This window comes from Clostridium sp. BSD9I1 (assembly GCF_900185645.1).
Classification (GTDB): Bacteria; Bacillota; Clostridia; order Clostridiales; family Clostridiaceae; genus Clostridium_AK.
This window is the reverse complement of the sequence record NZ_FYAM01000004.1, coordinates 230686-288356: the sequence shown is the minus strand read 5'-3', so window position 1 is coordinate 288356 and position 57671 is coordinate 230686. Positions and strand designations below refer to the sequence as shown.

The window sequence follows — 57671 nt, the reverse complement described above, 5'->3', positions numbered from 1 at the left end:
TCAAGTATTATTTTTTTTGCCTTCTCCCAGTTGCTATCTATAGAAAGCTTTATTTCAATTTCATTCCAACTATACGGAAAACTTCCTGTTCCATTAATAACCTCGATACTTAAGAGCTTTATATTAGGTATATGAATAAGCCTTCCAGTACTTTGTCCATATGCATTACTTGTTTGAGTTACTTCTATTATGGTTGTATAAAACCAATTTATTTCAATTATATCTCCTATACTGTCTCCAATTTTAATTCTATCCCCTAAAGTAAATGGTTTATGAGAATTTATAATTATCCAACCTAAAAAGCTAGATACTAAATCCTTTAGCGCAAATGCAAGTCCTGCTGAAAAAAGTCCTAGAAATGTCATTATGTCTTTTGTTTCATATACCCATACAGGAATTAAAATCACTATAAAAACAATCCTTAAAATATTAGAAATGACTTTTTTTGTAGTCAGTATTTTTGTTGACTTCCAATTAGTCTCATCAACTTTCTTTACTATAACTTTATTAAAAGAATATAGCATTCCAGCTATACCTAATGTAAGCAAAAACTTGGGAATTACCCCAAGCATTCCAAATTTTAAACTTATATATTCAAACCACTGACTTACTTTAACCAAAAATATATGCACCCCTATCCCCTTATTTTAATTTCTATTTTATATAATTTTATTGTTTCTAAGCATTATTTGAAGAACTAGTCTACTTACATTTACTAAATCTTTCACCTTTATATATTCCTCTACAGTATGGTCCTTAGACATTCCAGTTCCCAAATTCACTGTCTTTATTCCTTTAGATGCAAATACATTTACATCACTACCTCCGCCTGTTGATTCTAATTTAAAGGTTACTCCTATTTTATCACAAGCTTCTCTTATTATCTCTAGTATTTCATCATCTTCACTTATTGCATAATTTCCATAGCTCAATTTATTTTCTACATAAACCTCAGCTCCGAATTTTTCTGAAGCCTTTTTAAAACAATCTGTCATATGTTCTATTTGAGTATTTAATTTATCCATGTTTAAACTTCTAGCTTCTGCTTTAATTTCCACATACGGACACACAACATTTGTTGCTTCTCCCCCAATTATAGTCCCAATGTTTGCTGTAGTTTCCTCATCCACTCTTAAAAGCTTCATATTTGAAATTGCATATGCAGCAACTTGAATAGCACTTATCCCATTTTCAGGTTCAACCCCTGCATGAGATGCCTTTCCCTTTATTTTAACTGTAATTTGACTTTCTGCTGGGGCCTTTACAATTACAGCTCCTACCTCCTTTGAACTATCTACTATAAATCCTTTCTTAGATGCCAATCTTTCATATTCTACGCCCTTAGCACCATAAAGTCCTTCTTCTTCTGCTATGGTAAATACTACTTCTATCGGCCCATGAGACAAATTTTTATCCTTTATAGTTCTTATAGCTTCTAAGATAGATGAAATGCCTGCTTTATCATCTCCTGCAAGTATTGTATCCCCACTGCTATATATAACTTCATCTTTAATTATAGGTTTTATGCCCTTACCTGGCTTTACAGTATCCATATGGGCACAAAATAGTATTGACTCTATAGCTAAATCTCCATCTAAATACCCATATACATTATTTGCATTTGATCCTGTATTTTCTCCTGCCGTATCCGTTTCAACCCTCATTCCTAACTCTTTCATCTCTTTTATAAGAGTTTGTGCCATTTCATTTTCATTAAAACTTTCACTATCAATTTTAACATATTCAAAAAATTTATTAATTAGTCTTTCTTTATTTATCACTTTATCATCCCCTATTTCTATAAGTAACATTTAATATAGAAAAGCCCTTTATAAGGACTTTTCCATAGGTTTGTTACTTACTATATCTACTCATAATTATTTAGCTTTATGCTACTTTTTTATTTTTAACTTTTCTTTCGTATCTTCCATAGATTATCAGAGCTGCTATAATAAATACTACTGGTCCTACAATCATCCATATGGTTGACATGTAATCTCCCTTCATTATTGTCGGCTCTATTATAGTAAATAAATTTGCAAATCCAACAGTTAATGTAACAAGAGCTGTTGCTAAAAATGCCATTGAGTAACTTTTAAAGAATTCAAAAGGCTTTCTTATATTAGTATTCTTTTTAAAAGCAGGAAATGCTATTGATAAAAACATGTATGGTAATGTCATCGCTACATTTGTCATCAGTATAAGCCTTGAAAAGAACTTAGAGGCTCCTTCTCCACCAAATGATACTAACGCAATCATAACTGCTACAATACCGCATTGAACCCACATAGCATTAACTGGTATATTATCTTTAGTTTCTTCAATTTTAGGAGTCCAAAGCCCGTGTGGAGTTCCATCAATAAGCTGCTTTAAGGGCGAATAAGAAAGTGCAAAGAATGCCCCTGTCAAAGCTAAGAACATTGATAATCCTACAAATCTTGCTACCCATATTCCAATTTGAACCGATACAACTTCTCCAAGTCCAAATGCTCTTCCAAATTCATATCCAAAATTTTTCATCAATATATACGCTACATTCCCCATATGAATTCTATTGGAGGATAAAACATCTTGCCAGTTAGTAAATACCCCACATAAAAATATTCCAAGTGAATATCCTATAGAAATTACTATCGCAGCTAACGTTATTCCCTTAGGAAAATTAACTCTTGCATTTTCCGTTTCATCAACTAAACCTCCTACAACTTCTATCCCACCGTAACTAAATATAGCAAATACTAAAAATCCCAAAGAAGATATAGTGGTTTGATATCCAGGGTTTGGCGAACTTATAAATGCCCTTCCTCCTTGAAGGGGCTGCGCAAGTGTTCCTCCATTTGCTATGAAAATTAAAACCGCACCTACAATCAAAACTATATTAAGTGCCGCTACTGCAGTACCTCCTATAGAAGTTATTTTAGTTATTTGATCCACACCTTTGGATGCAATGCGAGTTACTAATACTACCCATATTATGCCTAATATCCCGATAACTTGAGTTGAGTTTAGCCCAAATGCTGCCCACGTAGCTGTTCTATCATCTCCAAATATAGATGTTGAAAAAGGTATCCATATACTTGATGATATATTAACCATCCATACGATATAGGATGCATACCACATAAATGTTCCTACAAAAGCAAATTTTGGACCTACAGATTTACTCATCCACGAATAAATCCCTCCCTTTTCTTTTTCAAAAGCAGATCCAAATTCCGCCATCATAAATGCAAAGGGAATAAAAAATGCAAATGCGGCAAATATATACCAGATAATAGCTCCATATCCCATTAAATAATAAGATCTCGGCATGTTTGCAAATCCAAATACAGATGTAAAAATCATCAATACAAGTGCCTTAAGACTTAATTTTTTACTATTCTTTTTATCCATTTAACGAATCACTTCCTTGCATGATTTATAGAATTTATAATTAAATGTATTATTAGCTTGTTCCTCCACAAGGTTTTTATACTTTAAGATTAAGGAAGCGTACTTAAACAATTCTTGTTTTGGATTTAATTATTAAACAAGTATTTTTAATGCATTTTAAAGCTATTTTAAGTTATTTCAAATAATTTGTACTATACAATTAGTCGGAATATGCATCATTTTATACTATTTATGTTTTTATCAATTTGTTATAACTGATATTCCCCTATTTTATTATATTTTATTTATAATAAATTACTTTGTTTCCAATAATATTTTATTAATTGTTTAATTTTGTTATAATATTAATATATACCAAATTTCATAGCAAGTTCAAAAGGAGTGATATTCATGCAATGTCCAAATTGCGACACGGAGATTTTAAACTTAGATTCTAAATTCTGTAGTTGTTGCGGCTATAAGCTTTCTAATTCTGATAATTCAAATTCAACTAAAATAAAATTTCCTATAAATAAAAAAATAATTGCATTTTTAGGCCTGGTATTATTAGTTTTATCTTTTACCATTATTCAATCTTATAGCTCTGTAAATTCCAATCCTGAAAATGTCATCAATGGATTTTTTAATAACTTACAAAATAAAAACTATGAAAAAGCTTTTAAAAATTTAGATACTGCAAAACTTCAATCTTCCCCATTTTTAAGTAAAGAAAGCTTTGGAAAAGCTTTAAGCTTGGCTCCTATTAAAAACTTTACTATAGAAGAAGCAGATACCGCTCTTTATAAGACTATTGGAGAAAAAGTCCATACTATGTTTTATAATGTATCCATTTACTCTGATGAGGTTCCAACCAAAAACTTTATTATAAAACTTACCAAGAAAAATGATGATTGGCTAATAGAACCTTTCCCATTTATAGTTAAAAAATCCATATATATTCCTCAAGATAAAAATATTGAGGTAATAGTAAATGATATAAAATTAGATTTAAAAAATACTAATTCTGATAAAGAATACGACTTTTTCATATACTCTCCTGTGGTGGTTAAGTACCAAGGCTCCAATATCAAGCCTCTAGTTGTAGATATGAATAACTTAAGTGATACAAGCAGTATAGTATTTGAACCTGCAAAAATTACAACTTCAAATCCAGATACCGAAATTTCTAAGGAACATCCTAATATTAAAGACTTAAATAATAATTTAGATTTTATCTTCCCAAATAGTTCTACTCAAGAGCTATCTGTATATGATTTGAAAAACCTAACTAAATATGAATTAGGTATTGCAAGAAATGAGATTTATGCACGCCATGGATATGTATTTAGCCAAGAGCCTTTCAAAAGCTATTTTCAAGACAAAGACTGGTATGTTCCAAATCCTGAATTTAAGGGATTAAACACCGACTTGTATCCCGTAGAGTATAAAAATGTACAGCTTATATTGCAATATGAAAAAAGTAGAGATTAGAACTTTGGTTCTAATCTCTACTTTTTAATTTAGTATTCTTCTAGCAGTAAGATAATCAGATCTCGTAAGCGGAGATATCTTTATTACATCTCCTGTACGTGGAGCATGTATGTACTGATTTCCTCCTATATACATTCCTACATGATGAGGATCATTCCATGTACCAAACAATACTAGATCACCAGGCTGAAGCTCTGAACGTGATACTTCAACTCCATTATGTATTTGATTGTAGGTAGTTCTTCCTATACTAACCCCAAAATGGGCATATACATACTGCATATATCCTGAGCAATCAAATCCGTTTGGAGTTGTTCCCCCCCAAAGATATGGCACCCCTAAAAAGTTTTGTGCATAAGCTACTACACTACTTCCTGATACAGAGCCATTATTGTTTTCACCCCTTGAAGGTGTAGACCCATTATTACTATTATTACCATTGCCACCACTATTACCATTTGAACTATTATTTGCTGCTGCTTGTCGTCTTGCAGCTTCTTCTGCTGCTGCTTTTGCATTAGCTTCATTTATTGCTTGTAATGTTGAATTTACTGCTACCTGCGAAGTATTTATTTTTGATGCATAAATCTTCTTTTCACTATTTAAGTCTTGAATGAGCCTCTTTTGCTCAGCAGCAGATTCTTTTATCTCCGCTAACTTCTTTTCACTATTATTCTTAAATGCTACTAAGTTTTGTTTTTCTTTATCTAACTCACTTTTCTTAGCATTCAAAACTTCTCTTTGAGACTCCATTTCAGCAAATATTTCTTTATCATATTTCATTACTCTTCTTACATTTTCAACTCTACTCATAAGATCAGAGAATCCTTCTGCCTCAACAAGAACATCTAAGTAAGAAGCTTGTCCATTAACATATAAGGCTCTCACTCTTTTATTAAACAAGTCCTGCTGCTTTTCCAAATCTTCTTCTGCTTTAGTTATATCCTTATTTACTTGCTCGATATTTGCTTCGGTTTTTGATATTTTACTTTTGTATCCTTCAACCTCTGCAAGTGCCTTTTGTATTTTATTGTCCAAATGCTCTATAGCGATTTCTTTTTCTTCCAATTTTTTTGTTATATCTTCATATGTCTTTTTTTCTTGTTCTAATCTCTGCTTTTGAATTTGCAGCTGCTTTGATAAAGGCGCTGCAGATACCACACTACTATTAATGAAAATCACTGTTAGTATACTAGCATAAATTTTTAATTTCTTATTCAAGTTCCCACCCCTTGTCCATGTTTCCTTATAGATTATCACATCTTAATTTATGAAGATGTTTCATTACTTAAATTATACTTAGTAATTACCTCCACATTATATGGAATAATTATGAATATTTTATGTAGGAAATTTTACTTTGATACTATTATATCATTTAAATTGATACTTTTTACATATTTTTTTATTATTTTTAAGTTTTTTTCCATAATTTTCGCTAATATAAGAATATGTGCTTTATAAGGGGATTATATAAACAAAAATATGAGAGCATATATAGATTTGAATTCAAACAAATCTATATATGCTCTCATATAACTTTACTATTATCTTAGTACTCTTCTTCCTGTTATAAAGTCCCTTCTAGTCATTGCTGAAAATTTAATTACTTCTCCTGTACGTGGAGCATGTATATATGTATTATTTCCTGCATATATTCCCATATGTGTAGGACCAGACTTCCCAAAAAATACTAAATCCCCTGGTTGTAGTTCTCCTCTGGATACGGAAACTCCATTATTTATTTGGTCATATGTAGTTCTACCTAAACTAACTCCAAAATGTCTAAATACATATTGAGTAAACCCCGAACAATCAAATCCATTTGGAGTAGTTCCTCCCCATAGATAAGGGGTTCCTAAAAACTTCTGAGCATAAGCTAGTACTTGCCCTGCATCTCCACTAACTGTTCCTCCTCTAGAAGGAGTTGAGTTCATTGTATTTTTAACGTTAGAATTACTACTAGTTGTAGCAACCTGAATATTTGCGGCGTATACCCTTGATTCTTGATTTAGCTTAGCAATTAACTTCTTTTGTTCATTCATATCTTCTCTTGCTTTTATAAGCTTGCTTTCGCTATCCTTCTTTAAAACTAGAAGCTTTTCCTTTTCATTAGTTAACTGTTTTTTCTTATTATTTATTTGCTCCTTATTGGCCTTAATTGAAGTCAATACCTTCTTGTCATGGCCAAGTATACTTTTAACCATGTCAATTCTTGATATAAAATCTCCAAATCCTTCTGATTCAAACAGCACCTCTATGTATCCTGTTTGTCCACTTATGTACATAACTCTCATTCTGTCTTTAAATTTCTCTTGTTGCTCCTGTAACTTTTTCTCAGCTTCCTTTAGTTCTTCATCTGATTTCTTAATACTTTTTTCCGTTTCACCTATTCTTTTCTTGTAGCTTTCTACCTCCGATAAAGTAGATTCTATCTTGTTGTCAAATTGTTCTATTTTATTTTCCGCTTCTTCTATTCTGTCCTGTATGCTTCCTGTAACCTGTCTATTATTTATACGCTGTGTTGAATTTACCCTCGGCGCAGCTTGTACAGTACTACTACTCATAAGTACAACTGTAAGTATGCTTGCATAAATTTTTATTCTTTTATTCAAGACATCCCCCTCCTTTTCCTTTAAAGTTTATAGTACGCCATCTTTATTGTAAAAGATATTGAATAATTTATCAATAAAAGCTGAAATTTTTTTAATGGCATACCTTCCTAATATAGGTATATATGTCATTCTATATAGGTAAGAATACCTTAAACACGGTTCCTTCATTTATGTTACTTTCCACAATCACCTTCCCATTATGTGCCTCTATAACACTCCTTACTATGGCCAGCCCTATTCCAGCTCCCCCTGTTATCCGAGTTCTCGACTTGTCAGCTCTATAGAAACGCTCAAAAATATGAGGTAAATCTTCCTTGGAAATCCCAATACCTGTATCCCTTACAGTTAAGACAATATTCTTGTTTTCTTCCTCTAAAATAACATCTACATTTCCGCCTTCTTTTGTATACTTTAAGGCATTTGATAATAAGTTTACTACTATCTGACTTATCTTATCTTTATCCCCAGTTATACATTTACTTAAACTTTTATATTTCATATCTACATTTTTATTTATATATTCATTTTCAAAATTCATTATTATATTTCCTATAAGTTCTCCAATATTAAACTTTGATTTATTAAGTAAAAACTTATCACTTTCATATCTTGATAGTTTCTCTAAATCTCCAACTAACTTGTTTATTCTTATGGATTCTTCATGACAACTTTTAATTCTTTCAATAGTAGGTTCCCATACTCCATCAATCATTGCTTCCATATGACTTTGAAGTGTAGTCAAAGGTGTTCTAAGTTCATGAGCCACATCCTGAGTTAATCTTTTTCTTAAATACTCTTGATTTTCTAGAGTTTTTGCCAAGTCATTTATTGTATCAATAAGATTTTTAATTTCTACTACATTAGATACTTCATTTATTCTATTTTTATATTCCCCTCTACGAATACCCTTGGATGCCTTTATAACTTTATATAAAGGCCTTGCTAGTGCAGAAGCCATAATAAGTCCAACCATTATAGCCATTAATAAGGATACCGTTCCTACTCCTATAAACAAAGCATTTAGCTTTTTTAAGAAAGCTAAATCATTATCACTATAGTAGAATGGTCCATAATATCCAACTTTTACACTGCCAATAATGTTATTTGCATTAACCATAGGATATTTAATTTCCACGTATTTACCCTTCCAATTTGAATATCTATCCATCATATTCTTTGCCATATTTGTAAGTATTGCTTCACACCGTCCACTATCATAAACACTTGCATCCCATATAATTTCATCATTACTATTTGATATGCTTATAATAAGTCCATTTTCTAAAGCTTCGACTCCTACAGCTTCTATAAATGCTAAATTTACATCTCCATCTTTACTAAATTGATCAGTAATAGAGGCCACTACTCCCTTTACCTTATTTTCATGGGCGGATAGTACATAGCTTTTGAACTGCTTTTCTAAAAATATATTAGAAAATATACCTATTAAGAATACACATATCATTGCTACCATTATGTAAGACATCACAAGCCTTTTCCTTAAAGTTACCATATCTAAGCTTCACCACCAAACTTATATCCTACTCCGTGTACTGTTTTTATGTATTGAGGTTTTCTAGTGTCTCTTTCTATCTTCCTTCTTAAATTCTTAATATGCGAATCTATAACTCTATCAAAGCCCTCAAAATCCTCTCCCAAGGCTTTACAAACTAACTCTTCTCGAGTAAATACTTTATTAGGATATTTAATCATAGCTACAAGTATATTAAGTTCTGTGCTAGTTAAATTTATTATTTCTCCATCTCTTTTAACCTCATAAGTTGAAGCATCTACAGTCAACTCATCATTATTGTAAGAATAGTAATTTGAAAGAAGTCCCATATCTTCTTCAGATCTTCTAAGAAGTGCTATAACCCTTGCAACTAATTGCTTAGGACTAAATGGCTTTGTAACATAATCATCTGCCCCTATATCAAATCCGTTTAAAATGCTATCTTCCTCCACCTTTGCTGTAAGCATTATAATAGGAACTCTAGACACCGCTCTTATACTTTTGCACACTTCCTCTCCGGTTAAATCTGGAAGCATTAAATCCAATATAACTAAAGAAGGATTTAACTCATTAAACTTCTCTAAAGCCTCTATTCCAGTTACTGCTTCATGCACTTCAAATTCCTCTTTTTGCAAGTAAGACTTTACTACCTCCAAAATTTTCATTTCATCATCCACTAGTAAAATTTTCTTTTTATTCATGGTATGTCTCCTTAAACTTTCAAGTTATATATTATATTAAAACACTAATTGCTTTTTATACACAATAGTCAAATAATTATATATTAAAATAGAGGTAAGTCTTTAAGTGACTTACCTCTATTTTATGTTATGGGGAGTTTTAGGGTTAATGGGTTAACAGATAATAGAATTAATATATCAACAAAATGTGTAGAAAATATGAAAAATCACTTGGTAAAACTTACAACAAAATTGTTATAATTCGTGCAATGCCAGTAGTAATAAGGCAAACAGTAAAAGCAATCCCTGTTGGAATTAGCATCCCAAGCAAAGTCCACTTTTTACTTCCTGTTTCTTTTTTTATAGTTAAAATTGTGGTTGCACAAGGCCAATGAAGCAAGCTAAATAGCATCATGTTTAAAGCCGTTAGATAGGTCCACCCATGGCTTAATAAAATTTGCCTCAGAGAATCTATACTTTCAAATTCAACCATAGAACCAGTTGACAAATAAGACATTAAAAGTATAGGCAGTACAATTTCATTTGCAGGTAGTCCTAAAATAAATGCCATTAAAATGTATCCATCTAGCCCTATTAACTTAGCTAATGGCTGTAGTAAATTCGCAGCACGAGCTATTATACTTAAATCTCCAATATATACATTCCCAAGTATCCACGTAAGAGCCCCTGCTGGTGCTGCAACAGTTATGGCTCTTCCTAGCACAAATATGGTTCTATCAATAATAGATGTATATAAAATTCTTCCGAATTGAGGTTTTCTATAAGGAGGAAGCTCCAATGTAAAACTTGAAGGTACACCCTTAAGCAGGGTTTTAGAAAGTGTATATGAAACAATCAATGTAACTATTACTCCAATTACAACCATTATAGTAATGGCCAAGGTTGGATAGATATTTGAAATTTTATTATTACTTGTAAGCAAAAATACTGAGGAAATAGCAATCAGCGTTGGAAATCTTCCATTACAAGGCATAAAATTATTTGTTAGTATTGCAATAATTCTTTCTCTAGGCGACTCAATAATTCTGCATCCAACAATACCTGCTGCATTACATCCGATTCCCATACACATTGTTAAGCACTGTTTTCCATGAGCGCAAGCTTTTTTGAAGAGATGGTCTAAGTTAAATGCTACCCTTGGCAAATACCCTAAATCCTCAAGTAGTGTAAACAGCGGAAAAAATATTGCCATCGGAGGAAGCATTACAGAGACCACCCATGCTAAGGTTCGATAAAGACCAAGTACTAAAACTCCATAAAGCCAAGCTGGTGCATCAATCTGGTTAAACCATTTAGTTAGAACTTCTTCAAATCCAAATAGCAAATTTGAGAGAACTTTTGAAGGTATGTTAGCTCCCGTTATTGTAAGCCAAAATATCATTGCTAATATTAGAAGCATTATTGGGATGCCAAAAATCCTTGATGTTATATAATTATCAATAATTCTATCCCTACTATTTTTGCTTTTATCTTTAGTTACATATTTGTCCCTAATATATTCTGCTTTTTTGTAAATTTGATAGGTTATATCATCCCTTATTTCCCTTTTTTCATGAGTTAACCTTAAATTTTCTGCACTCCTTAATAACTCCTCAGATATATTTGCATCTATTCCTTTTAAAATCGTACTTGTAATGCCTTTATCTCCATCAATAAGACGTAGCGAAAGCCATCTTGAGTTAACAACTTGTACTCTTTCCTCTGCAAACGGCTGCATATGATTGATCATCTCTTCGATATAATCTTGATATATTATCTTTTTAGGGTTTGGTTTTATCTCCCCAGAAGAAACCTTATAAACTGCCTCCTTTAATTCCTCTATACCAATATTACTTCTTGCTGCTGAAAGTATCACAGGTATTCCAAGCTCTTCCTCTATCCCTTTACTGTTAATTATTATACCCTTCTTCTTTGCTTCATCTATTAAATTAATACATAGTATTACGTTGTCTGTAAGTTCCATCACTTGATAGGCTAAATTCATGTTTCTTTCAAGACAAGTTGCATCCGTTACAACAATAACTGCATCAGGATTTCCAAAGCAAATAAAATCCCTTGCAACTTCTTCTTCCACAGAGGATGCAAAAATCGAATAGGTTCCAGGCAAGTCTACTAGTATATATTCTGTATCTTTTACCTCGAATTCTCCCCTTGCATTTGCAACAGTCTTTCCAGGCCAATTTCCTGTATGCTGGTGAAGTCCAGTTAAAGCATTAAACACAGTACTTTTTCCGGTGTTCGGATTCCCAGCTAATGCTATAACGTATTGTCCTTCCTTTTTGTCCACCTTGTATAGTTCAGTTAGTGCTTCCATCCCTGTGGACTTATAGGTCAGCCCCATCTTAAATCCTCCTATTAATTGCTGCATAATTTATAGAAATCTTTGATTTCGTTATAAATTAGCACATCTCAATTTATTTGAGATGTTTCATTTAACTAATATTTAAGAAATCATTATTAACGATGCTTCTTCTTTTCTTAAGGCAATCATCGCTCCTCTAATATCATATACTGTTGGATCTCCTGAAGGCCCTCTTCTTATAACCTCTATATTTGTACCTTTGGTAACTCCTAAAGCAAGCATTCTTTCTCTTAACAATCCTTGCGCAAATATATCTTGAACTTCTACAAAGTTTCCTACCTTTGCATTATTTAAAGTCTCCATTTTTAATGAACCCCTCACTTTTTTTATAATTGTTAGCTTAGGCTAACTTTTAATATTAGCTAATGTTATCTTATGCATTTTGTTCTATAAGGGTGAGTGATTAAAAGAAAATTACCAAGGAATTTTATAACTCTTAGGATTTGGGTAAAAGAATAACTGAACAAAAAAATTAAGGTGATTTCCACCTTGTTTTTTCTTATTATATATAATTATCATAGTACAAGAAACTACTGTAACTAATACAATACATCTTAAAGGCCTAGTGATTCACAGCTAAGCCTTTAACTATGGTTTTAGCTACTAAATAATAGGAATTAGAGATTGTAAAACCTAATAGCATACAAAAGTATCTATTTTATTTGTATCAATTCCAAAGTATTTCCAACCAGTTCTGGTCCACATATAGCCTGCAACAGAAGTTCCTCCTACAAAGGTTAAATAGGCCCAAAACGACTGTCCATTTGTAAGCCAAATATATATATATCTATTATCGCATGGTTTTACAGCACCAGGTTGAGGACCTGCACTTTGAGGCTTAGGTGGTATAGTTTTGGGTGGTGGTGGGATTTGAATCTCCTGAGGACTTCCTGGCATGCCTGGCTGCTCAAGCTGTCTATTATATTTATTTGTCTCTTGCATAAATGGACATCTAAATTTTTTTAAATAATATTGATAATAAGGGCACATGTTCCTATCTGGATAAGTGTATTCTCCATTCTTGTCTAAATCTCTAATATCAAATCCATCATAAAAAATTGACAATTAATAATACACCTCTTTTTAATATTTCATTAATATTATATGTAATGATGTAAAAATTGCCATATATAAAATAAACTTATTTCATAAAAACTTCATAAATTGTTTATTGCGTAGCACCCTACAACGAAATTTTCCTTCGTAATATTTATTCTTTATGTTATAATATTAATATCGTAATATTTAAATATAGCAATACAGAGGATGGTGCATATATGGACAAAATACTACTTGCAGTGTTTGCAGCTGTTGCCCTTTTTAACATACTTAGAAGAAGGTCTATTGTAAACAATGAAAATGTAAAAAATCTTTCTCCTGAGGAAACCTATAGATTTATAAATCAAAGTAAAGACGTTATTATATTAGATGTTAGAACAAAAGAAGAGTTTAGTTCTGGCCATATACCTAATGCAAAATCTTTTCCTATACATGAGATGCCTTCTAGAATTAATGAACTTGAAGAATTTAAAAATAAGCCCATTCTTGTTTACTGTGCCTCTGGCGGAAGAAGCCCTATGGCAATTAAGCATTTATTGAAGAACAACTTCACTAACGTATATCACTTAAATAAGGGTATTTCTGCTTGGAAGTATCCAGTAAAATAATAAATAACAGTTGTTATTTATCATATTTAAAACTATAATTAATATTATAATAGTGACTAATAAATATCCCCTTATTTGGATTTAAAACTCTTAATAAAGGGATGCATGAAGGCATGCATCATTCTAATTGCAAGGATTATTCTAAGCAAAAGGACACGAAGTGCTATAGCTTAATTTTGGTAAGACAAAATTCTGCTCTTCTACCCTTTTGGGGTAGAAGAGCTTTTATTTTTATCTCGAGTATTTCATATAAAGGAGTGTATTAATAATGAGAGAGTATAAATCAGAGGAATTCATAATTGATTCAGAGATACTACAAACAATAGATCAAGGCAAAAAACTTTCCAAAGATAAAGAATACGTGAAATCACTTTTAGAAAAAGCTAAATTATACAAAGGACTTACACCTAAAGAAGCTGGGGTTTTGTTAAGTGTAAATGATGAGGATATACTAGAAGAAATATATACAGTTGCTAAGGACATTAAAGAAAAGATATATGGAAGAAGAATTGTTATGTTTGCTCCATTATATGTAAGTGATTACTGCGTAAATGGATGCACATATTGTGGATATAAGTGTTCTAACTCTTCCTTAACAAGAAGAAAACTTAGCATGGAAGAAATAGCTGAAGAAGTTAAAATCCTTGAATCCATGGGACATAAAAGACTTGCCTTAGAAGCCGGAGAAGACCCTATAAATTGCTCATTAGATTATATAATTGACTGCATAAAAACCATATACTCATTAAAGTTTGAGAACGGAAGTATAAGACGTATAAATGTAAACATAGCTGCAACTACAGTGGAAGATTATAAAAGATTAAAGGACGCAGATATTGGTACTTATATTTTATTCCAAGAAACTTATCATAAAGATACTTACGAAAAAATACATCCAAATGGACCAAAGCATAATTATGACTATCATACTACAGCTCATCACAGAGCAAGAATGGCAGGAATCGATGATGTAGGAATTGGAGTACTCTACGGACTTTATGATTACAAATATGAAACCATAGCTATGCTAATGCATGCTGATCACTTAGAAAAAGCTACAGGGGTTGGACCTCACACAATATCTTTCCCAAGAATTAGACCTGCTGAAGGAGTATCCTTGAAAGATTACCCATACTTAGTTTCTGATGAGGAATTTAAAAGAATTGTAGCTGTTGTAAGACTTGCAGTCCCATACACTGGAATGATACTTTCAACAAGAGAAGATACTGATTTCAGAAATGAAGTTATAAATCTTGGAATATCTCAAGTAAGCTCTGGCTCCTGTACTGGAGTTGGTGGCTATACAGATTCTCAAAAAATAGAACATCAAAAACCTCAATTTGTTGTAGGAGACCATAGAAGTCCACTTCAAATTATAAAAGACTTATGCAAAGATGGATATATTCCAAGTTACTGTACTGCTTGCTATAGAGAAGGAAGAACTGGCGATAGATTTATGAGACTTGCAAAGACAGGTCAAATATGTAACGTTTGTCAACCAAACGCATTACTTACATTAAAAGAATTTTTACTTGATTATGGCGACGAAGAATCAAAAATCCTTGGAAACAAAGTTATAGCAGAAGAACTTACAAAAATATCAAATGAGAAGGCTAAAGAAGAGACAATTAGTAGACTTAAACGAGTTGAAAATGGTGAAAGAGATTTAAGATTTTAGTCCTTAAAATGATTTTATCACAAAGGAGAATTAACAATGCTAGATACACCTAAAGCAAATAGACTTCATATAGGAGTTTTTGGTAGAAGAAATGCTGGAAAATCAAGCCTTGTAAACGCCTTAACTTCTCAAAATTTATCTGTGGTTTCGGATATAGCTGGAACCACTACAGATCCTGTATTTAAGGCAATGGAGCTTTTACCTATAGGCCCTGTTATGATAATAGACACTGCAGGACTTGATGATGAAGGAGCTCTTGGAGATCTTAGAATAGAAAAAACCTTAGATGTGATGGATAAGACAGATATTGCGCTTCTTTTATTTACAGGAAACTCTAAAGACTTTTCTATGGAAAGTACTTGGCTTAATGAACTCCATAATAAGAAAGTACCTGTTATTGGAGTTATAAATAAGATAGATTCATACAAGTTAAATGAAGATAACTTGAAAAAAGATTTTAATATACCCTTTGTAAGTATTAGTGCTGAAAATAAAATAAACATATCTGGGCTCAAAGAAGCAATAATTGAAAATGCTCCTTTAGACTTTGAAAGAGAAAGTATTGTGGGCGATATACTAAACCCTAAAGATATGGTAATTGTAGTTGCCCCTCAAGATATTCAAGCTCCCAAAGGAAGGCTTATTCTACCTCAAGTTCAAGTAATAAGAGATATTTTAGATCATGATGCTATGGCTCTTACCGTAAAAACTACAGAACTTGAAGACATTTTAAAGTCTTTAAATAAAATGCCTGATTTAGTTATTACAGACTCTCAAGTATTTAAGGAAGTTAATTCAATACTTGACCCATCTATTCCTTTAACATCCTTTTCCATACTTATGGCAAGGTATAAAGGGGACATAAATATGTTTAAAGATGGTGCAAATGCAATAGAAGACTTGAAGCCTGGAGATAAAGTACTCATTGCAGAAGGCTGCACTCATCATGCTCTTAAGGGAGATATAGCAAGAGAAAAGCTGCCTAGCTGGATAGAACAAAAGGTAGGGGGAAAACTTCAAATAGATGTGAAGTCTGGCAATGACTTTCCTCATGATTTAACAGAATACAAACTTGTAGTTCACTGTGGAAGCTGTATGTTTACAAGAAAACAGCTTTTATCTAGGCTTTCACGATGCAAAGAACAAAATGTACCTATAACAAACTTTGGAGTATGTATTGCAAAGCTTAACGGAATACTTGATAAGGTTACAAAGATGTTTTAAAAAGAGACTGTCTCATAGTACATGAACATGTACCATGGAACAGTCCTTTCTTTCTTAAGCGGTTGCTAGATTTTCTATTCTTATTATATTTTCAATTTTCTCAGAGTCCTCTAAGGCATTTATCATATTAATGGAATTATTAATACTTTCCTCTACTGTGCTGTGAGTTATAAATACCAAAGACACCTCTTCCTCTCTTTTGCCCTTTTGAATTACAGAAAGAATACTTACATTGTTTTCACCAAATATAGATGATATTTCTCCTAGAACACCAGGCTTATCCTTTACTGTTATTCTAATATAATATTCACATTGAACCTTTTGCATATCCCTTACTTCTCTATATTGATTACTTTCTGAGTATGGATGATAAGCAAACTTATCCTTATTTCTTAATATAGAAACTATATCTCCTACTACAGCACTGCCTGTAGGAAGTTCTCCAGCACCTCTACCATATAGCATTAAATCCCCTACTGCATTACCTTTTAGAAAAATAGCATTAAAGGAGTCATTCACATTGGCTAATGGATGTTCAGCAGGTATCATAGTTGGGTGTACTCTTAATTCTAACTCACCATTTACTTCCTTAATTATACCTAATAGCTTTATTACATAACCAAATTCTCTTGCGTATTCTATATCAATAGGCTTTATATTAGTTATTCCTTCTCTATAAATTGAATTTACATCTACAATTGTATCAAAAGCTAAAGATGATAAAATGCATAATTTATAAACTGCGTCAAATGCTTCTACATCTGAAGTAGGATCTGCTTCAGCATACCCCTTACTTTGAGCTTCTGATAAGGCTTCACCAAAGCTTATTTTCTCATGTGTCATTTTAGTTAAAATATAATTTGTAGTACCATTTATTATTCCTATTACTTCCTCTATCTTATTTGCTACAAGATTATCATTTAAGCCATGAATTATAGGTATTCCACCTCCGACACTGCCTTCATAGTGGAACATTACTCCTTCTTCTCTAGAAGTTTTAAAAAGAATTTCTGCATTTGTAGCTATAGCCATTTTATTTGCTGTAACTATATGCTTCTTTCTTCTCATCCCTTGTATCATATAGTCAATGGCAGGTTCTACCCCTCCCATGACTTCCACAAGGATTTCAATGCTGTCGTCTTCAATAATCTCTTCAAAATTTGTAGTAAATAACTCCTTTGGTACTTCCAGGTTTCGTTCCTTATTAATATCTCTCACAAGGATTTTGCTAATTTCAATATCGTATCCCGATCTCTTTAAAATTTCATCTTTGTTCATGTTTAATATTTTCCAAACGCCTTTACCCACATTCCCAAGGCCTAATAAAGCTATTTTTACTTTTTGCATACATACTTCCCCCAATTCATAATTTATAAAGGCTTATTTCGAAAATGCGTTATATATTGCTCTTACTGCATTTTCAAAGTTACTATTTTCAACTCCCACGATTATATTTATCTCGCTAGAACCCTGACTTATCATGGTTACATTTATGTCCTCCTTGGCTAAAGCTTCAAAAATTTTAGCTGATATTCCTATTGTCCTTAACATACCTATGCCAACTACAGCTACTAATGCTATATCAGGATGTACATCTATAGAATCAGGTTTACATTTAATTTCTATTTCCTTTATTATTCTTTCTAATTTACCATCAAGCTGTGATTGTGCTATAACAAGGGATACTGTATCTACCCCTGAAGGGATATGTTCAAAGGATACACTATTATCTTCTAATACTGAAAGAATTCTTCTACAATAGCCCTGTTCTATATTCATCATACTTTTTTCAATAGTTATAATGGTAAAATCCTTTTTTCCTGCTACTCCTGTAATACTTCCTGCGTAGCTTGCTGGTAATAAATCATTTATTATATAAGTTCCTTCATCATCAGGACTATTTGTATTTTTAATATTTATGGGTATATTTGCCTTTCTTACAGGAAAGATTGCTTCTTCATGTAATACTGTAGCTCCCATGTAAGACAGTTCTCTTAGTTCTCTATAGGTAATATTTTTAATATTCTTAGGGTTTTCTACTATTCTAGGGTCTGCCATTAAAAATCCAGATACATCTGTCCAGTTTTCATATAAATTTGCATTTACTCCCCTTGCAATAATGGACCCAGTTACGTCTGAACCACCTCTTGAAAAGGTTCTTACCTCTCCATTTGGCATAGCGCCATAAAATCCAGGTATTACTGCCTTATCTATCTTTAGTAATCTTTCACTTACAGCTCTTTGAGTTCTTTCTTCATCAAAAACTCCCTTTCCATTAAAGAAAACCATCTCTACTGGATCAACGAACTCATATTTAAGAAAATCAGCTAATATAAGTCCATTTAAATACTCCCCTCTACTTGCTGTATAATCCGCAGAGGCTCCTTGTGCTATATTAGCTTTTATCTCTTTCAAGTATTTTTTAATATCGATGGTTACATCTAGTTCTTGTACTAGTTCTAAAAATCTATTTTCAATTACGTTAAATACATCCCCAAATGGAATGTTCTGTTCAACATGAGCATGACATAAATAAAGTAAATCTGTAATTTTATGATCTTCTTTATATCTTTTCCCTGGTGCTGATGGAACTATATATCTTCTATTTTTATTAGCTAGTGCTATAGATTTAACCTTATTAAATTGGGCACTGTCTGCAAGAGAGCTTCCCCCAAATTTAGCAACTATTACATTATCCATTGTTATTACCCCACTTTTTTAAAATTTAATATTCCCTTACCGTAGCCCCTTTTAAATCTAAATAAAGCTCCTTTATAATCCATTCTCCATTTAAACTTTTTAACGCACTTTTTATATTATTATAAAACTCCATGTTTTTTTCTTCTAATAATGTCATTATTGTAGGACCTGCTCCACTTAAAAATACCCCTAGCGCCCCTAGTTCTTTACTTGTATTTACAACTTCCTCATAAGATTCAATTAATTTACCTCTATAAGGCTGATGAAGCTTGTCCTGACATGCTACTTTTAACATATCAAAATTCCCATTTATAAGTGATGTTATCATAAGAGATACTCTTCCTACATTAAATATGGCATCTTTATAGGATACCTCCTTTGGAAGAACAGCTCTACTTTTTTCTGTAGATAATCTAAAATCAGGAATTAATGAACAAAACTTAACTCCTTCTTTTATGTTTATTTTATCGAAATACACACTATGATTTTCATAAATTGCTGTAGTCATGCCTCCTAGAAGTGCAGGCACTATGTTATCAGGGTGACCTTCTATTTCTGTAGCTAATGTTAATATATCCTCTGTATCTAATTTATTTCCTGCAATACTATTAGCTCCTAGTACCCCTGCAACTATACAAGATGCACTGCTACCTAATCCTCTTGATGGAGGTATATCTGACTTTATTGATATTTTTATTCCCTTTTCCTCATATCCTATTTTTTCAAAGCACCTTTTCATAGACGTATATACTAAATTATTTTCATCTCTATACTGTTCTTCACAGCCTTCTATGGTTAATCCCTTTTCTATTTCTTCTATATAAAATTTGTTATATAAATTCAACGCTACACCTAAAGTATCAAAGCCAGGTCCAAAATTAGCACTTGTAGCTGGTACTACTACTTCTATCATACTTATCACCTATACCTTAAGAAATTTTTTTATTTCTTCTTTTATTTCTTCCTTTTTACATACATTATTATGAAGTATATCTTTACTCTCTATATTATTTATAGCATTTGGAATCTCTACTTCCGCAAAAGAAGAAAGTTTATGCACTAAATCAAAATCACTGAGCTTATCATTATCTATTTTTAATGCCTTACATACATCTCTAGGAAATTTGAACGGACTAGCTGTGGATACAACGATAGTTTTTCTATTATCTCCAGTAGCTTGTTTATAATCTGCATATGCCTTATAAGCTACGGCCGTATGTGTGTCAACTAAATATGATGTATCTTCAAAAATATCTCTTATAGCTTTATAAGTTTCTTCATCACTAGCAAAATTAGAGTAAAAACTATCCAATTCATTTTTCATATTTTCATCTATAATATATTGGCCTTTATCATTTAGTTCTCTCATAAACCTATCTATTTTGTGATTATTTTCATTGCTAATATGATATAAAAGCCTTTCCAAATTACTAGAAACCAATATATCCATGGAAGGAGAAATTGTTACTTTAAACTCTCTATTTTTGTTATATATTCCTTCATTAAAGAAATCACAAAGTACATTATTCTCATTAGATGCACATATTAACTTATTTATAGGAAGTCCCATTTTTTTAGCATAATATGCAGCTAGAATGTTCCCAAAGTTTCCTGTAGGTACAGCAATATTTATGCTTTCTCCATCTTTAATTTCTCTATTCTTTAACATACATAAGTATGAATATATGTAATATACTATTTGTGGTACAAGTCTTCCTATGTTAATAGAGTTAGCAGATGAAAGCATACATTCCTTTTGTTCTAATAATTTATTAAAATCCTTATCGTTAAAAATTTCTTTAACAGCTTTTTGAGCATCATCAAAATTCCCATCAATTCCTACCACATAAGTGTTTATTCCCTCTTGAGTAATCATTTGCCTCTTCTGAATGGGACTTACCCCCTTTTCTGGAAAAAACACTATTACCTTTGTACCTTCTACATCAGCAAATCCTTCTAATGCAGCCTTTCCAGTATCCCCTGAGGTTGCTGTAAGTATTACTATTTCATCTTTTATATTTAACTTTCTAGAAGAAGTCTTCAATAAATGTGGCAATATAGATAGAGCCATATCCTTGAATGCTAAAGTAGGTCCATGGTATAGTTCTAAGAAAAAGTCATCGCCTATTTTAGCCACAGGAGCTATGTATTCATTTGTAAATTTATTATCATAAGCTTTATAAACGCAATCATTTATTTCTTCATCTGTAAAATCAGTAAAATATTTTTTTAGTATATATACTGATAATTGTTTATAATCATAAGAAGCTAACTCTGAAAAAGGTATATCAATTGTAGGAAATTCTATTGGTATATACAACCCTCCATCATCTGCAATTCCTTTTATAATAGCTTCAGAAGAAGTTATTTCTTTTCTGCCCCTTGTACTTGTATATGCTATTTTCAAGAATATCCCCCCATTAATTGTGTAATTTTTTCTTTTATATTATGCTACAATGTTTTTGTATAAAAGTCAAGTGTATTTTTATAACGAACAAATGATTTTTTGTAATTTTAGTCATATAAAAAAACACCTCAATAAATTGAGATGTTTTAAAAGGGAGAAGGCGACCTTGGGGTAAGGTCGCCTTTTATGGGTTTAATGGATGTTTATGGGATTATTATATTATTGAGCTGTGCTAATCTATAGAAGTTACATACTTCAATAAATTGTGCATTGCTCTCTGGTTTAGCCTAACATTTTCTTAAGATCTGCCTGTGCATCTCCGCTTATTAACTGTAAGTTAAATACATCTTGTAATACCTTTAATACTCCTGGAGTTATGAACTTTGGAGCTGAAGGTCCTACGTACATATTCTTAACTCCTAAGCTGAATAATCCTAATAGTACTGCAACAGCCTTTTGTTCGAACCATGATAATACTATTGTTAATGGTAATTCATTTATATCACATTCGAAAGCACCTGCTAACGCTATAGCAATTTTAGCAGCGGACCCTGAGTTGTTACATTGTCCTAAATCTATATATCTTGGAATATCTGTTCCTGGAACTGTTCCAAAGTCTATATCATTGAATCTGTACTTACCACAGGAAGTTGTAAGAATTACGCAATCCTTTGGTAATGTATTAGCCATTTCTCTATAGTAATCTCTTCCCTTAGTTGGAGCATCACATCCAGCTATAACGAAGAATCTCTTTATCTTTCCAGCTTTAACTGCATCTATTATTTCTGGAGCTATATCTAAAACTGTATTGTGATGGAATCCAGTTGTAAGCACTTTATCAGATTGAATGTTTGCCTTAGGTAAGGATAATGCTTTTTCAATTATTGGAGAAAAGTCATTATTTACTATTTTCTGGATGTTTTGCAATCCTGCTGTTCCATAAGTCCACATTCTATCAGCATAATGTCCAGTAGTTATTGGCATTAAGCAGTTTGTAGTACCTAGAATTGCTCCTGGGAATTCTTCAAATAATTTTCTCTGATCATACCAAGCCTTACCTACGTTACCCTTTAAGTGAGCATATTTCTTTAGCTCTGGGTATCCATGAGCTGGTAACATTTCTGAGTGAGTATATATGTTAATTCCTTTTCCCTCTGTCTGCTTTAATAATTCTTCTAAAGCATAAAGATTATGTCCTGTAACTAATATAGCATGTCCTTCAACTTTATCCTGTGAAACTACTACAGGTGTTGGAACTCCTAATTTTGAAGTATGAGCTCTGTCTAATAAATCCATTACTTTAACAGCTGCAGTACCAACTTTTAAAGTCATATTTATGTGTTCTTCTAAGCTAAAGTTTGAATTTGTAAGTGTTGTATATAATGCTTCGTGTGCTATAGCATCTACTTCTGGATCAATATATCCTAATTCTCTTGCATGAGTTGCATATGCCGCTACCCCTTTAAGTCCAAATATCATTATATCCTGTAAACTTGCTATATCAGGGTTCTTTCCACATACACCAAATTTAGTACATCCTGTCTGTGGTGTTTGTTCACATTGATAGCAGAACATTGGGTTTGGTTCCTGTACCACTGCCTTATTTAAAACTTCATTTTCTTCTTTGTTCTTAAAAAATCCAAACATATTATATCTCTCCTCCTGATTTAACTATTTATTTTAATTTTTATATTTTCTTTATTGCCTCGCTGTCTACAAGATATATAATACACTGGATTATATACAAAATCGGTAACGTATGAAACTAAATTTAAAATTTTATACTTTTTTAGTATAGTTTTATCATATATTTTACCTAAATTAATAATTACTATTTAATGAAAGAAAATCGGCTCTTGCCGATTTTCATCTTACACTATTTTTTATTCTTATTATTATCAGCATTACACAACATTTTGACTCTATATAAATAATAGTTTTCCTCACGTATCATATGGTCTGGAATTATGGGTGGTAATGCGCCCATTATGCTGCAGCACTGTCTTAAATCCTTAACTTTATCTAAAAACTCCACAAAGTCAGTTAAAGTTTTTTCTACCTCTATATTGAAATAAGCTACTGTACCATCACTTAGTTTAGTTCTTTCATACATCTTATACATTTCAAAAGCCTTTTTAAACAGTCCATCAAACTTCTTTGCAAATTTTCTTGCCTTTTTAGTAAATTCCACTTCTACTGCATCTAAGTCACAAGCTACAGCACTTGCATGTCCGGATGCATCTGCAAGCCATATCTTATGAAGGCGTAAATTTTCTAAAGTCTTATCAAAACTTGTATTATCTTTTAATATATATAAGACCTTGTAATACTCCATAGCTTCATTTATCATATGATTTAAAAAGGATGGTGTTAAGTTTAGTCCAATATCACATTTTAAAAGCTTAGTAAGTAAATCTGTCTTAAATCTTATGAATTGTTTAAGTACCTTCATATTATCAGATAGTACCTTTTCTAGCCTCTTACCCTTATAATTATCTTGTAACTCCTTTGCTTCTTTATTTAGCTCATCAAAGGACTTCATAAAATACTCTGTACTTTTAATAGCCTCCACTTCTTTAGGCGATAGAGCATTATACTGAAAAAGTGCATGATCCCTCATTATCCCAGTCCAAAATTCTATTTCCCTTTTTACATCAAACATGAAAATCCTCCATATAATTATCCACTAATCATTATATGAAGGACTATTGTTACATATGAATATAATTCGCTATCTACTATCACCTATGAAAAATACTGTAACAGTACCTGGGCCTGTATGCGATCCTATTCCCGGCCCAATTTGATTTATTATAAAATCTTTTACTTTAAATTCTTCAAGTATCATACTTTTTACTAGCTCAGCATCTGAAGCACAATCACTATGACTTATAAAAATCACTTGCTCTTCTGGATTAACAACCCTTTCTCTAAACTTATCAACTAGTGTTTTAAGGGCTTTCTTTCTTCCCTTTACTTTAGCTACAGGTATAAGCCTGCCTTCATCATCTACGTTAATCACAGGCTTTATATTCAGTAAGGTCCCAACTACCGCTTGAGTTCCTGATATACGACCTCCTCTTTTTAAATGATTTAAGTCATCTGCAATAACCCAATGATTTACCTTTAACTTATTTTTTTCTACCCAATTTACTATTTCCTCTTTAGAACATCCCTTTTCAAGCATATCATAAGCATAATAAACTATTAATCCTTCACCCAAAGATGCACTTTTAGTGTCAATTATAGTTATATCCGCATTTTTATATTCCTCTAATATTTCATCTTTAGCTATATTAGCACTATTTATACTTCCACTTAAAGCTGAAGAAAAGGCCAAATAAATTATTGATTTATTTTCCTTAACATGCTTTAAAAACTCCTCTTTATATGTTTCTGAGTTTACTTGAGCAGTAGTTGGCATTTCACCTTCCCTTACTGCATCATAAAATTCTTTATATGTTACGGTTTTCCCGAAATCATCGACAAACTCTCTTCCATTAAGCATAACGTTTATTCCAAGTGATGGTATATTATTTTTTTCAACGAAATCTCTTGGCAAATCGCTACAGGAATCAATCACTATAACCGTATTCATTAAGACTCCCCCCATCTCTACTACATAATTATACTATAATACACATACTCAATCTATCTATATAACTTATATTCGCACAAAGTTATATTATACACCTATTTCTATTTACAAGTATATATAAATTCATCAACCCCTAAAAAAATTTCAAATATATTTATAAGCTTTTAATGATTTTTAATTAATAATATTAATGCCTTAATTTAAGATAACAGCACTTAAATTAAGGTATTAATTTTTTTACTTGCTTTAATATAATATATACTATCACTCATCAAATCTTCTCTCTAAACACTTAATATATTCCTTTAGTTCATCTATTTGCCTTTGTAACTCTTTAATATTATCATAGTTATTAGACCCTTCCCCATCAGTTTCTTCATTACTTTCTTCAGCTTCTTCATTTAATTCTTGTATAAATAAAATATTTTCACCTATAAGCGATAAAATACTTCCTACAAGTTGTTGTTCAAAAGAAGTTAAATTTTCAGCAATTATTATACTTATAAATGAGGCCCATATGAGTAATTGATTGGGATTAATACATTTCTTTTCTCCCATATATTTTTACTCCCTTTATTATATCTATATTTCATATTATTTAAATTACTATGAAAGAGTTCTCACTTAATTATTATAAATTGTGCATATTATTATCCCCACTTTGTTTACAACTTCATAATATATATTAAATTAATGTAACACCCTTTCAGGAGGAATTATGAATATAGACCTAGTTTTTGAAGGTGGAGGAGTTAAGGCTATAAGTTATGTTGGAGTGCTTAAAGCATTAGAGGAGAATAATTATAAAATTAAGCGATGTGCAGGTAGTTCCGCTGGAGCTATAATTTCTGCTCTAATTATAGCTGGATACACTTCTAAAGAGTTAGAAGACATAATTTATAATACAGATTTTAAGTTGTTTAATAAAAATACCAAAGTAGGAAAGATACCTATTGTAGGCAACTTTATCTCACTACTAGTGAATAACGGAAAATATGATGGTTCCATAATCGAACAATGGATGGATACCTTACTTACAAAGAAAGGTATAACAAAGTTCAAAGACGTTATCGTAAATGGTAAAAGCACTTTAAAAATAATAGTTGCAGATATAACTAAAAGAAAAATGATAATAATTCCGGATGACCTGCCTGAATATGGGCTCGATCCTTTAGAGTTTAGCATTGCTAAAGCTATACGCATGAGCTGTTCTATTCCATTTTATTTTACTCCTGGGAAACTGGAATATTCTAACTTTACAAGCTATATTGTAGATGGAGGCTTACTTAGTAACTTTCCAATATGGATTTTCGACTCAGATAATGCTGATTATCCTACCATAGGAATTAAAATTAAAGACCTAGATAGTTACACCTCTCAAGGCAAGACAGGTATAATATCCTTTTTAAGGGATGTAATTGATGCGCCAATAAACGTAGACTCAGAAAACTTTGTAAGAAACAAGGATAGATTAAGAATTTTAATCATTGATTATGGAGCTAAAATAAAAGCTAGCGACTTCAAAAAGATAAATAAATATATAGCCCCACTAATTAAAAATGGATATGATCAAACTTTGAGTTTTTTTAAAGTTCGGTGTAGTTTGAATAGTTGATAGTCCCTAATCTCTAGTAACTTGAAATTTTAGAATAAAGTGTTTTGTGTACTAATACGAGGTACTAGGATTGAATGAACCCTTACTATGAAAGCTTTCTAAATTTCATGTATCCTAGCACCTTAATTCCTACTCCTAAAAGCGTTATTCACTTTTACTAAAGTCTATAATTTTTTCTTTATCATTAATATATACTATTGTCTCATTTGGAACAGTTTTAGAAATTATTTTTCCGCCTCTTATTGAATAAAGAACTGATACTTGTTTTCTAACTGCTTCGTAACCATTTTCTACTGGAAGTATTATAAGATTTCCCGGTTTTCCTTCTTCAATTCCATACTCATCTAATATATTTAATGTTCTTGCACTGTTTTTACTTATTAAATCTAATGAATTATTTATTTCATTATAGCCCATTACTTGGCATACATGAAGTCCTAAGTGAAGTACTTGAAGCATGTTTCCTGTTCCAAGTGGGTACCAAGGATCGAATATATCATCATGTCCGAAACACACATTAAGTCCTGCTTCCATTAACTCCTTTACTCTCGTTATCCCCCTTCTCTTTGGATAACTATCAAATCTTCCTTGAAGATGAGTATTGACTAAAGGATTAGCAACAAAATTTATACCTGATAGCTTTAAAAGCCTAAATAATTTATAGGTATACGCATTATTATAAGAATGCATCGCTGTAGTATGACTGGCAGTTACCTTAGGCCCAATATTATACTCATAGGCTTTAGCTGCCACCACTTCTAAAAACCTAGATTGTTCATCATCAATTTCATCACAATGTACATCTATAAGTTTATTATATTTTATTGCAAGTTCAAATATCTTCTCTATAGACTGTACTCCATATTCTCTCGTGAACTCAAAGTGAGGAATTGCACCTATAACATCTGCCCCTAGTTTTAGAGATTCTTCTAAAAGTTCAAATCCATTTGGATAAGAAAGTATTCCTTCCTGAGGAAAAGCTACTATTTGAAGAGTAACATAGTCCTTTAGTTCATCTCTAACTTCAATCAAGGCCTTTAGAGCAGTTAATTTTTCATCTGTAACATCTACATGAGTTCTTATATATTGAATTCCATTAGCTATTTGCCATTCAATCGCCTTCTTTGCCCTAGATTTAACATCTTCGACTGTAAGATACGGCTTTCTCTCTGCCCAGCACTGAATTCCTTCAAATAAAGTTCCACTTTCATTCCATCTAGGCTCTCCAGCAGTTAATGCTGCATCTAAATGCACATGAGGTTCTATGAACGGTGGCATCACAAGGCCGCCTTTTGCATCTATTATATTTTCATCTTTTAAATCTATGTTTTTATGAATTTTATTTATAATTCCATCTTTTATTAATATATCATAATGTCCTTCTCTTCCTTGTAATACTGCATTTTTTATTAACATAGTATTCCTCCATTAAGCACCTATTTTTATATTTTCCTTTTCTACATTCTTGTTATATACAACTTTTTTAATTACTACATGACATATAAAAGCCACAAGCACTCCATTTATAGAAGTTATCCCTGGTAAAAACTTAGCCGCTAAAACTCCTAGCACCCATGAGATTATTGCTGATAAATCAACTGTATTAAAACTACTTTCATTAATATTTCCATATTTACCTTTTCTAACTATAAAGTAATCTGCAATGATTATTCCGCCTATAGAGGGTATTAAAATCCCCAGTAAGTTTAACCAGCTTACAAAGTTATTGTAAATATATAGTGCACCTAAGGTTCCTATAATTCCATTAAACACTACAATTTTACTTTTAGGTATTTTAGTTATATTTGAAAAGCCAAGCCCTGAGGCATATAATGCATTATCATTAGTTGTCCATATATTAAATCCAAGTATTATAATAGCTGGTATTATAAGACCTTGTAAAAACATAACCTCTGATATATCTGACTGACCTGTAACCATTGCTCCTACTGCTCCAAATATGAACATAAGTGAATTTCCTATAAAAAATGCTACTGCTGTAGTTAAAACTCCTACCTTTTTATTTTGTGAAAATCTTGCAAAATCTGGTGTTAAAGTACCTCCACTTATAAAAGATCCTACGCACATGGTAAGTCCCGTGCCTATAGCTAGAGTTTCTTTTGGCTGAATATTTATAAGTCCTTGAATTCCTCCTACAGTAGCTGCTGCCTTAATTACTGAAAATCCTCCAAGTAGTGCTATAGATGGTACTGCTATTATGCTTAATACTGTAAGTGCTTTTATTCCTAAATAAGCTGTGGACGTCATAGCTACTCCTGCTATAAGAATTAATAAATACAAGTTTATGCCAGTTACCTTATGAACTGGAATTGCAAACATAGCAACTCCTACTCCAAACCACCCTACTTGAGTGATACCAAGCAGAAATGATACCAGATAAGAACCCTTTTCTCCAAAGGAATATCTAGCAAGCAAGTGTGTTGAAAGACCTGTATCTGATGCAATATATGCAAGTAAACTTGTATAAACTCCTAAAATTAAGTTACCAAATAACACTGTTATTAAAAAATCCTTAAATCCTAGTCCTATTCCAAGAGATCCTCCTGTCCACATGCTAGCTGAGAAGAATGTAAAACCCAACATTACTGCAAACATGGACCAAAACCCCTTTTTACTTTCATTTGATACCTCTTGAAGTGAAAAATCCTTATCATAATTTTTATTACTCATAAAAAACCCTCCTTAATTTTCATATCAGCACCATTAAGGAAAGAGTAATTATAAAACACAAAAGCTTCCTTTCAGAAACCTGAAAGGAAGCTTAATTTTATGCGTTATAAATTACTTAACTTATTAATAATTTAAAAACATATTAAATTATTAATATAACTTTATTTATAATACATTCCGCTAACCTTGTCAGTCTCTCTGGACCGAATTAAAGGTACTGATATCTATTTGTAACCATTATTTCACAAAAAATAAAAATTGTCAAGATAACATACTTTTGTAATTAATTGAATTCATAAATCATTTCCACATGAGGAATGCCATCTTCGCTATAGATTTCTGAACACTCCTTAAATCCAACTTCCTCATATAATCCTTTAGCATATACCTGAGCTGAAAGTTTTATGCATTTCCCCCCCATTTCTTCTTCAATTATTTCAATAGCATTTTTAAGCATTTTTGTAGCAAGGCCCTTTCTTCTATATTTATCATTTATAAGTACTCTTCCTATAGCAGCTTCATTATAAGACACCCCTGGGTATAAAAGTCTACAGTAAGCTGCTATATGTCCATTTTCCTCCAAATATAGATGTAGTGCTTTTAAGTCCTTATCATCACACTCTTCATAAGGGCAGTTTTGCTCTACTACAAAAACATTTATCCTTTCCTGCAAAATTTTATAAAGCTCATTGGGAGTAAGTTCATCAAACTTTTTTATGATCCAGTTCATTTCGATATCTCCTTATGTATTTATATTAACTAATTTCTAATAATAATTCTAAAGCCTCTTTTTAAAAATTTCAAGTTACTTGCCAGGTCCCAACAACCTAGCAAGTACTAGAACCATATACTATTCCCTAATGAAAACTTTCCCAAAATTCTCCTTGAGTATCAATTATATTCATAATCTGATTAAATGGTATTTTAAAAGTAGGAAATCCTGCTGCAAAGGGAGCTATTTCATAAGGAACAAAGTAAATATATAAATTGTTTTCATCCACATAAAATGGCTGATTTGGTGTTATCCCCTTATAAGCATCTGGGAATAAATACGAATACTTTTCATCATTTTTTATTTGGTTTCCTATAATATCACTAATAATCTTTACATAATTACTATTAGCTTTAAATAAATCCTTCAGTTCATAAAAACTTCCACTTACTAGATTTATGTGGGGGTAATTTTTTGTAGGCATTCCATGGGCTGCTCCAAAATAATACTGATAATCATTAAGCTCTAAAACAGTTAAACTCTTTTTGAAAAATTCTACCAAAAAATCCCCTGTATAGTTATAATCAAGCTTAGCATCGCTGCCTATATCCTTAACTTGAGACAATCCCTTTAACCTCTTATTTACTTCTTTCTCTATATTCTTGTCATCCATGCCCTGTACTTGTGGATAATACACTAAGTAATTTATATTAGGCTTAAATTTTTCTTCTATAATTTTATATTTATTACTTAAAGAAATTATTGTGTTTTGTCTCCATATTACTTTCCCTGTTTTGTCTAAATAAGATACTCTATAATCTATATTTGCCTTTATTAAATCCTCATCCATAGATACCGTTCCGCCACCACTTAATACAGGTAGACTTTTTACCTTATTTCCAGTTTTATCAATGAAAAATGTATTTTTATCATCACTTGCTGAAGCTAACCCATCTTTATAATCTGAAATACTGATATATATAAATTCTGTAAGGAATATTCCATTAATATCTGCAATTGCATATTTTGAACCTATATAAGGCTTTTCTGGGTCTATGGCCTTTCCTACAGCCACCATTCCTTCCCCTAGCAAGTTTACATCATTATACTCTGGCTTTATTATAAAATTTCCTTTTTTATCTATAAGTCCATATTTATTCTTAAAATCTTCAGAAGTATTCACCACAGCTCTTCCTTCCTCAAAAGCTTGAACTCCTGAATACTTAGGCACTATAACAACTTCTCCGCTCTCGTTAATAAATCCAAAATCACCTGCCGTATTTTCTTTAAAGGCTAAAAGTCCATCCCCCAAATCTCCTACAAAGTCATAATTATAAATTTTAAGTATATTGCCATTAAGGTCAATCATAGCATATTGATTATCTCTAATTTTAACTACTGCTTTGCCTTCTTTAAAATCACTAGCTGATTCATATTTAAGTGGTATCACTTCTTGTCCTCTCGTATCTAGATATCCGTAGAGTAACTTACCTTCTGAGTTTATATCATAAAATATGGCTCTTCCTTCATTGTAACTTCCTATATAACTATATCCCTTAGGAGTTAGTACTTTGCCCTTTTCATCTATTACCTTAAATACTCCATTGTCAAGCACCTGTGCAAGCCCTTCAGAAAATCCAGTAATTGTTTCATACTTTGGTTCTACGATAAAATTATTAGACTCATTTATAACTCCAGATTTACCTCTAACTTCTACCACGGCAAGACCATTACCTTCGAAGTCTTGAGCATAGTCATATTGGGGTTTAATTACAACATCACCTTTATTATCTATATACCCCCACTTTACTCCATTCAAAGCTTTAATAGATATAGGATATAACTTTGAAACTCTATTCCTTGTCATTAATAATGCCTTTTCTCTTAACCTAAATAATTCTTCTTTAGATGGATATTGATATTGAAGTTTCATAGCTGCATCAATAGATTTCAATGCCTCTTTTGGCTCTCCAGCTTTTATTTGAGCATCTGCCAAGTAGTACCAATAGAAACTTGCTTTGGGCATTTCCTTTACCCTTTCCTTATAAAATGTAACTACCTTCTTAAAATAATAAGGATATAGATCTGGTGCAGAAACTAATTTCCCATTTTCCCATCTATGAACTTCAATTTTATATGCTTCTCCTGTATCGTGAATCCAAACTACTATTTCATACTTTCCGTCTTTTCCCTTTTTACTTGATATATCTTCTATTTCAATCTTACTATACTCCAAGTCCGTAACTGCATATTTAAACCCTTGTTCCGTCCATGTTAAAATATCTAACATTGCCCATACTGCTCCAAATTGCCATCCTATAATTAAGTTATTAACTTTACTATTTGTAATTGGGAGAGCATTAAGATAGTTTATATCAAATCCTTTTCCTTTAATATTTGAAAGTACTCTCCACTTTCCAGAGTAGTTCTTTAGCACAATAATATTGTTTTGTCCATCTAGGTTATAAGCACCAACTAATTCTTTTCTTCCATCCCCATCTAAATCTGCTGCAATAATTGCGGGTCTCTTATAAGGTAACTTTAAAAATAAAAGCTTTGACTGAGGTGGTAAAAATTCTTTAAAGAAATTAATTAAGTATGCTTCACTCCACATCATAACAGAAACTTTCTCCTATATTTATTTCAAAATATTATATGAAAAAAAGTTTAATGTGTGATGACATATTTGTGAATTTATTCGCATAAAATATTACACACTTTTTTCCTGTTTTGAATAAGATACTAGTGTAGTTAATATATAAGGAGTGAAATTCATAATGTACTATTTAGACCCTGATCCAATGTCAATGGAAATCTTTGATGACGTTGATGAGACTTATGAAAATGAGGAAGTAATGCCCGTGCAATCTCCTATAGATATGCGTGGTGGAAAATGCAAACCAAAAAAAGCTAGATTTGAACAATCCCGTACAGCTTGTGCAAATATTAACGTTAAATGTACAAAACTAGGTCAGGCATATGTTCCTGATCAACCTTATTGTAATTTAGTATCTCTAAAAAAAGCATTACGTATGGGAACAATATTTGCAGACCTTTATGATCCTTACTTTGATAAAGATAATAAATGCTAAAATTAAAGCAACAATCAATTTTATATCATAATTATATAGTTAGTAATTTTAATAGGAGGAACTACAATGTCCGATTGCATGAGCAGAAAAGACTTGCTCGATAAAATTAGAGAAGTAGAATTTGTTACATTAGAATTAAATCTATATTTAGATACCCATCCTACCAATAAAAAGGCTTTTGATGACTTTAATTATTATGCGGATAAATTAATGAAGTTAAAAATGTTATACGAAAAAGAATACGGTCCTTTATTAAACTTTGGATTTTCACAGAATAAAACTTCTTGGCAGTGGGCAAACGAACCATGGCCTTGGGAAACAGGTGAATAGGAGGGGTATGAAATGTGGATTTATGAAAAAAAATTACAATGTCCTGTAGACATAAAAAATTGTAAAGATGTAAAATTAGCTAAGTATTTAATAACCCAATATGGCGGACCCGATGGAGAATTAGCTGCAGCTTTAAGATATTTAAATCAAAGATATTCCATGCCTACTGGAACTACTAAGGCAGTATGTAATGACATTGGAACGGAAGAACTAGCACATCTTGAAATTATTGCTACAATGGTCTATCAATTAGTTAATAATGCTTCAGTTGAAGAATTAGAAAAAGCCGGCTTAGGCGGTCATTTTGCTGATCATGATAAAGCATTATTCTACGTAGATGCAACTGGAAACCCATGGACTGCAACTTATATCCAAGCAAAAGGAAATCCAGTAACAGACTTACATGAAGACTTAGCAGCTGAAGAAAAGGCTCGTGCTACCTATGAATGGTTAATTACATTAAGTGATAATGAAGACGTAAATAAGGTTCTTAGATTTTTAAGAGAACGTGAAATAGTTCATTTTCAAAGATTTGGAGAAGCTCTAAGAGAAGTTCAGGAGACTTTAGGAACTAAAAAATACTACTAATTATTATAAAATTAGTTAAATTTGAGTTTAAGGCCATATACATATTTTTATGCATATGGCCTGCTCTTTTTCAAATCACTTTTGCAACCTTTCCAATATCTTGGGCACAACTTGTTAGCTGCTCTGCTGAAGCTGCAATTTCTTCTGTGGCAGATGCTTGGACAAGAATTGATTCGCTTGCCTCATTTATTTTATTAAATAAATTATTCATATCCTTATTAATACCATTAAGTATTTCTTTAATTTCTTTTACTGAACTTGCACTACTTTCAGCTAACTTACGAATTTCCTTTGCTACAACAGCAAATCCTCTTCCTGATTCCCCAGCTCTTGCTGCCTCTATAGCTGCATTTAAGCCTAAAAGATTACAATTTGCTGCCACTCCATTAACAAAATCCAATATTTTACTGGTGCTTTCAATATGATCCATAACACCTTTCGAAAGACTTTGTATATATGCGATACTCTCAGACAATATTTGCGATGAAGCTGCAATCTCTTCAGACGTAGAAGCAAGCTGTTGTGATGAAGAGATAATAGTTTCAGTTGACTCTAATAAAGTATGTTGAGTACTTAAGTTAAGTGCAAGATTTATTGTACCAATTATTTTGCCGTCATCACTTTTTATAGGTATTCCTGTGGTTTTAAATGGAACACCATAAGCTTCTTTTGGTACTTCCCCGCTTTTGGACTTACCTGAATTTAAAACCTGAGGTATGGTACTCCCCTTTGGAAAGGGCTTCCCTACTATATCTCCAAGATTAATTTCCTCACCAGGAATAGAGTATATAAACTTTTCCCTATCAGTTATTGATATTGTATTATCGAGAGGGATTAAATCATGAAATAGCGGTATGACTTTTTCTATTGTATTAAAAATTAACTGTTTTTTTTCATAGCTATATTCCCCATTAAATCTGCCCATTTTCTATATACCTCCGTCCACTTTAATATTTTTATAATATTCCCCAATTTAATTATAATGAATGAGCATCTAAAGAACATCTAATTATTCAGAAAACGCCTTATTTTTATACATAAAACATATAAAAAGGCTGTTAACAAAATATATTGTCAACAGCCTAAGGTAATCATATTTATCATTAATTTTTATATACTAATTTTTAAAACTATGGATTGGAGCCGGAATTTGGCCTCCTCTTTTAATGAAGTCACTGCTACTGAATTTGCTTACCTGCATAACAGGAGCTCTACCTAAAAGCCCACCGAATTCCACCATATCACCTACTGCTTTCCCAGGAGCAGGAATTATTCTAACAGCTGTAGTTTTATTGTTTATAACTCCTATGGCAGCTTCATCTGCGATAATGGCAGAAATAGTTTCAGCTGAGGTATCTCCAGGAATTGCAATCATATCAAGACCCACAGAACATACACAAGTCATAGCTTCTAACTTTTCTAAGTTTAAGGCACCCTCTAATACTGCATCAATCATTCCAGCATCTTCACTTACAGGAATAAATGCGCCACTAAGGCCTCCAACTCTAGATGCAGCCATAACTCCGCCTTTTTTTACTGCATCATTTAACATTGCTAAAGCAGCAGTAGTACCTGGCGCACCAGCTCTTTCAAGTCCCATTTCTTCAAAAATATGAGCCACACTATCTCCAACTGCTGGAGTAGGCGCTAATGATAAGTCAATTATTCCAAAAGGAACCTCAAGTCTTCTAGAAGCTTCTGCTGCAACTAATTGCCCCATTCTTGTAATTTTGAAGGCTGTTTTCTTTATAGTTTCAGCAACTACATCAAAGCTCTCGCCTTTAACGGACTCAAGGGCTTTCTTTACGACACCAGGTCCGCTTACCCCTACATTTATTACGCATTCTGCTTCTCCAACACCATGGAAAGCGCCTGCCATAAATGGATTGTCTTCAACTGCATTCGCAAATATTACAAGTTTAGCACATCCGAGACCATCTGTATCTTTAGTAAGTTCTGCTGTCTTCTTTATAATTTCTCCCATATCTCTTACTGCATCCATATTTATTCCTGCTCTACTTGTAGCTATATTAACAGAAGAACAAACCTTTTCTGTTACGCTTAAAGCTTCTGGAATAGATGCAATTAACTTTCTGTCTCCTTCAGAATAACCTTTATGTATTAGAGCTGAGAACCCACCTATAAAATTAACTCCCACAGTAGAAGCAGCTTTATCTAATATTTTAGCAAACTCAACATAGTTTTCATCATTAGAGCATCCAGCAACTAAGGATATAGGAGTTACAGATATTCTTTTATTTATAATTGGGATTCCGTACTCTCTTTCTATTTCATTTCCCACACTAACTAGCTTTTCAGCATATCTTGTAATCTTATCATATATCTTTTGACGAGCCCTTTTCCCATCTGAATCACAACAATCCATTAGTGAAATTCCCATAGTTATAGTTCTGATATCTAATTTTTCTTTTTCTATCATTTTAATTGTTTCAATTATTTTGTTTTGATTAATCATATCTGCACCTACCTTATATATTATGCATTGAATTGAATATATCTTCATGCTGAATTTTAATAGATAGATTCATTTCTTTGCTCTTTAAATCTAAAATGTCCTTTAACTCCTTAAAAGACTTTAATGAATTAGATAGGTCAACTAGCATAATCATAGTAAAATACTCTTGTAAAATCGTTTGACTTATGTCTAAAATATTCACATTAGCTTCGGCTAACACATTGCTTACCCCTGCAATGATGCCTGTTCTGTCTTTTCCTAAAACAGTAATAATAGATTTCATAAGTATGCCCCCTTAAACTTTTTATAATATTTTGTTTATAAACTTAATGCCCCACATTTAGATAATAAGTATATGCATATACAGTAAAATGCTTATTACCGCATAAAATGTATAACATATATAATATAATAATTAATTTCAAAATACAATATATTTAAAAAATTCCACAAAGTTTTTCTACTAAATATCTTAGAAATTTTAAATTGCAAAATGGTAGCAAGTGCCATAAGCCAATCATCCCCATAATTCTTCTGGTTCTAATATTATGATTAAATCTTTGTAAATTTGGCAAATATATTATACATAAGTGTGTTATAATATATCACTGAACGGATTTAAAGTTTATTGTAAAACAAAAGAAAGAGGTGCTTTATCATAAAAAAGAAATTTGAAGTTAAAAATAATGAATATGAAATAAAAGGAGATATTGCCTACTTAAAATTAGTGAAAAAAGACGGCACAATAATTGATGCTAAGATAGATGCTGAAGATTTACAAAGAGTCCTTGATAGAGGTGGCTGGGCTGCTCAGTGGCATAAAGACTTTAACAGTTATTTAGCTATGCATTACATACCTCAAGAAAAACAAAAGGAAAGTTTACATTCATTTATTTTAGGTGTGTCTACTAAAACTCCTATAAGACATTTAAATGGAGATACTTTAGATAACAGAAAGTGTAACTTAGAAATATATGATAAAAATTCATACAATGATTATAAAGAATTTGACGAAACCGCTGAAATAGTACTTAGAGACAGCAACGGTATTGAGAAAGGGCGCGCTATAATTGATAAGAAGGACTTATATAGAGTTCTAAACAATGGATACCCATGGGTTTATCATAGAATAGGTGAAAAGCCTTATGCTGTGGCAAATACTCCTAAGGGCAGAATCCACTTAGATAAATTTATTATGGGAGATAAGCAAGATATAACTGTTAACCATATAAATTTTAATACTTTAGATAACAGAAAAGAAAATTTAGAAATTACAGAACACCTTGAAGAACAATCAGAATAATTATATGTAAAAAGCCTCCAGTTAATATTAATAATCATTGCTATTAACTGGAGGTTTATGTATACTTTCTCTTCCTCTGTATTTGACAAAAGGCTGTGAACATTTATTTATCCACAGCTTTTCAATATCAATTAACTATATATCCCAAAAATAACTATTCTAGCATGGCATATAAATAAGTAAATCTAGTGGCATGTTCTTGTTCATCTGTGATAATTTCATAAAGCATATCCCTTAAGCACATATTTGGAAGCATAGATTTAATTTTTCTATACAACTCTACTGCTGCAAGTTCTCCATTAATACTGCTTTCAATATTTTCTATAAAATCGTCTGCAAGCTTAACCTTTGGAAGTGGAATGTCTATACTCTGTCCTGTTAACATACAATAAATTTGCCTAAACATTTTATAATGTTTCATTTCATCATCACGAGCAAATTGAATTTGTGTTCTTATCTTTTCATTTTTTGCCCTATCCATCATCATGGTATATTTAACTCTATCGTGCCTTTCATCTTTCATTGCTTCTATAAGAAGATCTAAAAGTCCTTTAGGTTCTGCTTCATTATTATTTCTAGTATAGTCATACATATCCATGTCGTAGTGCATAGTTACCTCCTATAATGATTAATGAGCTTAAACTTCAAGCCATCAATACATTATATAGATATGTAAATTTGTTGTTACAACTTTTTAACATATCCTTGGAAGCATCTCTTCTTCGTACATATTTAAAATTCTAGTTCCTCCAATTTCAGTTCTTAAATAAACCTTACCTTTATTATCATTTATAACTTCCCCTATTATCTTAGCATCTTCTCCTAATAAATTTTTCTTCATTATCTTTAATACCTTTTCTGCATCTTCACTTGATACTATTAAAACAAGTTTCCCTTCATTTGCTACATATAGTGGATCAAATCCTAGAATTTCACACATACCTGAAACCTCTTCTTTAATAGGTATTTCTTTTTCATAAAGCATTATGCTCATGCCTCTTTGCTCTGCTATTTCATTTAAGGTAGTTGCAAGTCCCCCTCTAGTTGGGTCTCTCATTACCTTTACATTTTTACTTTCACTTAGTATATCCTTTGTTAATTCATTTAATGAAGCACAATCACTTTTTATACTTACCTCAAAACCTAATTCTTCTCTTTCACTCATTATGCACATTCCATGATCTCCTAGAGTTCCACTTATTATAACCTTGTCCCCTTGTTTTATTTGCTGTATCCCCAAAACCTCCCTGTTATCTTCTATTACCCCTATGCCTGTAGTATTTATATATATTTTATCTCCCTTGCCCCTTTCTACAACCTTTGTATCCCCTGCAATTATATAAACATTAGCTTTCCTTGCAGCTTCAGCCATAGACATAACTATCTTTTCTAAAATATCTATCTTAAGACCTTCTTCTAATATAAACCCTACTGTAATATATAAGGGTTTAGCACCACTTACTGCTAAATCATTTACTGTACCACAAATAGAAAGCTTTCCTATATCTCCACCATAAAAAAATAAGGGGCTTATCACAAAAGAATCTGTAGTTACTGCTATTTTGCCATTTAACTTATGTAATATACTTGCATCGTTTTGCTGGAGCAATATATCGTTTTGGAAGTATTTGTAAAACATATTTTTTATAAGCTCCTGAGTTTTTTTTCCACCACTACCATGAGATAAAGTAATCATATTCATATTTTCACCTCCCATACCTATAATAGATGCCACATGTTCCCTCTTGTGATACCATGCAGGCGCCTACAGGGTTTGACGGATTGCACACCTTAGAAAACAGCTTGCAATCTGTAGGTTCTTTAATGCCCTTTAATACTTCTCCACAAATACAGCCTGAAGGCATATCCAAATTTACCATGTTTAATTTAAATTTTTCTTTTGCATCATAACTTTTATATTCTTCTTTAAATTCAACACCTGTATCTTTTATATATCCAAGCCCCCTCCAAATACTACCTGCTGAGATGAAAATCTTACTTATAGTGTCCTGTGCCATTTCATTTCCATCATATTTAACAAACCTACCATATATATTTTTAATTTCACTTGTCTCTTTAGTTATCATGCTAATTATCATATAAATAGCACATATTATATCATCATATTCAAATCCTGCTACAACACATGGGATATTAAACTCACTAGATAAAAACTCAAAGGCCCTAACCCCTATAACTGTACCCACATGACCTGGACATAAGAATCCATCTATATTAACTTGTTTATCTTCTACTAGCTTTCTCATAATATTTGGCATAGTTTTAATACATTGAAGCACACTAAAATTACTTATATTTTCGTCTTTGGCCTTTAAAATAGAAAGAGCTATAATTGGTGCTGTAGTTTCAAAGCCCACACCTAAAAATACTACTTCCTTATCTAAGTTTTCCCTTGCAATTTTTAGGGAATCCAGTGGAGAATATACTACTCTGACATCTGACCCCATTGCCCTTTGAGTTTTAAGAGAACTTAAACTTCCTGGAACGTTCATCATATCCCCAAAGGTTGTGATTATAACATTCTTTTCTTTAGAAAGATCTATAGCTGTATCTATATAATTTTGAGGAGTTACACACACAGGACATCCAGGTCCTGATATAAGCCTTATATTTCTGGGCAAAAGCTCCTTTATTCCATTTTTATATATTGACATAGTATGGGTTCCACAAACCTCCATTACACTAATGCTTTTAGTTGCTAAAGCTTCTATTTCCGCTAAGATTTTTTGTGTTGATTTTGGGTTTCTAAAATCATTTATATACTTCATTTCATTCTCCAGTCTCTAATCGCTAATCTCCATTGTAGCAACTAGAAATCAGTGATTATTATTTGTGACTTATGATTACTATCATTAACTAAATAGAATATTTACTATTCTAATATTTTTTTAAATAAGCTTAATGTTTCCTCTGCTTCTTCCTTATTCAATTTTTCTATGGCACATCCTGCATGAAGGAGTACATAATCACCTAGACTTACATCTTCTATTAAAGAAGTATCTATTTTCTTTTTTACCCCACCAAAGTTTACTAGAGCTTCATTTTCATATATCTCTATAATTTCTACTGGAACTGCTATACACATAACTATTCCTCCTTAAACTTTGCATTTGCTATAACTATTTGTCCAACACATATTCCGCTGTCATTACAAGGTATAGATTTATGAGTATATACCTCAAAGCCTTTGTAATTTAATTTTTCATATATTCCCTTAAGAATTATTTCATTTTGAAATACTCCCCCGCTTAATACTACCTTATCTATATTTAAAGCATCTCGTAAAATACTGCACATATTCACTGTAAAGTCTATTACAGTATTGTGAAACCTTTTAGATATAATTCCATGATGTACCTCACTATTTATATCATTAATTATTTCTCTTATTATTTCACTTGTGTTTATTATATAACCTTCATCTTGACATTTTATTTCATAATCATAGCTTCCCTTCTCATTTTCATTAGCCATATTCTCAAGAAGTATTGCTGCTTCCCCCTCAAAGGTCACTTTGCCTAGGAACCCTAGCATTGCAGACACTGCATCAAATAATCTTCCCATACTTGAACATTTAGGAGAGTTTATATTATTTTTTATCATAGCGATTATGGATTTTATATTATTATCCTTTAAAACTTTAGGAATATTTTCCCGTGTGATATTTGAATCTTCAACATAATTTTTTGTAATTAAAGTATCTTCATCACTTATTAAAGCCCTAGATCCACTATTCTTATAAGCTTCATAAATATAGCTCACAGCCATCTTCCAAGGTTCTTTAGTTGCTGCATCTCCTCCTGGCATTTGTGCATAATTCAAGTGTGTTATTCTTTTAAAATCCTTATAATCGCATATTATAAATTCCCCACCCCAAATGGTTCCATCTATTCCATAGCCCACCCCATCATAAGCTATTCCAATAACCTTTTCTTTAATATTATTTTCAACCATACAACTTACTATATGGGCATGGTGATGCTGAACTTCCATATTTATTGTGTTCTGCTTCTCTACATATTCTCTACACCAATAATTTGGATGCATGTCATAAGCTATTATTTTAGGCTTAATATTGTATATACCTTTAATATGCTCTACATTTTTTTCAAAGTTATTATAGGTTTCTATATTTTCCATGTCACCTATATAAGGGCTTACTATTATATTTTCATTTTTAGATAGAGCAAAGGTATTTTTTAACTGAGAGCCGCAAGCCAAAATATCCCTTATCTCCTTTTGTTTAATATAAATTGGTGCATATCCCCTAGAACTCCTAATAACCATTTCCTCATTTAAAATAACCTTAACTACAGAATCATCCACAGGAATATGTACATCTCTATTGTGAAGCAAAAAATAATCCACCACACTGCTTAGCTTATCTAATGCCTCAGAATTTTTATATACCATAGGAAGTCCCACTACATTTGCACTAGTCATAACTAAAACTTCTATGTCATACTCAAATAAAAGATAATGGAGTGGGGTATAGGGTAACATTACCCCTAAACATTTATTATTAGGTGCTATGTTTATTGGTAAATTTTCTTCCCTTTTATTTAATAAAACTATAGGTCTTTTACCGTCTTTTAATATACTTTCTTCCTTTTCACTTAAATGGCAATATTTCTTTACAGTTTCAACATCTTTCATCATTAATGCCAATGGCTTCTTAGGCCTATTCTTTCTATCTCTAAGAAGTTTAATAGCTTCTTCGTTTTTCCCATCACAAGCTAGGTGAAATCCCCCTATGCCCTTTATAGCAATTATCTTTCCTTCTTTAATAAGTTTAATAGTTTCTTTTACTTCATCACCCAGATATATTCTTTCACCTTTGTTATTTATAAGCTCTAATTTTGGTCCACACTCTATGCAGGCATTAGGCTGAGCATGAAATCTTCTATTTAATGGATCTACATACTCTCCATAACACTCATCACACATTTGAAATTCATTCATAGTTGTAACTGCCCTATCATAAGGAAGCTTTTTTATAATAGAAAATCTGGGTCCACAATTTGTGCAATTCGTGAAAGCATATCTATATCTTTTATTTTCACTATTCCTTATATCCCTTAAGCAATCTTCACATACTCCTATATCTGGAGATATATAAGTCATTGCATTTTCTTCTCTTTCACTAGGGCATATTTTAAAATCCTTATAATTTTCAACTTCTCTATTTTCTATAAATACTTCATCTATCTTAGATAATTTAGGAGGAGAGGTTTTTAACTTTTGTATAAAGCTTAAAATATCTCGTTCTCTTCCTTCCACATCTATATACACTCCTCTTGAACTGTTACTTACCCATCCATTTAAATTATTATCGCAAGCAATTTTATATACAAAAGGCCTAAACCCAACACCTTGAACTATTCCCGTTACTGTCACATATTTTCTTACAACCTCTTCTATAATAACCACCACCTGTTTATTATTTAATAGTTAATACTGAATAGATAACATTTATTATAGAAATTGATTTTGTTGAATTTCTACATTCCCCATTAAGTATTAACTATCAAACATTAACTAACAATAAACCTTTATATTTCCTAGCACTTTACTCCTAATTCCTTTTTAGCATTGACTGAAAATAATCACATAACGCATTAATTCCTTCTCCAGTTACGCAGGAAACTTCAAATACTCTTATGTCTTGATTTATTGACTTAATATCTTTATAAAACTCTTCCATATCAAAGTTTGTAAGTTTTATCATATCCATCTTATTGAGTATTAAAACCTTTGAGCGTTGAAACATGGCTGGATATTTTAGTGGTTTGTCATTACCTTCTGTTACGCTCATAACTGTAACCTTCATATCTTCACTCAAGTCAAAGGATGCAGGACAAACTAAATTACCTACGTTTTCTATAACTAAAAGGTGTAGCTGATTTATATTTATTTCTTTAAGGGCTTCTTCAACCATAGATGCATCCAAATGACAGGCTCCCCCTGTGTTTACTTGCACCACATCTATGCCTTGATTTTCTATTCTTTCTGCATCCTTAGTTGTGTATAAATCACCTTCTATTACAGCCATATTTATCTTTTCTTTAGTCAGCTTTATTATTTGTTCTAGTACTGAAGTCTTTCCAGAACCAGGAGATCCTAACAAATTTATAGTGAACACACCTTTTTCATTTAAAAGCCGTCTATTTTTTGCTGCTATGCTATCATTATTTTTAAGAACCTTTTCACCTATAAACACTCTCTTCAAATTTACTCCCCCTCTATACTCTCTAGGTATAATTCATATCCCTTTACTATATTGCATCCAAAGTTATTGCATTTAGGGCAAAGCCTATTTCTATAGCTAACTTCAAACTCCTCCTTACAGTTATCGCAATAGGAAGTAGCTTTTATTTTTTTTATAAAAAGCTGTGCATTTTCACATATGCCTTTTTCCTTCATTGCTTCAAATGCAAATTGTAATAAGGAGTCCTCAATACAGGTGAACTCCCCTACTTGTAGTATTATTTTATCTACTTTTTTTATATTGCTTTCCTTAGCATTCTCCGAAACAATTTGAAGTATTTCCGAAGCCACTGACACTTCATGCATTTTAATCACCCGTCCTAAAATCAACTAAAATCCTCATTATCTTTTTTAAAACATTCCTACATATGTCGCTGAATTTCAATTTTAAAGTATCAGAAATATCAAAATTAAAGTCAATATCACTGGCTTCAATTCCAATAATAATTCCATCCACATTTTTTTTATAACTTATCAACATATTAACAAGATTTAATTCATGTTGAGAGACACAATTTAAGTATCTTTTATATTCATTAAAGGAGAGTGTTGTAATGCTGCCCGGATTTACTCCTAAAGCTGTACTATCTAGAATTATTATAAAGTCATTATTATCAATATTATCTAAACAGTACATAAAATCCGTTTCTCCAATAATCACTTCTATTTCCTCATTTACTTCTCTATCTCCCTTTAGTGTTTTAATATCCTTATCTATATTTTCTAAAACTTTAAGTGCTATTCCATCATCCCCCATAAGCCTATTTCCTATGGCAATAATCTTTATCATACTTAAACAATTTTTATAGTAATATCAGGATTATTGTTACTTATAATATGGGTTGCACAGGAAACGCAGGGATCAAAGGTTCTAACTATTCTTCCAATTTCTACGGGATTTTTGCTATCTTCAATATGAGTTCCTATTAATGCTTTTTCCACTACACCCTTTATTCCACGTGAGTCTGTAGGCGACAAATTCCAAACCGTAGGAGTTATAATGGAATAATTTTTAATTTTTTTATCATCTATGGCTATCCAATGACCTAATGCTCCTCTTGTGGTATCTCTAAGACCTATGCCTTGAGCCTTATCTGGAATTTGGTGCTGAGTTTGATTTGTAGGCTCCATTTTTAATTTATCTAAAAGATTTAAAATTATATCACATACTTTATCTGCTTCAAGTACCCTTGCAATGGTTCTATCCATAGTGGAAATTCCTCTAGTATATCCCCCACTTAGATACATTCTAGCTAAAGGTCCTACCTCTACTGGAAATGCTGCATATCTTGGTGCTTTAATAAAGGTATATGCATTTTCCTTATATACATTTGTCTCAGTATATTCTTCTTCTGGTCTTATGTTTTCCCTATTTCCCTCGTACCAAGAGTTATATACCCCTTCTGTAATATACTTTTCATTTAGAGTATACCTTTTTCCATCTATTAACACCTGTGGCCTTACATATAAAAAAGGCTCATCAAAGGAATTATCAAAAACTCCATAACTCATAAGATTTCCAAAGCCTTTTCCATTATAAAAGTAATCCCCATAGTATTTCGCTATAATATCTACGTCAGTAATCATTACATTTGCTATAAAATTTTTAACTTTTGATATTATGGATTTTATCTCTATAAACTTTGAAGAATCCATATTTACAGTGACTCCGCCAACAAATACTCCATGGTTGTGAGGAGCCTTTCCCCCTAAAATAGCAAGCGCCCTGTGTGCATCTCTACTATATCTTATGGACTCCACATAATTTTCACTTAATTTTTTATCTAAGACTTCAGGTAGTCTATAGTCTCCTCCTCGTTCTTCATAGGCTGGATTAATCTTAGGACCTCGTACATAATCCGGAAAGGTAAATTGATAAAAGTGCCTTAAATGATTTTGTAAAAATTCACATCCGTGAATTATTTCTCTAATCATAGAGTCATTTACATTTGGTGCTACCTTTAATGCATCTTCTACTGCGGTGGTAGATACTATAGAATGGGCGGCAGAACAAATACCACATATTCTTTCAGTAAAGTATGTTGCATCTAAAGGCGATCTCCCTTGAAGCATTTTTTCAAATCCTCTAAAGAGCATTCCACTAGACTTGGCATCTATTACCTTATGATTTTCTACAGTAACTTCTATTTCTAAAAATCCACTGATTCTAGTAAGTGGATTTATTACAATCTTCTCCCCCATAAATCCCTCCTAAAGTTTTAATATCTAACGAATGGTTCCATCGAATCTGGAAATCCATTTCTAGCACAGCCTATACATGGAGTATTATTACCTATAGGCCAATTTATACTTTCATTCCATCTTCTTATTGGGCAATCTGTTCTAGTTATAGGCCCTCTACATCCAAGCTTAAACATACATTCCTTATCTCCTAGCTTCTTTGCAAATATCCCTTTATCAAAATAACTTCTTCTTTCACATCTATCATGAATAGTCACCCCATAAAAAAGTACAGGTCTATTTTCTTTATCAAGCTCTGGTTTTCCAAAGGATAATATATTAGCTATAGTTCCTACAATCCACTGAGGATGACTTGGGCATCCTGGAACTCTTATAACTTCTCTATTTTCTAAAAATTCAGGTACACTTTTACTTTCAGACGGATTTGGTCTTGCAGCAGAGGGCCCTCCATAAGCTGCACAGGAACCTACCGCTAAAACATATTTTGCCTTCTCTCCTGCCATTTTTACAGCTTCCATTCCTGTTACAAGCTTTCCGTTATACCTAGCCACTATATCGTAAAGTCCATTATCCTTTGTAGCAACTGCTCCTTCTACCACTAAAATAAATTCAGTATCTAAAGTTTCTAAAAACTTTTCAAAGGCTCTTTCCCCCTCTTGTACCATAAGACTATTGTTATAGGTTAAATTTACCATTTCACTTAACAAATAAACCACATCTGGATCTTCTGCATTAAGCAATGAAATAATATTTCCAGAACACCCACATGCCTCAAGCCAAATAAGGTTCATCTTTTTAAATTTACCTTCCCTTATTCCTTGCATTGTAAAATCTATAACTTGCCTTGGAATCTTTTCTTTGCCTTGCATTATAGGACAAGCTTTTTCTTGCAATCATAATTCCCCCTTAAACTTAGTTACTGGTCATTGGTTACTCTTTAAAACTCCTACCTTAGGTAAGTTTCTTAAAATTTCTAAGTTTCCATGGCATCCTTGAAAAGCTCCTGTTAAGTCCTTTCCTGCAACTAATCCAAAGTGAGTAGCTCCTCCCCAAGTTTTTTCTAAACTTACATCATAAACAATTCCATTTACCGCTACATAAGCAGGTCTCCCCATAGAACCATCATAGGTTGCTAATTCAGCTAAAGTAAATTCTCTTTGTGGAGTATCACTTACCTCTCTGCTATTAGCTCTATATTGATTAAATCCATTTCTAATGAAATAATCAGAAAACCTTTCTAAATCACTTATTTCCTTTTTTAGCAAATCATCATAATAGCATTTTTCAAAGGGACATGTAGAAAAATATTTTTTCTTGTGTAGATATCTAATCTTATCTGAAGACTTCCATATTTTATTTTCTAAATCAGAGAACTCATTCATTAATTATTCACCTCATAATAGCTACTATATAAAATATATTTATCTAATAAAAACTTTATACCTCATGCTCTGTTAAATCTCATGTATTAGTTTTTTATAACACGAGTTTACATATTTTTCATTTAAACCATAACTTAATCTTTTAAGCTGCAATGATGAAATAGTAGATTATAAGAGACTTGCAGAGAGGAATTCCATTTGGTGTGAGGAATTTTAAGTGAAAGCTAACAACCTTTTTGCCATAAAGCTCTAGAAGATATGAAAGCTGCTGTATCCTTAGAAATGAGTTACTCCAAAGCAATGAACAGAATGATGCTGCATCATGGGAAGGTAGCGATAATTTGGTTGTTTAAAATAAAAAACATTAAAGAGGTTGTACATAATAGATATCTATTATGTACAACCTCCTTTCAATATAATAACTAAAAGTTTTATTATTTTAGTTAAGTTACACTTGGAACATTTTCTCGTATAATTTCTTTGATTCTATCTAATATAGCTTTTCCTTTAGGAGAAAATAAGTATTCATTTTCTTCTAACGCTTTTAATATATCATATTTATTAAACTTGAGATTTTTCAGTATATTTTCAGTTATATCAAATTCCTTTGTAAACAGAGAATCTGTATATATCTTGCAGTGAGTTATTTTCCCATCTTCTAAAGAAATGTTTAATTCTATTTTCCCTTCATCAAATACTTTATCTATAACTACATTAAAACTTGGACTATTTCCATAAATCCACTCATCGCTTGAATATCTTTTTACAAAGTTATTGAGATTTAAATTTTTTTCATCCACATAACCCACATTACTTATGTGTCCATAATGTTTTTCATAAGATCTTACTACAGATTCCTTAATATCATTTATTGTTAAGCCTTCCCTATGATTCTTTAGGTTTGTAATTCTACTTTTTACAGAATCTATTCCCTTTGATGTTAACTTATGAGTTGATGGAGTTAATATTTGGGTTACTTTTTCTACATCTATATCGTAAAGTAATGTTCCATGATGATAATATCTGCCTTCGTCCGTATAAAAAGCATTTCCTGATATCTTTTTACCATTAACTAAAATATCATTTCTTCCAGAAAAGGTTGCTTCTATATCCAAATCATTTAAGGCTTTTATAATTACTGAAAGCTGTTTATTTAAATCTTCATTTTCTTCATAGGTTATAAAAGTAAAATTTAAGTTCCCTAGATCATGATATACAGCTCCCCCTCCAGATAATCTTCTAGCTACCTTTCCATTTAACTTTGATAAAAGTTCTAAGTTACATTCTTTCCATGGATTTTGATTTCTACCTATAACTACTGTATTTTCATTTCTCCATAAATAAAGTATTATTTCATCCTTACTTACATTATTAAACAAATGTTCTTCTAGGGATAAGTTAAAGTATGGATTATAACTTTCTGAAACCACTACTTTTCTTTTAGCTATCAAAGTGAATTGCACCACCTTCTAGGGATAAGACAGCTTCATGAATAGCTTCGCCTGTAGTTGGATGAGCAACTATTGTTTCCTTTATTTGCTCTTCTGTAATATTATTTTTAATAGCTAAAGTCAACACTCCAATTAAATCAGAAGCATTAGGTCCTACTATAGAGGCTCCAATAAGTTTATTTGTGCTCCTGTCTTTAATAACTTTTACAAAACCCTTATCTTCTCCATGAGTTAAAGCCTTTCCATTAGCCATAAATGGAAATTTACCAATTTTAATATTAATTCCTGAATCCACTGCCATTTTTTCCGTCATTCCTACTGTGGCAACTTCTGGAGTAGTATAAACTACACTTGGAACCGCAGCGTAATCTATTTCACTTTCTTTCCCTAAAATATTATCTACAGCCACAATTGCTCCATGAGATGCTACATGGGCAAGTCCTATTTTATTATTTACATCCCCTATAGCATAAATATTTTCAACATTTGTTCTTAATTTATCATCAGCCTTTATTCCCTTTATATTTTCATTTAATTCTATACCAACTTTCTCAATTCCTAGTCCTTCAATATTCGGTTCTCTTCCGATAGCTACCAAAACTTTATCACAAGTTATAAGTTTTTCTTTACCGTTCATATCAAAGTACACAATAGCTTTATCATCTTCGCTTTCTTTAACACTTGTTACTTTTGATGATGTGAAGAACTTTATGCCTTTTTCTTTTGCTATAGATACTATTTCATCAGATACATCTTCATCCATTGTGCAAAGAACTTTCGGCATATATTCAATTACTGATATATCCACTCCTAAGTTAGAATATATAAAGGCAAATTCCATTCCGATAACTCCACCGCCGATAATTACCATACTCTTAGGCAATTTCTTCATATCCAATGCTTCGGTACTATTTATAACCTTAGTTCCATCAAACCCATCTATGTTAATACTTGCAATTTTTGAGCCTGTTGCAATAATTATATTTTTCGTACTTATAGTAACTTCTTCCCTTTTTCCCTTTACAAAAACCTTATTTTTATCTAATATTTCTCCTGTTCCCGAAATCTTTTCTATAGAATTTTTCTGTAATAAAAAATCCACTCCACCTGTAAGTTTTTTAACTATCCCATTTTTTCTTTCTATAACTTTTTCCATGTCTACAAATGCATCTGATACATTAATTCCAAATTCTTCACTGTGTTTTATATTATCAAATACTTCAGAGGATCTTACCAATGCCTTTGTTGGTATACATCCTACATTTAAACAGGTTCCTCCTACTTCTTCCTTTTCAATAATAACAGTTTTCAAACCTTGTTTTGCTGCATATATGGCTGCCACATATCCACCAGGGCCTGCCCCTATAACTGTTAAATCACACTCTAGTTCCCTTTTTATAGGTTTTAGCATTGATCCAAGATAGTCAAAGTTAGATTTTTTAGGTTTATTATCTGGTAACTTAGTCTCTGCAGTTTTCTCTATTGCATTTGTATTTTCACGATTTTTTTCTTCTATAACTCCATCTATACGAGCCACTATATCTCCTATATTAACCGTATCTCCTTCTTTAACTTTTAGGCTCTCTAATACTCCAGCACAGTTTGATTTTACTTGAGCATTACCTTTATCACATTCAACTTGAAAAATAACCTGTCCCTCTTTTACTTCACCACCTACTTTTACGCTTATTTTACCTACTTTCCCACTCTTGCTATGTCCAGCCAATTTTTCTATTTTTAAATCTACCATTATTCTTTCCTCCCTATTTTAACAGTTATTAATTGATAACTATGAATTTAAACTACTTTTCTAGATTTTTACTAAAAACTGTTTATATTAGACATATGACCCTGCAAATCTATACTTATAGTCTAGATTTACAGGGCCACTATTTATAGAATAATATCTACATTCGTTAAACTATATGTTATTTAAAATCCTTTTCAAATTCATCTATTGAATCTTTAAGTAAAGTTACACTATATGCCATTGATGGGCCACCACCAAATGCAACTGCAACCATTGCAGCTTCCATTATTTCTTCTCTAGTAGCACCTGCTTCTAATGCTTTAAACACATGAAACACTATACAGTATTCGCAACGGTTATAAGCCGCTATTGCTACGCTTATAAGTTCTTTTGTCTTAACGTCTACAGCTCCTGGTGTATAAGCAGCTCCTAAAAGACCCATGAATGCTTCTACACTTGCTCCATTTGTTGCTCCTACTTCTTGTAATCCTCCCATAAAGGCATTTAACATTTCTCTTGGATTTTTACTCATAATAAATTTTCCCCCTTATTCAAAACATTTACTTTACATACTAATACTTGTCATAGCAAGTACATTTGTATAAATTATACCACCTCTCAGTGGTATAAACAATACTTATTTAAACAAAACTGTTACTTATTTAACATTCTTTTTTGTATTTGACACAATTTTGCTTAGAACCTCTTTAAATATATTTAAATGTTCCTCACTTATCCCTTCAATTCCTTTCTTTGAAAAACTTTCACCTATAGGAAGTATTTCTTCTCTTTTATATTTGCCAAGCTTAGTTAAATATAACTTAGTTATTCTTTTATCACTAGTATCCTTAATTCTTTCTACCGTACCTTCCTTTTCCATTCTATCAACTAATCTAGCAACAGTAGATTCCTTTAAATCCATTTTTTCTCCTAATTTTTTTTGAGTTATTCCTTCTTCTTTTCCTATGTAATAAATAGCTATCCACTGTACTCTTGTGATCCCACAAGCTTCTACTTTACTACTAAAAGCATCAGTAATTTCTTTAGTACTTCTACTAGTTATAATTCCAATACAATCATCTAAGTCAAACATTAAACCTTTTTCACCTCAATTACTTATTCTATATCCTAATTATATAGATACAATATGTTTCCTCTCAACATTAACTCTAGTTATAATTAAATCTTTCTAAATAAATTCAGCTTATTTCACATTTTACTTAACTGCTCTTTGAATCCTAACTTTTTTACCTTTAATTGTTTTATCTTGAAGTTCCTTTAGTACAATTTTACCTTTTCCTTGAAGTATATCTACATAAGAAAAATTATCTTGAACATCTATAATTCCTATATCTTCAGCACTAACTCCTTCAATGCTTGTGATTGTTCCAACTATGTCTCCTGCTCTGATTTTTTTCTTTTTTCCCGCATTAATATGTATCTTTGTAATTTCCTTATTAAGAGATGCACTTTTATCAACTTTTAGCTTAGGTTTAGATTTTGATTGTTCTCTAAAAATTTCCTTACCTTCTCGAACTTCTTCTTCAGAAGGCTTCTGCCCTAATGGAATGCTATATCCTATATAATCCTCTATAATTCTTAACATTCTCTCTTCCCTTGGAGATACAAAGGTTATAGCTTTGCCTTTATTACCTGCACGACCTGTTCTTCCAATTCTATGAACATAGCTCTCCTTTTCTACAGGAGTATCATAATTAATTACATGGGTAATATCCTCAACATGTATTCCTCTAGCCGCTACATCTGTTGCTATTAGAAAGGTAAATTCTCCCCTTTTAAATTGCTGCATAATATCAATTCTATCCTTTTGTTCCATACCTCCATGAAGTGCCTTGCAAGAGTATCCCCTATCTTTCATATCCCTTACTAAATTATCTACACCTTCTTTCGTACTACAAAATATAATTGAACTCTCAGGTCTTTCAGTATAAATGACTTTATTTAAAAGCTGAAGCTTATCGCTTTGGGGAGTTTCATAATAAACTTCTTCAACTCTTTCCGTGGTAATACTTTCGGGATTAATTTCTATAGTCATAGGACTTGCCATATAATTTTTACATAGTAATTCAATTTCCTCTGGCATGGTAGCTGATAGTAAAACTGTAACTCTATTTTTAGGCATTTTTTCTATTATAGCTGTTACTTGATCGATGAAGCCCATATTTAACATTTCATCTGCTTCATCTATTATAAGATACTTTATTTCTTCTAAATTTATGTGTCCTCTTTCTATATGATCCATAGTTCTTCCAGGGGTTCCTACAATTATATGTACTCTTTGTTTAAGTTCCCTTTTCTGAATTTCCATAGGGTGTTTGCCGAACACTGCTACAGCTCTTATTCTCTTAAGCCTTCCTATATTATTTATATCTTCCTTTACCTGTATTGCAAGTTCTCTTGTAGGGGTTAAAACTAATGCTTGAGGTTTACTTTCTTCCCATGTTATTTTTTCACAAATTGGCACTCCAAAAGCTGCAGTTTTTCCACTTCCCGTTTGTGACTTTACTATTATATCCTTATCATTAAGTATTAAAGGAATTACCTTTTCTTGAACTCCTGAGGGATTTTCATATCCCATCTTATTTAATGCTTCAATAATTTCCGCACTTATATTAAAATCATCGAAATTTAATTTATCCATATTATTATTCCTCTCTATATTATATTATCATCATTTATTATAACCTATTAATACATTCGGTATATAACAATTTCACATATTGTCCTATGATTACTTATAGAAATCTTTTTTAGTTATAAATAAGTACTTTAAAATTGACTTCAGATTATTCCTCTATTATCATATTTTAGAGATAATTTATGTTAAAAATGATATACTAAGTATAAGTAAAACTTATCTTATTACACAGGAGGAAATTATGATAGATTCATTTGATAAATTAGGATTGAATAGTAATCTAATAGAGGGATTAAAAAAAGTAAATATAATAAATCCTACCCCAATTCAATCAAAGGTTATACCAATAGCCTTAGAAAAAAAGGATCTAGTAGGCCAGTCTCAAACTGGCAGCGGTAAAACCTTAGCTTACTTATTGCCTTTATTTCAAAACATAGATAGTTCTAAAAGAGAAATGCAAGCTCTAATTCTTGCTCCAACCCATGAGCTTGTTATGCAAATAGATAGTGAAATAAAACTTTTATCAGAAAACTCAGAGGCAGGTATCACTTCAACCCCAATTATAGGTGAAGTCAATGCAAAAAGACAGATAGAAAAGTTAAAAGAAAAACCTCATATAATTGTAGGATCTGTAGGAAGAGTATTAGAACTTATATCTCAAAAAAAGATAAAAGCTCATACAATTAAAACGATTGTATTAGACGAGGCAGATAACCTACTTGCTAAGGATAAATTATCTACCATAAAAAATATAATTAAAACTACTTTAAGAGATAGACAGCTTATGGCATTCTCCGCAACAATTCATGAAGAAACATTAGCGCTAGCAAAAGAACTTATGAAGGAACCACAAGTCCTAAGAGTAGAGGATACTGATACAGTTAATGAAAATATTGAACATATATACTTTGTTTCAGATCCAAGAGAAAAAATTGAAACCTTAAGAAAGTTAATAGCTTCAATTAATCCTAAAAGAGCTATCGTGTTTTTAAATAGAAATGAAGAAGTGGATTTAGCCACTGTAAAGCTTAAATATCATCACATTAACGCTGAAGGAATTTATAGTAATACCTCAAAGGAAGATAGAAAAAAGGCCCTGGAAGGATTTAGAAGTGGAAAGGTTCAGCTTTTGATATCATCAGACATAGCTGCTAGGGGTCTAGATGTAAAAGATGTAACTCACATATTTAATTTAAACTTACCATCAGATCCAAAGGAGTATTTACATAGATCAGGAAGAACAGGAAGAGCTGGAGATTTTGGTACATCAATATCTATAATCTCTCCAGTAGAATTATCCTTAATTAAAAAATACGAAAAAAATCTAAACATAGTTGTAAAACCAAAGAAAGTATTTAAAGGAAAAATCATGGATTCCTTTAGAGAATAAATAAAACTAATAAAGAAAAAATATATAGATATAAACATAAAGCGAGGTAATAAACTTGATAAACATAGGAAACTTTAACAAATTAAAAATTGTAAGAAGACCTGATTTTGGCTATTTCTTAGATGCAGGCACTGGAAAAACATCTGATGATATTTTGCTTCCAAATGGCAATGCTCTTAATATGGAACTTAACATAGGCGATGAGGTTGATGCATTCATTTATACAGACTCAAAAGATAGAGTTATTGCTACATTAAAAAAACCTCTAGCTGAGGTAGGTGAAATTGCTTACCTAAAGGTTGTTGCTAATACTCAAATAGGAAGCTTTATTGATATTGGATTGGAAAAAGATATTTTGGTTCCACTTAAAGAAAAACTTTATGGACTACAGACTGATAAGAATTATTTATTTTATATATACTTAGATAAGACTAAAAGAATAGCAGCTACTACAGATATAGATAGATACTTACAAACTGAATCTCCATATAAAGTAGGAGATACTGTTAAAGGCACAGTTTATGGTTTTCAGACTAACCAAAGTGTTATGGTAGCCGTAGATAACTTATATCAAGGAGTAATTTTAAGGCATGAATATTTCACCGAAATAAATGCTGGTGATATATTAGATTTAAACGTAATAAAAATTTATGAAGACGGTAAACTAGGACTTACTCCAAGAAAACGTGCTAAGGAAGAAAGAACTGAGCTTCAAGACACTATATTAGAATATTTAAAATCTCATGATGGATTTATGACATTTAATGATAAAACCTCACCTGATGATATATCTAAAGCCTTTGGTGTGAGTAAGAATAACTTTAAAAATGCCCTAGGCGGACTTATGAGAAAAGGACTAATAACTCAAGATGAAAAGGGAACTTCACTTAAGTAAAATAAAAAAGGAAATTGCGCTGCAATTTCCTTTTTATCTATAGAACAATTCAATATTATCTAGTTTATATACTCAGAAAATATCTCATCATAAATCTTTCCGTTTTCCTTATCTACTCCATACCATCCCATAGTTGCAGTGTGAGTCTGCATATTTTCAAATACATGTATAACATAAAAACTTCTTCCATCATGAGTACTATCATGATCGTACTGATAAATCATATTTTGAGATGTACTTGGAAATTTACTTTTAACTATTTTAATTGCCCCTTCTACAGTAATTCCCTTTTGTGATTCTTGCTGCTTCTTAATTTCTTCTTGCTTTTTCTTTTCTATTTGGGCTTTTAAAGTTTGTCCCTCTTTACTCTCACTGTCAACCTTAAATACTTCTTGCAGATATTTATCTGCATCATCAAGCTTATTTTCCTTTAATGCCTTATCTGCATTTTTTATATTTAATGTAGCATAATCTCTTTTACACTCAAGAATCTTTGCCTGCGCATCCTGATACATTTTTTTATCTTCTTTGGTAACCTTATTAAACTTTTCTATTGCCTCCAAGTACTTCTTTTCACTCATAAGCTTTATTCCATCATTATAGATAACTCTTACTTCCTTTAAAGACTCGGCTACTTTGATGCTTCTTCTGACATTTTCATCATCTTTATAATTTAATGATTGCTGAAAAGCTGTTATAGCATCATCATATTTTCCTTCCTCCATATAGCTATTAGCAGTTTTAATTAAATCACTGTAACCTTGATTCTTATTAAATTTATATATCCCAGTTCCTACCCCTGCTAAAATCAATAAAACTATGATTCCTAAAATAACTTTAGATTTTAAACTATTTAATTTCATAAATCGCACCTCCTACATTGACTGTATAATACATATTATAATTTTATCATACAAAAATGAAATTGCGAAGAAATTTCCCTAAATGTAGTAACAAATTATTGAGCTTCTTCATATACTATAACAACAACATATTACATAGTTCTGAACATTTTTTGTAAAGGAGGTATTATGGATAACTCCCTCTATACTCGTTATATAGAAAACTTTCGCATAAACTTATTAGATTGTAAATTTCTTGGCAAGGGGCATAATGGCATAATTTATATGCTCCCTGAAGATAAAGTCATTAAAATTTGTTTCAATCCTGAAAGTTGTAAAAAAGAGTATGATATTTTAGAAAAGGTAAATGGCAACAAGTACTTTCCTAGAGTTTACGGTATGTCTGGAAATTATATGATAAGAGACTATATTGATGGAATACCCTTGAATAAATATATAAAGCGTTTTGGACTAAGTAAGGAGTTGTCATTAAATATCATAGATTTATTAGAGGAATTCAAAAAATTAGAGTTTTCCAAACTTGATTTGCGTTGTAAAGACATAATAGTAAAACCTGATGGCGCAGTCATGGTCATAGATCCTAAAAAATTTTATTCGAAAAATAGGGATTTCCCAAGGCATTTAACAAAAGGACTTTACAAATTACATGTACTTAA

General features: G+C 31.6%; 54 protein-coding genes (2 of these 54 only partly in view). 12 read left to right on the top strand and 42 right to left on the bottom strand.

The genetic code is table 11. The annotated features are described in order from the left end of the window. The 3 genes from BSD9I1_RS01860 to yjeM form a co-directional block, all read right to left on the bottom strand. Window positions 1-620: the 5' portion of a mechanosensitive ion channel family protein gene (locus BSD9I1_RS01860; protein WP_242966379.1), read on the bottom strand. 247 nt of this gene lie to the left of the window's left edge; only the first 620 of its 867 coding nucleotides appear in the window; its start codon is at window positions 618-620; the stop codon falls past the left edge of the window. 39 nt (window positions 621-659) lie between these two features. Continuing rightward, window positions 660-1781: a M20/M25/M40 family metallo-hydrolase gene (locus BSD9I1_RS01855; RefSeq protein ID WP_186428874.1), complete on the bottom strand. Its 1122-nt coding sequence runs from the start codon at window positions 1779-1781 to the stop codon at window positions 660-662. 106 nt (window positions 1782-1887) lie between these two features. Beyond that, on the bottom strand, window positions 1888-3393 hold the full coding sequence (gene yjeM, locus BSD9I1_RS01850) for a glutamate/gamma-aminobutyrate family transporter YjeM (protein ID WP_186428873.1): 1506 nt from the start codon (window positions 3391-3393) through the stop codon (window positions 1888-1890). Window positions 3394-3783: 390 nt separating this feature from the next. Here yjeM and BSD9I1_RS01845 point away from each other — a divergent pair, with 390 nt between their 5' ends. Beyond that, window positions 3784-4863 (top strand): YARHG domain-containing protein, encoded by a 1080-nt coding sequence (locus BSD9I1_RS01845; protein WP_186428872.1) that lies wholly within the window; start codon window positions 3784-3786, stop codon window positions 4861-4863. A 24-nt stretch (window positions 4864-4887) separates the two neighbouring features. On the opposite strand, the gene BSD9I1_RS01840 is transcribed toward BSD9I1_RS01845, so the two are convergent. The 7 genes from BSD9I1_RS01840 to BSD9I1_RS01810 form a co-directional block, all read right to left on the bottom strand. After that, window positions 4888-6084: a C40 family peptidase gene (locus tag BSD9I1_RS01840; RefSeq protein WP_186428871.1), complete on the bottom strand. Its 1197-nt coding sequence runs from the start codon at window positions 6082-6084 to the stop codon at window positions 4888-4890. Window positions 6085-6410: 326 nt separating this feature from the next. Continuing rightward, window positions 6411-7478: an NlpC/P60 family protein gene (locus BSD9I1_RS01835; protein ID WP_186428870.1), complete on the bottom strand. Its 1068-nt coding sequence runs from the start codon at window positions 7476-7478 to the stop codon at window positions 6411-6413. 130 nt (window positions 7479-7608) lie between these two features. Beyond that, window positions 7609-8991, bottom strand: a complete 1383-nt coding sequence (locus tag BSD9I1_RS01830; protein WP_186428869.1) for a cell wall metabolism sensor histidine kinase WalK — start codon at window positions 8989-8991, stop codon at window positions 7609-7611. Between the two features lie 2 nt (window positions 8992-8993). Beyond that, a complete protein-coding gene (locus BSD9I1_RS01825; protein WP_186428868.1) occupies window positions 8994-9692 on the bottom strand; it encodes a response regulator transcription factor in 699 nt (232 codons plus the stop codon). 220 nt (window positions 9693-9912) lie between these two features. Beyond that, window positions 9913-12033 (bottom strand): ferrous iron transport protein B, encoded by a 2121-nt coding sequence (feoB, locus tag BSD9I1_RS01820; protein ID WP_186428867.1) that lies wholly within the window; start codon window positions 12031-12033, stop codon window positions 9913-9915. A gap of 102 nt (window positions 12034-12135) precedes the next feature. Next, a complete protein-coding gene (locus tag BSD9I1_RS01815) occupies window positions 12136-12357 on the bottom strand; it encodes a FeoA family protein (RefSeq protein ID WP_035307220.1) in 222 nt (73 codons plus the stop codon). 330 nt (window positions 12358-12687) lie between these two features. Beyond that, a complete protein-coding gene (locus tag BSD9I1_RS01810) occupies window positions 12688-13119 on the bottom strand; it encodes a hypothetical protein (protein ID WP_186428866.1) in 432 nt (143 codons plus the stop codon). Window positions 13120-13331: 212 nt separating this feature from the next. On the opposite strand from BSD9I1_RS01810, the gene BSD9I1_RS01805 reads away from it, so the two are divergent. The 3 genes from BSD9I1_RS01805 to hydF all read left to right on the top strand — a co-directional run bounded on the left by BSD9I1_RS01805 (window position 13332) and on the right by hydF (window position 16623). Next, a complete protein-coding gene (locus tag BSD9I1_RS01805) occupies window positions 13332-13721 on the top strand; it encodes a rhodanese-like domain-containing protein (protein WP_186428865.1) in 390 nt (129 codons plus the stop codon). 268 nt (window positions 13722-13989) lie between these two features. Then, window positions 13990-15399, top strand: a complete 1410-nt coding sequence (gene hydG / locus BSD9I1_RS01800; protein ID WP_186428864.1) for a [FeFe] hydrogenase H-cluster radical SAM maturase HydG — start codon at window positions 13990-13992, stop codon at window positions 15397-15399. Between the two features lie 36 nt (window positions 15400-15435). Next, entirely contained in the window at window positions 15436-16623 is a 1188-nt protein-coding gene (gene hydF, locus BSD9I1_RS01795) for a [FeFe] hydrogenase H-cluster maturation GTPase HydF (protein ID WP_186428863.1), read from the top strand. 54 nt (window positions 16624-16677) lie between these two features. Here hydF and BSD9I1_RS01790 read toward each other — a convergent pair whose 3' ends face one another. From BSD9I1_RS01790 to BSD9I1_RS01755, 8 genes are all read right to left on the bottom strand, one after another. Next, window positions 16678-17970 (bottom strand): homoserine dehydrogenase, encoded by a 1293-nt coding sequence (locus tag BSD9I1_RS01790; RefSeq protein WP_186428862.1) that lies wholly within the window; start codon window positions 17968-17970, stop codon window positions 16678-16680. Window positions 17971-18003: 33 nt separating this feature from the next. Then, entirely contained in the window at window positions 18004-19323 is a 1320-nt protein-coding gene (locus BSD9I1_RS01785) for an aspartate kinase (protein WP_186428861.1), read from the bottom strand. A gap of 25 nt (window positions 19324-19348) precedes the next feature. After that, window positions 19349-20236 (bottom strand): homoserine kinase, encoded by an 888-nt coding sequence (thrB, locus tag BSD9I1_RS01780; protein ID WP_186428860.1) that lies wholly within the window; start codon window positions 20234-20236, stop codon window positions 19349-19351. Between the two features lie 9 nt (window positions 20237-20245). Further along, window positions 20246-21724: a threonine synthase gene (thrC, locus tag BSD9I1_RS01775; protein WP_186428950.1), complete on the bottom strand. Its 1479-nt coding sequence runs from the start codon at window positions 21722-21724 to the stop codon at window positions 20246-20248. 288 nt (window positions 21725-22012) lie between these two features. Beyond that, window positions 22013-23305, bottom strand: coding sequence for a hydroxylamine reductase (hcp, locus tag BSD9I1_RS01770; protein WP_035307410.1), 1293 nt, complete (start codon window positions 23303-23305; stop codon window positions 22013-22015). A 301-nt stretch (window positions 23306-23606) separates the two neighbouring features. Then, window positions 23607-24392 carry a DUF2935 domain-containing protein gene (locus BSD9I1_RS01765; protein WP_207653873.1) on the bottom strand — a complete coding sequence of 262 codons (786 nt, stop codon included), beginning with the start codon at window positions 24390-24392 and terminating at the stop codon, window positions 23607-23609. A gap of 69 nt (window positions 24393-24461) precedes the next feature. Beyond that, window positions 24462-25328 (bottom strand): DegV family protein, encoded by an 867-nt coding sequence (locus tag BSD9I1_RS01760; protein ID WP_186428859.1) that lies wholly within the window; start codon window positions 25326-25328, stop codon window positions 24462-24464. Window positions 25329-25592: 264 nt separating this feature from the next. Beyond that, window positions 25593-25886: a hypothetical protein gene (locus BSD9I1_RS01755; RefSeq protein ID WP_035304950.1), complete on the bottom strand. Its 294-nt coding sequence runs from the start codon at window positions 25884-25886 to the stop codon at window positions 25593-25595. Window positions 25887-26046: 160 nt separating this feature from the next. Between BSD9I1_RS01755 and BSD9I1_RS01750 the strand changes: the two genes are divergently transcribed. After that, the gene (locus BSD9I1_RS01750) at window positions 26047-26943 is read left to right on the top strand and encodes a patatin-like phospholipase family protein (protein WP_186428858.1); all 897 of its coding nucleotides are present in this window, start codon (window positions 26047-26049) and stop codon (window positions 26941-26943) included. 144 nt (window positions 26944-27087) lie between these two features. Here the strand turns inward: BSD9I1_RS01750 and codA are convergent, their stop codons facing one another. The 4 genes from codA to BSD9I1_RS01730 form a co-directional block, all read right to left on the bottom strand. Further along, entirely contained in the window at window positions 27088-28359 is a 1272-nt protein-coding gene (codA, locus tag BSD9I1_RS01745) for a cytosine deaminase (RefSeq protein WP_186428857.1), read from the bottom strand. Between the two features lie 12 nt (window positions 28360-28371). Further along, on the bottom strand, window positions 28372-29634 hold the full coding sequence (gene codB, locus BSD9I1_RS01740) for a cytosine permease (protein ID WP_186428856.1): 1263 nt from the start codon (window positions 29632-29634) through the stop codon (window positions 28372-28374). Window positions 29635-29917: 283 nt separating this feature from the next. Continuing rightward, window positions 29918-30364 carry a GNAT family N-acetyltransferase gene (locus BSD9I1_RS01735; protein WP_035304945.1) on the bottom strand — a complete coding sequence of 149 codons (447 nt, stop codon included), beginning with the start codon at window positions 30362-30364 and terminating at the stop codon, window positions 29918-29920. 127 nt (window positions 30365-30491) lie between these two features. Continuing rightward, window positions 30492-32963: a WG repeat-containing protein gene (locus BSD9I1_RS01730; RefSeq protein WP_186428855.1), complete on the bottom strand. Its 2472-nt coding sequence runs from the start codon at window positions 32961-32963 to the stop codon at window positions 30492-30494. Between the two features lie 160 nt (window positions 32964-33123). Between BSD9I1_RS01730 and BSD9I1_RS01725 the strand changes: the two genes are divergently transcribed. The 3 genes from BSD9I1_RS01725 to BSD9I1_RS01715 all read left to right on the top strand — a co-directional run bounded on the left by BSD9I1_RS01725 (window position 33124) and on the right by BSD9I1_RS01715 (window position 34356). Continuing rightward, window positions 33124-33438, top strand: coding sequence for a spore coat associated protein CotJA (locus BSD9I1_RS01725; RefSeq protein WP_035304942.1), 315 nt, complete (start codon window positions 33124-33126; stop codon window positions 33436-33438). Between the two features lie 66 nt (window positions 33439-33504). Next, window positions 33505-33768: a spore coat protein CotJB gene (locus BSD9I1_RS01720; protein WP_035304941.1), complete on the top strand. Its 264-nt coding sequence runs from the start codon at window positions 33505-33507 to the stop codon at window positions 33766-33768. Between the two features lie 12 nt (window positions 33769-33780). Beyond that, complete coding sequence (locus BSD9I1_RS01715) at window positions 33781-34356, top strand: manganese catalase family protein (RefSeq protein ID WP_035304940.1); 576 nt, start codon at window positions 33781-33783, stop codon at window positions 34354-34356. 70 nt (window positions 34357-34426) lie between these two features. Here the strand turns inward: BSD9I1_RS01715 and BSD9I1_RS01710 are convergent, their stop codons facing one another. The 3 genes from BSD9I1_RS01710 to BSD9I1_RS01700 all read right to left on the bottom strand — a co-directional run bounded on the left by BSD9I1_RS01710 (window position 34427) and on the right by BSD9I1_RS01700 (window position 37115). Further along, window positions 34427-35281, bottom strand: a complete 855-nt coding sequence (locus tag BSD9I1_RS01710) for a methyl-accepting chemotaxis protein (protein ID WP_186428854.1) — start codon at window positions 35279-35281, stop codon at window positions 34427-34429. A 192-nt stretch (window positions 35282-35473) separates the two neighbouring features. Continuing rightward, window positions 35474-36832 (bottom strand): PFL family protein, encoded by a 1359-nt coding sequence (locus BSD9I1_RS01705; protein ID WP_186428853.1) that lies wholly within the window; start codon window positions 36830-36832, stop codon window positions 35474-35476. Window positions 36833-36845: 13 nt separating this feature from the next. Next, window positions 36846-37115 (bottom strand): ACT domain-containing protein, encoded by a 270-nt coding sequence (locus BSD9I1_RS01700; RefSeq protein ID WP_035304938.1) that lies wholly within the window; start codon window positions 37113-37115, stop codon window positions 36846-36848. Window positions 37116-37559: 444 nt separating this feature from the next. On the opposite strand from BSD9I1_RS01700, the gene BSD9I1_RS01695 reads away from it, so the two are divergent. After that, window positions 37560-38135 (top strand): hypothetical protein, encoded by a 576-nt coding sequence (locus tag BSD9I1_RS01695; protein ID WP_242966378.1) that lies wholly within the window; start codon window positions 37560-37562, stop codon window positions 38133-38135. A gap of 154 nt (window positions 38136-38289) precedes the next feature. Here the strand turns inward: BSD9I1_RS01695 and BSD9I1_RS01690 are convergent, their stop codons facing one another. From BSD9I1_RS01690 to BSD9I1_RS01615, 16 genes are all read right to left on the bottom strand, one after another. After that, the gene (locus tag BSD9I1_RS01690) at window positions 38290-38745 is read right to left on the bottom strand and encodes a ferritin-like domain-containing protein (RefSeq protein WP_186428852.1); all 456 of its coding nucleotides are present in this window, start codon (window positions 38743-38745) and stop codon (window positions 38290-38292) included. 84 nt (window positions 38746-38829) lie between these two features. Next, the gene (gene hypE, locus BSD9I1_RS01685; protein ID WP_186428851.1) at window positions 38830-39837 is read right to left on the bottom strand and encodes a hydrogenase expression/formation protein HypE; all 1008 of its coding nucleotides are present in this window, start codon (window positions 39835-39837) and stop codon (window positions 38830-38832) included. Window positions 39838-39841: 4 nt separating this feature from the next. Further along, window positions 39842-40924 (bottom strand): hydrogenase formation protein HypD, encoded by a 1083-nt coding sequence (gene hypD / locus BSD9I1_RS01680; protein ID WP_186428850.1) that lies wholly within the window; start codon window positions 40922-40924, stop codon window positions 39842-39844. 104 nt (window positions 40925-41028) lie between these two features. Next, window positions 41029-41241: a HypC/HybG/HupF family hydrogenase formation chaperone gene (locus tag BSD9I1_RS01675; protein WP_035304932.1), complete on the bottom strand. Its 213-nt coding sequence runs from the start codon at window positions 41239-41241 to the stop codon at window positions 41029-41031. Between the two features lie 2 nt (window positions 41242-41243). Next, entirely contained in the window at window positions 41244-43553 is a 2310-nt protein-coding gene (gene hypF, locus BSD9I1_RS01670) for a carbamoyltransferase HypF (RefSeq protein WP_242966377.1), read from the bottom strand. A gap of 178 nt (window positions 43554-43731) precedes the next feature. Then, window positions 43732-44385, bottom strand: a complete 654-nt coding sequence (gene hypB / locus BSD9I1_RS01665; RefSeq protein ID WP_186428849.1) for a hydrogenase nickel incorporation protein HypB — start codon at window positions 44383-44385, stop codon at window positions 43732-43734. A gap of 2 nt (window positions 44386-44387) precedes the next feature. Further along, a complete protein-coding gene (gene hypA, locus BSD9I1_RS01660; RefSeq protein WP_186428848.1) occupies window positions 44388-44729 on the bottom strand; it encodes a hydrogenase maturation nickel metallochaperone HypA in 342 nt (113 codons plus the stop codon). A 1-nt stretch (window position 44730) separates the two neighbouring features. Beyond that, entirely contained in the window at window positions 44731-45213 is a 483-nt protein-coding gene (locus tag BSD9I1_RS01655; protein WP_278281149.1) for a hydrogenase maturation protease, read from the bottom strand. A 2-nt stretch (window positions 45214-45215) separates the two neighbouring features. Then, window positions 45216-46625, bottom strand: coding sequence for a nickel-dependent hydrogenase large subunit (locus BSD9I1_RS01650; RefSeq protein ID WP_186428846.1), 1410 nt, complete (start codon window positions 46623-46625; stop codon window positions 45216-45218). 17 nt (window positions 46626-46642) lie between these two features. Beyond that, the gene (locus tag BSD9I1_RS01645) at window positions 46643-47449 is read right to left on the bottom strand and encodes a hydrogenase small subunit (RefSeq protein ID WP_242966386.1); all 807 of its coding nucleotides are present in this window, start codon (window positions 47447-47449) and stop codon (window positions 46643-46645) included. A gap of 99 nt (window positions 47450-47548) precedes the next feature. After that, on the bottom strand, window positions 47549-48007 hold the full coding sequence (locus BSD9I1_RS01640; protein WP_186428845.1) for a cytochrome b5 domain-containing protein: 459 nt from the start codon (window positions 48005-48007) through the stop codon (window positions 47549-47551). A 443-nt stretch (window positions 48008-48450) separates the two neighbouring features. Further along, window positions 48451-49458 (bottom strand): lipoate--protein ligase, encoded by a 1008-nt coding sequence (locus BSD9I1_RS01635; protein WP_186428844.1) that lies wholly within the window; start codon window positions 49456-49458, stop codon window positions 48451-48453. After that, window positions 49448-51208, bottom strand: a complete 1761-nt coding sequence (lpdA, locus tag BSD9I1_RS01630; protein ID WP_186428843.1) for a dihydrolipoyl dehydrogenase — start codon at window positions 51206-51208, stop codon at window positions 49448-49450. Before lpdA ends, BSD9I1_RS01635 begins: the two co-directional genes overlap by 11 nt. A gap of 178 nt (window positions 51209-51386) precedes the next feature. Next, the gene (locus BSD9I1_RS01625) at window positions 51387-51740 is read right to left on the bottom strand and encodes a carboxymuconolactone decarboxylase family protein (protein WP_035304920.1); all 354 of its coding nucleotides are present in this window, start codon (window positions 51738-51740) and stop codon (window positions 51387-51389) included. Between the two features lie 126 nt (window positions 51741-51866). Continuing rightward, window positions 51867-52301: a MarR family winged helix-turn-helix transcriptional regulator gene (locus tag BSD9I1_RS01620; RefSeq protein WP_186428842.1), complete on the bottom strand. Its 435-nt coding sequence runs from the start codon at window positions 52299-52301 to the stop codon at window positions 51867-51869. 123 nt (window positions 52302-52424) lie between these two features. After that, window positions 52425-53870, bottom strand: coding sequence for a DEAD/DEAH box helicase (locus BSD9I1_RS01615; protein ID WP_186428841.1), 1446 nt, complete (start codon window positions 53868-53870; stop codon window positions 52425-52427). A gap of 238 nt (window positions 53871-54108) precedes the next feature. Between BSD9I1_RS01615 and BSD9I1_RS01610 the strand changes: the two genes are divergently transcribed. Continuing rightward, window positions 54109-55257: a DEAD/DEAH box helicase gene (locus BSD9I1_RS01610; RefSeq protein WP_186428840.1), complete on the top strand. Its 1149-nt coding sequence runs from the start codon at window positions 54109-54111 to the stop codon at window positions 55255-55257. Between the two features lie 55 nt (window positions 55258-55312). Then, window positions 55313-56152, top strand: coding sequence for a S1 RNA-binding domain-containing protein (locus BSD9I1_RS01605; protein WP_186428839.1), 840 nt, complete (start codon window positions 55313-55315; stop codon window positions 56150-56152). Window positions 56153-56211: 59 nt separating this feature from the next. Here the strand turns inward: BSD9I1_RS01605 and BSD9I1_RS01600 are convergent, their stop codons facing one another. After that, window positions 56212-57015, bottom strand: coding sequence for a lipopolysaccharide assembly protein LapB (locus tag BSD9I1_RS01600; RefSeq protein ID WP_186428838.1), 804 nt, complete (start codon window positions 57013-57015; stop codon window positions 56212-56214). 168 nt (window positions 57016-57183) lie between these two features. Here BSD9I1_RS01600 and BSD9I1_RS01595 point away from each other — a divergent pair, with 168 nt between their 5' ends. Then, window positions 57184-57671, top strand: the 5' portion of a protein-coding gene (locus BSD9I1_RS01595) for a protein kinase (RefSeq protein ID WP_186428837.1). 106 nt of this gene lie beyond the right edge of the window; the window shows 488 of its 594 coding nt (coding positions 1-488); it begins with the start codon at window positions 57184-57186; the stop codon falls past the right edge of the window.

Excerpts from the sequence above, each read along its gene's own strand:
- BSD9I1_RS01845 (WP_186428872.1), top strand. The coding sequence starts at position 3,784 with ATGCAATGTCCAAATTGCGACACGGAGATTTTAAACTTAGATTCTAAA.
- BSD9I1_RS01755 (WP_035304950.1), bottom strand. The coding sequence starts at position 25,886 with ATGGGAGAAAAGAAATGTATTAATCCCAATCAATTACTCATATGGGCC.
- yjeM (WP_186428873.1), bottom strand. The coding sequence starts at position 3,393 with ATGGATAAAAAGAATAGTAAAAAATTAAGTCTTAAGGCACTTGTATTG.
- BSD9I1_RS01690 (WP_186428852.1), bottom strand. The coding sequence starts at position 38,745 with ATGCACTACGACATGGATATGTATGACTATACTAGAAATAATAATGAA.
- hypD (WP_186428850.1), bottom strand. The coding sequence starts at position 40,924 with ATGAAGTATATAAATGATTTTAGAAACCCAAAATCAACACAAAAAATC.
- hcp (WP_035307410.1), bottom strand. The coding sequence starts at position 23,305 with ATGTTCTGCTATCAATGTGAACAAACACCACAGACAGGATGTACTAAA.
- BSD9I1_RS01725 (WP_035304942.1), top strand. The coding sequence starts at position 33,124 with ATGTACTATTTAGACCCTGATCCAATGTCAATGGAAATCTTTGATGAC.
- BSD9I1_RS01735 (WP_035304945.1), bottom strand. The coding sequence starts at position 30,364 with ATGAACTGGATCATAAAAAAGTTTGATGAACTTACTCCCAATGAGCTT.
- BSD9I1_RS01610 (WP_186428840.1), top strand. The coding sequence starts at position 54,109 with ATGATAGATTCATTTGATAAATTAGGATTGAATAGTAATCTAATAGAG.
- thrB (WP_186428860.1), bottom strand. The coding sequence starts at position 20,236 with ATGATAGAAGTAGTAGTACCAGCTACAAGTGCTAATTTTGGACCTGGC.
- BSD9I1_RS01825 (WP_186428868.1), bottom strand. The coding sequence starts at position 9,692 with ATGAATAAAAAGAAAATTTTACTAGTGGATGATGAAATGAAAATTTTG.
- BSD9I1_RS01805 (WP_186428865.1), top strand. The coding sequence starts at position 13,332 with ATGGACAAAATACTACTTGCAGTGTTTGCAGCTGTTGCCCTTTTTAAC.
- codA (WP_186428857.1), bottom strand. The coding sequence starts at position 28,359 with ATGTTAATAAAAAATGCAGTATTACAAGGAAGAGAAGGACATTATGAT.
- BSD9I1_RS01710 (WP_186428854.1), bottom strand. The coding sequence starts at position 35,281 with ATGGGCAGATTTAATGGGGAATATAGCTATGAAAAAAAACAGTTAATT.
- feoB (WP_186428867.1), bottom strand. The coding sequence starts at position 12,033 with ATGGGGCTGACCTATAAGTCCACAGGGATGGAAGCACTAACTGAACTA.
- BSD9I1_RS01815 (WP_035307220.1), bottom strand. The coding sequence starts at position 12,357 with ATGGAGACTTTAAATAATGCAAAGGTAGGAAACTTTGTAGAAGTTCAA.
- BSD9I1_RS01615 (WP_186428841.1), bottom strand. The coding sequence starts at position 53,870 with ATGGATAAATTAAATTTCGATGATTTTAATATAAGTGCGGAAATTATT.
- hypA (WP_186428848.1), bottom strand. The coding sequence starts at position 44,729 with ATGCATGAAGTGTCAGTGGCTTCGGAAATACTTCAAATTGTTTCGGAG.
- BSD9I1_RS01655 (WP_278281149.1), bottom strand. The coding sequence starts at position 45,213 with ATGATAAAGATTATTGCCATAGGAAATAGGCTTATGGGGGATGATGGA.
- BSD9I1_RS01650 (WP_186428846.1), bottom strand. The coding sequence starts at position 46,625 with ATGGGGGAGAAGATTGTAATAAATCCACTTACTAGAATCAGTGGATTT.
- BSD9I1_RS01640 (WP_186428845.1), bottom strand. The coding sequence starts at position 48,007 with ATGAATGAGTTCTCTGATTTAGAAAATAAAATATGGAAGTCTTCAGAT.
- BSD9I1_RS01645 (WP_242966386.1), bottom strand. The coding sequence starts at position 47,449 with ATGCAAGGAATAAGGGAAGGTAAATTTAAAAAGATGAACCTTATTTGG.
- BSD9I1_RS01730 (WP_186428855.1), bottom strand. The coding sequence starts at position 32,963 with ATGATGTGGAGTGAAGCATACTTAATTAATTTCTTTAAAGAATTTTTA.
- BSD9I1_RS01760 (WP_186428859.1), bottom strand. The coding sequence starts at position 25,328 with ATGAATACGGTTATAGTGATTGATTCCTGTAGCGATTTGCCAAGAGAT.
- BSD9I1_RS01785 (WP_186428861.1), bottom strand. The coding sequence starts at position 19,323 with ATGGATAATGTAATAGTTGCTAAATTTGGGGGAAGCTCTCTTGCAGAC.
- BSD9I1_RS01715 (WP_035304940.1), top strand. The coding sequence starts at position 33,781 with ATGTGGATTTATGAAAAAAAATTACAATGTCCTGTAGACATAAAAAAT.
- BSD9I1_RS01705 (WP_186428853.1), bottom strand. The coding sequence starts at position 36,832 with ATGATTAATCAAAACAAAATAATTGAAACAATTAAAATGATAGAAAAA.
- codB (WP_186428856.1), bottom strand. The coding sequence starts at position 29,634 with ATGAGTAATAAAAATTATGATAAGGATTTTTCACTTCAAGAGGTATCA.
- BSD9I1_RS01625 (WP_035304920.1), bottom strand. The coding sequence starts at position 51,740 with ATGAGTAAAAATCCAAGAGAAATGTTAAATGCCTTTATGGGAGGATTA.
- hydG (WP_186428864.1), top strand. The coding sequence starts at position 13,990 with ATGAGAGAGTATAAATCAGAGGAATTCATAATTGATTCAGAGATACTA.
- BSD9I1_RS01700 (WP_035304938.1), bottom strand. The coding sequence starts at position 37,115 with ATGAAATCTATTATTACTGTTTTAGGAAAAGACAGAACAGGCATCATT.
- BSD9I1_RS01790 (WP_186428862.1), bottom strand. The coding sequence starts at position 17,970 with ATGCAAAAAGTAAAAATAGCTTTATTAGGCCTTGGGAATGTGGGTAAA.
- BSD9I1_RS01765 (WP_207653873.1), bottom strand. The coding sequence starts at position 24,392 with ATGTTTGATGTAAAAAGGGAAATAGAATTTTGGACTGGGATAATGAGG.
- BSD9I1_RS01750 (WP_186428858.1), top strand. The coding sequence starts at position 26,047 with ATGAATATAGACCTAGTTTTTGAAGGTGGAGGAGTTAAGGCTATAAGT.
- BSD9I1_RS01620 (WP_186428842.1), bottom strand. The coding sequence starts at position 52,301 with ATGTTTGACTTAGATGATTGTATTGGAATTATAACTAGTAGAAGTACT.
- lpdA (WP_186428843.1), bottom strand. The coding sequence starts at position 51,208 with ATGGTAGATTTAAAAATAGAAAAATTGGCTGGACATAGCAAGAGTGGG.
- hypE (WP_186428851.1), bottom strand. The coding sequence starts at position 39,837 with ATGAATATGATTACTTTATCTCATGGTAGTGGTGGAAAAAAAACTCAG.
- BSD9I1_RS01720 (WP_035304941.1), top strand. The coding sequence starts at position 33,505 with ATGTCCGATTGCATGAGCAGAAAAGACTTGCTCGATAAAATTAGAGAA.
- hydF (WP_186428863.1), top strand. The coding sequence starts at position 15,436 with ATGCTAGATACACCTAAAGCAAATAGACTTCATATAGGAGTTTTTGGT.
- BSD9I1_RS01600 (WP_186428838.1), bottom strand. The coding sequence starts at position 57,015 with ATGAAATTAAATAGTTTAAAATCTAAAGTTATTTTAGGAATCATAGTT.
- BSD9I1_RS01675 (WP_035304932.1), bottom strand. The coding sequence starts at position 41,241 with ATGTGTATAGCAGTTCCAGTAGAAATTATAGAGATATATGAAAATGAA.
- BSD9I1_RS01830 (WP_186428869.1), bottom strand. The coding sequence starts at position 8,991 with ATGGTAACTTTAAGGAAAAGGCTTGTGATGTCTTACATAATGGTAGCA.